Raw genomic sequence first — 57,671 nt, 5'->3', positions numbered from 1 at the left:
TTAATGGTAATTCATCATTATTTACCGCTCGAAAAAGTCCATTCGCATTACACTTCTTCTTTACTCTGTTCAACTCATACACACCTTGCTCCATTGCAACATGGGTTTTTTTATTTTCTAATACTGCAATCTCTTTCGCTAATTTCTGTACAATTTTCTTATTACCGATCAATCCAGGAATATCCGGATATACTTTCGTTAATTCTTTTGCAAGTTCCTCAATAGTTACTCCCGCAATTTCAGAAGTTGCAACAATGATTTGTTTCTTCTCTTCTGTTTGCAGAAATACAACCGCAATTTCTTCTCCTTGTTTCGCTATCCCCATAAATATCGGTTCTTGGACCATTTGTAATACACCTAATATGAGATTGTTTTCCTGCTCATTCTTTTCTAGAAATGGTGTAACATCTTCTTTAAAATGAAAAATCTCTTCATATACATGTAATTGAATCATCGACAATCTCTTCTCTCTATTTATATTTTAATTAAGTATTGGCGATTAATTCATTAAATCCCTCTTTTACGATTCAATAATATTCAAAGCTAATGTATTTAAAGTATTTTCAGCTTGTAAAATTCTCTGTCTTTCCTTTTCAAATACATCCTCTTCTTTTCGAAATGACTCTTTTCGATTTTTGATCATGCGTTCCATTTCTTTTTTACTCGGTCCACCGTATACATTTCTTTTTTGAATAAAAGCTTCTGGCGATATAATTTCTTTCCACTCTTTTTCTAATAGATTTATATTAAACTTTTCTTGTAAGTATATATTTACGTCTTTCAAATGCAATTCATAAAGTTCCTTTTTCTGCTCCAATGACATACTTGCAATAGTACTTGCTGCATGATGAGCATGCCGAAATGGAATCTCATAGTTTTTCGTTAACACATCTGCGAAATCTGTAATCGTAATTGCATGTTTATAGGAACGATTTTTCAACGTTTCTTCCTCTACTTTCATCGTTCGAATGACTGCATTCATAATAGAAAAAACACGAATAGTCTTTTCAATCCCTTTATATAAATATGGCTGCAAGTCATCTTCCGTATCGACAATATCACCAAATGGTGTATTATGAATCATTTGAAACACTGTAAATGCTTCTCCTAAAGCACTACTCGTAATTGCACGAGCATGCTCAATTGAAACCGGATTTCGTTTTTGCGGCATAATACTACTGATTTGTACATATGGCTTTGCAACAGTAATACCGTCATATTCTTTCGTTGCTAACAACAAAAAGTCATGAATCCATCTACTCGTATTCGTCATCATTACCATAAGTAGCGAGCTAACTTCTAATAAATAATCCGCTCCGGCAACAGCATCATATGAGTTCTCAATTACAGTTGCAAATCCAAGTAGATGAGCAACTCGTTCTCGTTTAATCGGGAAACTTGTTGTAGAGAGTGCAGCCGCCCCCATTGGAGACTGATTTAAAAGCTGGTACGTTTTTTTCATTCGTTCTAAATCTCTTTGCATCGTATCATAAATTGCTAAAGTATAATGACCAAATGTTGTTGGCTGTGCCGGTTGTGTATGTGTATAAGCTGGCATGATCGTTTCCTTATGATCATCAGCAAGTTGCAGTACACTTTCTTGCAATAGCAAATGATGTTCCATTAATCGTAATATATACCGCCTTAAACTCATGCGATACATCGTTACACCCATATCATTTCTACTTCTACCAATATGCATATTACTTACAAAATCGCATTTCGCTTCTTGAGAAATTAAATGTTCGACTAAAAAAAAGAGATCTTCATGCTGCTCTGTATAGAGCAATTGCTCTTCTGGAATTCCCTCTACCTTTTTTAATGCGTGCAATATAACTTTAGCTTCTTCCTTTTTCATTAAATTTTCTTCCGTCAGCATCGTAATATGTGCTTTATGCACTTGAAACATATCTTTCAATAAGTAATTTCGTTGAAAATGAAATACATGTTGTAATACACAATCCACATATGTTTTCCCAGGGAAATCAGCGCCTTCACTCTTTATAAACTCTTCTTTACTTTGTTTCATCACCTTTTCCCCTCTCACCTAAGTATTACTACCCATCATACCCAGAGATAGAAAAAAAGTGCTTGTACATAAAAATAAACTCGGTGCTCTCTGCACCGAGTTTATTTAATAAAAGTCGCATCATACTTATCACTTTGCAACACTTGGAAATGTAAGTTTGCTAAATGTTTCCGTATTTCTGCACTATCGTCTTCATTTAAATTATTCGCCAAAAACACAATCTCCGTACAGTTTCCACGTTTATCCATAGCGTAAACTGCTTTTGTAACCGTCCATGGTGTATAACCATTCTTTTGCCCAGCATGTCTAAATGTTTTACGGTATTTCTTGGCACTCATGTCTGTTTCAACGATATTTGCCCACACTTTTTCTTCAGCTTCTGTCAAGCCACCTTTATGGTTTGCCTTTTGAAGTAATACCATATAATCATTTGCAGAAGCTGCTGGTAATCTATCTGACCAAATTTTGTCGTAACGTTCCTCTAAATAAAGCGGAATTTCCTTCTGTAATAATGGTCCCTTCTTCTTTAAGCGTTCATGAATAATCATCGCATATTCACGATATTGCTCTTGAGACATTTCTTTTAACTTTTTCTCTATTTTATATTTTGGAACATGTAATTCTTTATGCAAATATCCCGGGATATACAAAGATGAAACGATTGGAAATAGTGGTTGATGTGCAGGAAGTGATAAACTTTGTAAATTTCGATTGATGTTATCTAATCCTAACAATTCCATTAAGTATTCAGCATTTGCATTCGAACTAAACTTAACCATTCCTTTTGCCACTTCTTCTAAAGAAACCGCTCCTTCAGTTATCTTGCCCGTCTTCTCCAAATACTTTTGCCATCTATCTTGTGCACCACCATCTGTATTCGGCACATAATAGCGATTCACATCATTAATCGACACGAAACTAGAAGAATCAATTTTCCCTTCAGTAACTTGTTTCGTATATTCAAGCGCCACAATTAATTTCATCGTACTAGCAACTGGCAATACAACATTTGGGTTTACAGAATAAACAACTTTATCATTTCTCTTTACTAGAAGCGCACTATTTTTTTCATCTTTATGTTCTTCAATAAAAGATGCAATATACTGTGCATCATCATTATTTGAACTCCACACTTTTTTCACTAAAAAGTTACCCGATATTAGCAAAACAAAAATACCCACAATTACTGCGCATACTATAGTTTTTTTCAAGTAAAATTCCTCTCCTATTGTGTAACTCTTCTCTATTTATCATTTAAAAACAAAATAATGGAGATGGTCATTTACATAACCATCTCCATTATTTTAACTTGTATGCTCCTATTATGTCTACGTCATAAATTTCACAAAATCCTCAAGAAACTTTTTATAATGTAACGACCAACCAATTCGCACCCAATTTTTTAATGCTTTTGCATCAGGTTGAGGCCGAAAATCAGCAATACTCTCTCCTTTTGCAATTCCAGCTGTATCTACATCGACACGACGATATACATAATCTAAAAGGGATGGATTTGCCGCAACCATCATTGTAACGACGTCATGTACTGGACTTCCTTTTATTTTCGGATTTAACTTTCTATAAGCTTTATAATAGTACGTAAATATCGGCTCGATTAACTTATTAAAACTCGTTTTAGAGTGTTTCGTAATATATTTTACCATTTCCGGTGTAATAATTGCTTCAGATGTAACGTTAAGTGGCACTAATGTCACATTTTTGGCATTTTGCATAACTAATTGTGACGCAATGGGATCACCATGAAAATTCGCCTCTGCGACTGGTGTTACATTGCCAGGCATTAAGAAAGCACCGCCCATTATATAATATTCTTTCACATACTTCATCATCGGCTTTTCTAAAATAAATGCTGTCGCTAATGTTGTTGATCTACCAGCATCGACTATTATTAATTCTCCTTTATATTTTTCAAGAAGATCAAAAAATGTACAAAAAGGCTTTATATTTGGTGAAAAAGTTTTTGGAGGTTTAATTGGCCCTAAACCGTCTGTCCCATGAATTTCTGGATAATACGTCGTAATATCTCCGGATAAAGGAATTTTCGCACCATTAATAACAGGTATATCTTCCCGTCCTGCCATTTGCAATAAATATGCGGCATTACTTGTCGCCTTTTCTTGTGTTACATTTCCATATCCCGTTACTACACCAACAATATCAATATCAGGATGCAACAATCCATACATAATTGCTAAAGAGTCATCAATTCCTGGGTCTCCTAAAAATAACACTTTTTTCATCGACCTCAACTCCATCCCCTCAGTTGTTATTAATTTATGAATAACCGTGGATATACAGAATAAAAAAGAACAAATTCATACGAAAAAACGCAGTCTTATAAGGACTACGTTCTTCAGCTAACCTATACTGTTTTTTTTACAGCACTCATACTTCCAATAACATAAGCGATAAACGCAAAACAAATCGGGAAGACAACTGTATGTATACCGAACGGATTTGGATAGAAAAGATGAATACACATATATGAGCCTACCCCAACTAAAATAGACGCAAGCGCTCCTGTAGCATTTCCTTTCCTCCAATATAACCCTAATACGATTGGCCAAATGAATGCTGCTTCTAATCCACCGAAAGAAAATAAATTTAGCCATATTAAAAAATCTGGTGGTTTAATCGCCGCTGCATAAACGAGTAGTCCTACAATACCAGTAATCCACAAACTTCCTTTTTTTATCGTACTGTCTGCTGCATCTTTATTTATGTAATTTACATATATATCTTTAATAATTGACGAGCTTACAAGTAATAATAAAGAGTTTACTGTAGACATAATCGCTGCCATCGGTGCAGCTAAGAAAACTCCAGCTAACCAAGGAGGTAACACTTCCATCGCAAGTAGCGGCATTACTTTATCTGGTACCGTTATACCTGGAAGTACTACTCTTGCAAATACACCAGTTAAATGCATACCGATCATAATTGTGCCAACGACAACGGTTCCAATTATTAAAGCTTGATGCATCGCTTTTGAATTTTTATAAGACATGGCACGCACGCTAATTTGCGGTAAGCCGACAACGCCAATTCCAATTAAAATCCAAAATGATGTAACATATGATTTCGTTAAACTGCCATCTGCTCCGAATGGTGTAATTAACTTTGGATTAATTTGAACAAGTTCCTGCATAATCTTTTCAATTCCACCACCAGCAATGACAGTAGCAATTAAAATGATTGTCGTTCCAACTAACATAATGATTCCTAATAATGTATCTGATAGAGCAACTGCACGAAATCCACCAATTAATACGTACACAAGTACAGAAAAAGTAAATAAAAATAGTGCTGTTGTATACGATAGACCCGTTAGTGACTCGATTAATCGTCCACCACCGACCCACTGGGCTACTGTCGCTGAAAATAAAAAGATAATAATACATAACGCAGAAAGTATAACAACTGCTTTATTATTGTATCTCCCTTTTAAATAATCGATAAGAGTAATTGCTTCCATCTTCCTAGCGATAATTGCAAACTTTTTACCGATAACCGTTAAAACGATATAGCCTGTTACAACCTGAATCGCAGATAACAGTACCCATCCAAGACCCATATTGTAAGCAATACCAGGGCCACCAATAAAGCTACTTGCACTACCGTACGTAGCAATCATTGTCATCGCTAATAATAAACCGCCTAGCTCACGCCCACCAAGAAAATATTCTTGTAAAAATTTATTATGAGCAGTTGCTTGCACACGTCTTGAAGCATATACACCAATTAAAAATACAACGATAAACGAAATTATCATTGGAATGATTACATACCAATTCATCTATTATTCCTCACTTTTTTCTTCCTCATCGAGTGAAATATCTTGAAATACAAAACGAACAACTAAACTAAGTAAAATAACCATAACGATAAATCCAACGATACAGCTATAAAAAAACCATGCGGGAAAACCTAATACATATGTATATTCATTCGGATTTTTACTACCAAGCCCATAAGCAAATCCGTACCATATTATAAAATTAATAATAGCAAGTCCAAGACCAATTAACGCTTCTCTATGGGCTATTCGAAAGCGTGGATCATCATGATAATCTTTCATTTTTACCCCTCCTCTCACGATGTATTATTGTACCATTGTTCTTCTAGTTTTTCCTACTAGAAAGCAAAAACAAGCAGGATTTTTTATAATCATATAGAAGATTCTCTTACATTACATATTTTTTACAATTGTAACACAAATGAAATTTGAATTTTCAGTATTTCTTAATTATGATTTTAATTAGAGGCTTTCCATCTAGTTTCCACATCCTTGATTTCGGAATAAGCGCCGTCTCGTACTGCGTTTACATTATATTTTCAAGGGGGTTATACAATGAGTCAACTAGCTGTAAATCTTCATGAAAAGGTAGAGAAATTTCTTCAAGGTACAAAAAAGTTATATGTGAATGGATCTTTCATTGAAAGCGCTTCCGGTAAAACATTTAAAACACCTAACCCAGCAACTGGTGAAACACTTGCCGTCGTTTCTGAAGCTGGTCGCGAAGATATTCATAAAGCTGTAGTCGCAGCTCGTATGGCTTTTGACGAAGGTCCTTGGTCTCGTATGAGCACCGCTGAGCGAAGCCGTCTCATGTACAAGTTAGCTGATTTAATGGAAGAACATAAAGAAGAGCTTGCACAGCTCGAAACATTAGATAACGGAAAGCCAATCCGTGAAACAATGGCAGCAGACATACCACTTGCAATTGAGCATATGCGCTATTACGCTGGATGGGCTACGAAAATCGTTGGTCAAACAATTCCTGTTTCCGGTGATTACTTTAACTATACACGCCATGAAGCTGTTGGTGTCGTTGGTCAAATTATCCCTTGGAACTTCCCGCTTCTTATGGCAATGTGGAAAATGGGAGCAGCGCTTGCTACAGGATGTACAATCGTTTTAAAACCTGCAGAACAAACTCCACTATCTGCTCTATACTTAGCTGAATTAATTGAAGAAGCTGGATTCCCGAAAGGTGTTATTAATATCGTACCTGGATTCGGTGAATCAGCTGGACAAGCTCTCGTTAATCATCCACTCGTTGATAAAATTGCATTTACCGGTTCTACTCCTGTCGGTAAACAAATTATGCGACAAGCATCCGAAACATTAAAACGCGTTACACTTGAATTAGGCGGTAAATCACCAAATATCATATTGCCAGATGCTGATTTATCTCGCGCAATTCCTGGTGCACTTTCTGGTGTTATGTTTAACCAAGGACAAGTATGCTCTGCTGGATCACGCTTATTTGTTCCGAAGAAAATGTATGATAATGTCATGGCTGATCTCGTCCTCTATTCTAAAAAACTAAATCAAGGTGTCGGTCTTAACCCTGAAACAACAATTGGCCCTCTCGTTTCCGAAGAACAACAAAAACGTGTAATGGGCTACATTGAAAAAGGGATTGAAGAAGGCGCTGAAGTCCTTTGCGGAGGAAGTAATCCATTCAATCAAGGCTACTTCGTTTCTCCTACAGTATTCGCTGACGTAAATGATGAAATGACGATCGCAAAAGAAGAAATTTTCGGTCCAGTTATTTCTGCAATACCATTTAACGATATTGATGAAGTAATTGAACGTGCAAATAAATCACAATTCGGCTTAGCGGCTGGTGTGTGGACAGAAAATGTTAAAACAGCACACTATGTTGCAAGTAAAGTACGTGCAGGTACAGTATGGGTAAACTGCTATAACGTCTTTGATGCAGCATCTCCATTTGGAGGATTTAAACAATCTGGTCTTGGCCGTGAAATGGGATCTTACGCATTAAATAACTATACAGAAGTAAAGAGCGTTTGGCTTAACTTAAATTAATGAGAAAGAACCTGACCTACCTGGTCAGGTTCTTTTCATTATGTATTCCTTTAAACTTGCAGTCCTCCGCTCACATTTAATACTTCACCTGTAATATAAGATGCGTATTCTGATGCTAAAAAGGCTGCTGCGTTCGCAATATCTTCTGGCGTTCCAATTCTACCAACTGGAATAGCGCCAACCATCTTTTCTTTCACTTTATCTGGTATCGTTTTGGTCATATCTGTATCCATAAACCCCGGACAAATCGCATTACAAGTAATACCGAAACTTCCAACTTCTTTCGCTGCTGTTTTCGTTAATCCTACAACTCCTGCCTTTGTAGCCGCATAATTTGCTTGACCTATGTTTCCTTCTCTACTAATTGAAGATATATTAATAATGCGTCCATACCCTTGTTGTCTCATGTAAAGAAGCGCGGGTTGCATACAATAAAAAACTCCAGTTAAATTCACTTGTAATACTTGTTCCCAAGCAGTTTTCTCCATTTTATGTAACATTGCGTCTCTTGTAATTCCAGCATTATTCACCAAAATATGTAATGTACCAAATTTTTGAACCGCATATTCAATTAACGACTTTGCTTCATTTTGATTACTCACATCACATCGATATGAGCACACTTCATATCCTTCATCTGATAACTCACGTGTCGTTTTTTGTAGATTCTCTTCATTTACATCGCTAATTAATACTTTCGCCCCTAGTTTTGCATAAACCCTTGCAATCTCTTTTCCAATTCCCTGTGCAGCTCCTGTTACAACAGCTGTTTTCCCATTTAAAAACTCCATTCCTATCCCCCATTTCTATTACTTATACTGTATATTTCGGCTCCTTGCTTTCCAATTCCTCTTTGTATAAAAAAGTCTATTTGTGTCAAACTAACTTTGCAACGTCGCATAAACGCAAGGAGATTGTGTCGAATGAACAAAAAGAATTTCAAACAAAGTAAAGCAACTGATGGCATTGATGTTGAGTTCTCTCGCGAACTCGCTGACCACAATGACTTAGAAGCAAACGCACGTGCAAATGCCGCTGATGCACGTCAAAAGCGCCAATCAACCGAAAAATAAGGTACATCACAACCTTATTCTTTTCAAAAGGGACCTACTACCCAACAAAATAAACCGAGAGACATCTCTCGGTTTATTTTCTATATTTTTTTGCATAATGAGCCAAAGTAAGCAATGGATATATATGAGCATAACTATGATAACGAATATAAAACCCACCTGGTAAACCTGTTCCAGTAGGATATTTTTCATTTATATAAGAGTTGGAGAGCAAATATGAAATACCTTTTCGAATGACTGGCGTTTCTTTATCATAGTAAGAAATGAGGGCATCTAACGCCCATGCTGTTTGGGATGGTGTACTAAATGGCAAAGTAACAAATCTTTTTTCCACACTACTTTGGCAAGATTCTCCCCAGCCACCATCTTCATGCTGTATATGTTCAAGCCATAAAGCTGCTCGTTTCACTGATGGATCGCTAGATGGTATTCCTAGTGACCGTAAACCAGTCAACACTGCCCACGTACCATATATATAACAAATTCCCCATTTCCCATACCACGATCCATTTTCCTCTTGTACATTCATTAACCAATTTATCGCACTTTGTTTTTGTTTCTCGGGCAATTCATTTTGCGTATACGTTCCGAAAAATTCTAATACTCTTCCTGTAATATCTGGTGTAGAAGGATCTGTAATCATATCACTTGCATTTTCGATTGGTAAATTTGCTAATATACGGCTCGTTACCCCTTTTTCAAAAGCCCCCCAACCACCATCATTATTTTGCAATCCTTTAACCCAATTAACCGCTCGCTTCCAAGCAGTGTCTACATTTTCGTTCCCTCTACTTCGCGCCAATGCTCTTAACGCAGCAGTTGTATCATCAATATCTGGAATCGTCGTATTCACATCCGAAAAGCCCCAACCACCCGGGAAGAGATCCGGTGCATGTACACTCCAATCTACTTTCTTCGTTTGCTGTTTTCTTAGTAAATATGCTGATGCATTGTGAATCACTTTACTTGCTTTCGGAACTTGAGCTTCTTGCAAAGCATAACTGAGTAAAGCTGTATCCCATACAGTTGATGGAGAGTTTTGCAAATGGCTCCCTCTCTCCATCTTCCATATATAAGATGTGATTCCCGTTATAGCTTTTTGAATAATTGGTGATTGAATAGAATGTCCTAATGCAAGTAAAGCATAAATCATATAAAACGAGGCAGTTGCGTAGCTATATAATGTTCCATTTTCATCAATACGCTCTTTCATAAAACGTTCTACTTCCTCATATCCTTTATGATGCAAAGAAAGTGGATACGTTATAATTTTCTTCACGTCACTTACTAACGTTTGAAAAACTGGAGACCGATCCTCCCGAAACCATTCTCCGCCCCCGCCTGCAATGTGATTTAAATTTGGCAATAACTTTTTCCCTACTCGAAATCTTTTATTTAAACACAACATCATCGGAATTAAATGAATACGTGCTGAGCTACTCAGTTCAAAAATACTGAGAGGGGAATCATTCTGCAGAAACATAATTGGTGTTGGCAAATGAAAGAGAGAAGGATATTCATATTCTCCATGAATCGCTAATAAAAACTTCGTCATAAAATGAGCACGCGCTACCCCACCGCGCTCATTTATAAACATTTCCGCTCGCTTCATATTCACATCTTCTTTTGTATATTTTTCCGATGCAAGTAAGGCAGCATAAGATTGAATTGTAGCAGATAAATTACCACCCACTTCATCTTCATACAATTTCCATGTTCCTTCATTTGTTTGGAGTGATGCTAATCTTTTTACAAACGGTTCTATCTCTTTATCTTTACCTAATAATTTTAATAAAAAAATCATATGACAATCTGTTAGTGGCGCTCCTTCAAAACAAAACCGCCACGTACCATCTTGCCGTTGCATTGTTTGAAGTGCAGTTGTTCTTCTCGCTATTTCTTCATGCACTTTTTCATATAATAACAAGTTGCTCACCCACCCTTTCGAAATCCGTATAACGATATTCAAAAAGGTAGCTGAATATGTATAAAAACAAAGAAAAGCAGAACATATAAAATGTTCTGCTCATAAACAATACCCTACTCCGACAATAATCCCTAATAAAGCACCGACTACTACTTCATACGGTGTATGCCCAACAAGTTCATTTAACTTCTTATATTCTGTTTCTCTACCGTGAAAAAAGTCATTCAATATTTTTGCTTGTTTACTTACTGCAAGCCTTACTCCTGAAGCATCATACATAACAATAATGGCAAAAATTGTAGCAACCGCAAACATCGAGCTTTCCACACCTTCCACTACTCCAACTCCTGTAGCAAGCGCTGTAACTGTTGAAGCATGAGAACTTGGCATCCCACCTGAAGCAAAAAACTTTGCAAAATCAAATTCACCTGTTTTAACTAATTTGAAGACTACTTTCGTTAATTGTGCTAAAAACCATGAAATTACAGCTGCCATAAGCGGATCATTATGTAAAATTGTTTCCATATTCTCAGCTCCTTACTGACTATAATGGAAATTCTATATAATATAAGTATAAAGAAAAATGCGTAGAAAATACTACGCATTATGATACTTTTGCTGATTTATTTTTTATAAATTTCGGTTGTTTCTGCACTAAAAACTTAGTCTTCGCTACCGAGAATACAAATAATGCAACCCATATACAGAAAAATGCAATCATATGAGTAGATGTGAAATGTTCACCAAATACGAATACACCTAAAATTAAGCTAATTGTTGGTGCAATATATTGTAAAAAACCTACCATATAAAGCGGAATAAGTTGGGCTCCTTTTGCAAAATAAAAAAGTGGTAGAGCTGTAACAATACCTGCTCCTATTAATAGTAATGTCGATAACATTGAAATAGATCCAAATGAGCCGAAACCATGGGCGCCTGTCATAACAAGATAAATGATTGCAAGCGGTGTCACTAACATCGTTTCCATCGTAAGTCCAATTGTAGCATCATAGTTTAACAGTTTTTTCGTTAATCCGTATAATCCAAATGAAAAGGCAAGTGAAAGAGAAACCCACGGAATAGATCCGAAACGCACTGTTAAAATGATAACCCCCACTCCAGCTAAACCAACTGCAACATATTGCCAGAAGTTTAACTTTTCCTTTAAAACGACTGTACCAAGTAAAATACTAATAAGCGGATTAATATAATAGCCAAGACTCGCTTCAATAACATGATTATGATTAACGGCCCATATGTAAACAAACCAGTTTCCGCTAATCAAGACTGAAGCTATTGTTAATGACATTAATAATTTAGGTCGTTTAAAAAGATTCACAAATTCCCCAATAAACTGACGAAACCTCTTCGTAACACCTAATACGAGTAACATAAAAACAAATGCCCAAACGATGCGGTGTGCTAATATTTCATCTGCTGGAACTTCCTCAACCCATTTCCAATAAATCGGTAGGATTCCCCACATCGTGTAAGCACCAGCCGCGTATAGTATCCCTTTTTTTTGCTCTGCTGATTGACTCCCCATCTTCCTTTTTCTCCTCTTCTCATTTTTTCTCCATTATACGGTCTCACATGCTCACTTTACCAATAATCAATCTGCATTTCTTTCGACATTTCTCATACAACGAATAATAAACATACCGTTATTACAACAAGTAACGGTATGCCGAAAACAAATTTCTTTTTATGAGTTTTATGATGAAACATATACATGCCGATCCAAGCTCCAACTGCTCCTCCAGCTGCCGCCGATAAAAACAACGTACTTTCTGGCGTTCTCCACTGTTTCTTCTTTGCTTTTCGTTTATCAAGCCCCATAAGGCTAAAAGCTATAACGTTAATAATAAGAAAATAAATCCATTTCATCGCTTTCTCTCCTTATGAAAAATTCGATTAATAGTAACACGAAAAAACGACGGAAACAACTGAAGAACTCTTTTTATCCAACTAGTTTCATTCCTTTTTCTTAATTAGTTACCTTCATATTTACATAACCAACTAAAATCGCAGTTAAAGCATTTAATATAGAAAAATGTTATGAGTAGAATCTTATATTTCATTACATTCATCCACTACCATATCATCAAAAAAATTGCTCTCAATCACTTTCTCATCAAAACGAAGAACTACAATTAGCCCTACATATAAAGAAACAAAATTTAGAAACCATTCCCCATTCTCATCTTTCTTAGCTAAGCATTTAAATATCTCTTGAAATTGCACCCGCTCGTCTGCAGCAACAATGGGACGTACACCAAAATATTTCAATACAAGATTCAGCTTCAGCTGTACGGATAATGATAAAATATATTTTAATAGCTTCGTATACTCTGCACTATCTTTTTGACTATACAACTTCACAAGCTTTGGATGTAAATTCGAAATCGATAATTCCTCGTCAGTCACTCTAGTTACTTCTATCGTTTCAATCATCTTTTTCATATCCATCACATTCACCCCTTCTGAAAAAATTCTAAAGCCAAAGAGTACTTAATTCAAAATGTACAACAATTGTGCGTTTCTCGTCTCTCGTTCTTCCTCACTGACTAAATCATACTTTTTTAGGAGGTGAAAAACATCATTTAATAATTTCTGTGAATGAATACCTTGCAAAAAACTCTTTAACTCTTTAAAGATCCCTTCAGGTAAAAAATTCTTTTGACTTTCAAGCTTATTCATCACATCTTCAGTAGAATGATCAATGTTACATGCCATACTAAACTTCCCCCTCTATCCTCTATAAATAATATCCTCAGCTAACGATGTAAACACTTCTCCAACAAGAGAATCTTCATCATATACAGATGAACCATTATTTTCTTCACGTTTCGCAAAAGGTATTTTGGCAATTACTTCTGTTTGCAATTGTTCTGCAAGCATTTCGCCGCCGCCTTTTCCGAAGAGATAATTTTTCGATCCATCTTGTTCTTCATAATAAGCCATATTTTCCACAATACCTAAAATCTCATGCTTCGTATGTTTTGCCATTACACCAACTCTTGAAGCAACGAATGAAGCTATATTGTGCGGAGTTGTAACAATTATTTCTTTCGCTTGCGGAATCATCGCTGCAACATCAATCGCAACATCTCCTGTACCTGGTGGTAAATCAAGCAATAAATAATCTAATTCTCCCCAGTGCGTATTCGCAAGGAAATTTTGAATCCATTTATTTAGCATCGGTCCGCGCCACATCACTGGGTTATTTCCTTCTGTAAAGAATCCCATCGACATGATTTTAACACCGTGACTAATGACTGGAATTGCCGTTTGATCAATCATCGTTGGTTTCTTATTCGTTTCCATCATAGCTGGAATACTAAAACCATATATATCTGCATCTAATATCCCCACTTTTTTGCCCATACGAGCTAGTGCAGTTGCAAGATTAATTGTCACCGTTGATTTTCCAACTCCGCCTTTTCCGCTCGTTACAGTAATAAAACGTACTTCTGAATCCGGGTGAAGCATGCTCGGCATACCAGTTTCTGTTCTAGTATTTCGCTTTAACTTCTCTGTTAAAGCTGCACGTTCTTCTTGTGTCATAGAACCAAATGTTACCTCCACTTTAGAGGCACCAATTGCGTGAAGCGATTCTTCAATATCTTGTTGAATTTTTGCTTTTAACGGACAACCTTGGATTGTTAGTACTACTTCAAGTTTAACCTCTGTTCCGTTCATTTGTATATTTCTAACCATATTTAATTCTACAACACTTTTGTGTAACTCTGGATCCTCTACATGTTTTAATGCATTCATTATTTGTTCTTGAGTAAGCATAGAACTCATCCCTTCTCTTATTCTAATTTATATACAACATTTTCTTGGCACTTCATCTGGTGAAAAAGCTTATTATCCCCCGCTAACGGGTGGGATTAATGCGACTATATCTCCGGCTTTTATCATCTCTTCATTCATTACAAACTCTTCATTAACAGCCACCATCACTTTATCCAGCGATTGTAAACAATAGCTGGCTTTGAGCCATTCTTTTAATTGCTGCACTGTCATTTCTTGCTTTTCTGAAATTACTAATCGATCCGATCCAACTTCCTCACGCAAATTTGCAAACAGTAAAATTGTAATCATTTTCTCATTCTTCCTTCTTTGGTTTTCCTTCTGGATAAGGTGTGTTTTCAAGTTGATCTCCAACCCACATCGTTCCATCTTCCCAAAATTCTTTTTTCCAAATTGGAACGATTCGTTTTATACGTTCAATCGCGTACTCATTCGCTTCATAAGCTACTTTACGATGCGGTGATGAAACTGCAATGACTACCGCAATATCCATTATTTCTAGCCGCCCTACACGGTGCGTAATTGCTACTTTTGCATCCAGCCATCTTTCACTAATTTCTTCACCAATTCTCATAAGTTGTTTTACTGCCATCGGTTTATATGCTTCATACTCTAAATGTAGCGTTCGTTTTCCTTTTGTTAATTCTCTCACCGTACCAATAAATGTTGTAATCGCACCTGCTTCCCTTCTTGCGACTTTATTCGTTACTTCTTCAACTAAAATCGGTTTATCTACAATCTCAAATAGCACTTGTCCCATTAAAACCACCTCTCACTTTATGAAATGTCCAAGGCCATTCACTACCTTCGTTATCTTCTAATAAAAGAACATCGACAAACATATCTTTTTTATATCCTCTTGTCCCGCCCGGCAATACGATAAACGCGTTGGATTCTGCCAATGAAGAAACTGAGCTAGATTTATCAAACCCTGATGGATAAGCGATTAATTTCCCCTCATCATATTGCAATTTTGCTCGTACAAATCTTGTAAATGGATTCGGTTTTAGAAAATCTTCTCCTAATAACGCTTTTTCTCTTTTTAAATGTACTTTTTCACTAAACATATACGTCCGAATACACGGTCTTACGAATAATTCAAACCCTACGTAACAAGCTGATGGATTCCCTGATAAACCAAATAATAACTTGCCATTTAATTGTGCTACAGTCGTAACACTTCCTGGTCGCATTGCAACTTTATTAAAAAGAACAGATGCACCTAACTTTTCGTAAATAGCTGGTAAATAATCATAATCTCCTACTGATACACCGCCCGTTGTAATTAACATATCTACTTGGCCAAGCGCTTCTTTCACAGCTGTAAAACACGTATTAAAATCATCACTAAACTTCCCAAAATATTTTACTCTTCCGCCCGCTCTTCGAATTTGAGACAATATCATGTACGTATTACTGTTTCGGATTTTCCCTGGCTGTAATGAATCATTGACATCCAGTAATTCACTCCCAGTCGCTAACAGTCCAATTACAGGCTTTCTCGCAACTGGTACTTCACTATAACCGAATGTAGCAAGAAGAGCTGAAATACCTGGATTAATGTACGATCCCTTCTTTGCAAGAACTGTTCCTTTACGAGCATCTTCACCTTGAAAAGAAATATTGTCGCCCGTTTTGAATGATCGCTTCACTTCCATATAATTGTTGCCATTCTTCTCATATTGACGAGTCAGCTCTAACATAACAACCGCATCACATCCATTCGGAATTTGTGCTCCTGTCATAATTCGAACTGCTTGAAATGGACCTACTTTCTCATGGAATAGCGATCCTGCACCAATTTCACCCACTACTTCAAATACAATTGGCGTTTCATAACTTGCTAAATTAGTATCTTCTGCTCGAATAGCAAATCCGTCATACGGCGAACGATTAAATGACGGTACATCATGGTCAGCTACTAAATCCTCTGCTAATATACGTCCATAAGCTAATTCAATTGGTAATAGCTCCTTTAAGCCCTTATCAGCAAATCCCATCACTTTACGAACAGCTTCTTCAACCGTAATTGGCACTCTTCTTTCCATTGTTGACACCCTCTCTATTAACCGAATACGCGATAATATAGTTGTTTCGCTTTCGAAATATCATTTGTACCATGAATAAAAACACGACCATCCCGAAAAAAAACGATGCGGTAATCATCGAATTGGCAAGATAGTAAATACGGATTCCGATCTACTTTTCCCAGTTTTTTTAATACTTTTTCTATATCATCAAAATTGTATTTCCTATTGTCTACTGTTCTAATTTGAACTGTATTTCTTCCGCATAAAACAGCTGCTTTCGTTTGATTTTCGTATGATAAATAAGGATAAGTTCGATTCAAACCGCATGAGAGACAAGCGTCTGTTTTTATTTTCCCTAATTTTATAAAATGATTTTGATTACTCCATATATCAAACATGAAAAATGTTTTTCTAATTGCTGAGAAATCTTCCACTAAAATTTTGAGCGCTTCTGCCACTTGATATGCTGCGACGATTTGAACAGTCGGGCTAATAATCCCAGCAGTATCACACGTCACACCTGTAACAGGGATATTTTTCAGCATACAATGTAAACACGGTGTCTCTTGCGGAATAATTATATAACTCATACCATATGATCCAACGCAAGAACCATATACCCACGGAATATTATGTTTTTGTGATAAATCATTTATTACAAATCGAATATCAAAATTATCTGTTGCATCAATGATTACATCTACATTTTTTAATAGACCTTCCATATTTTCTGAAGTTGCATCCATTACGAAAGCATGTATTTGTACTTCCGAATTAATTTGTTCTAGCCGATTTTTTGCAGCAATTGCTTTCGGCATTTTCTCTCTCGCATCTTGTTCAGAGTACAATTGTTGCCTTTGTAAATTACTCCATTCAACGTAGTCACGATCGATAATCGTCAACTTGCCAACACCTGCACGTACGAAACTTTCGGCACTTGCACTTCCTAATGCGCCTGCCCCTACAATTAACACATGTTTATTTCGAATTTTTTCTTGTCCTTTACTCCCAATTGGTTTGAACAACTGTTGTCGTGAATACCGATCAGCCATTACATACCCTTCCTCTCAAGAACTCTATTTCATATTAGAATGTTGTTTCTGATAACAAGCAAAGTAAGCAAAACCAACAAACCCAGCTCCTCCAATTACATTTCCGATAAAAACAGGAACAAAATTTTTAGCCAGATCCATCCACGTTAGATGACCAGCAAAAATAACAGCGGAAATGACAAACATATTTGCTACTACTTGCTGAAATCCAATCACTACAAATGCCATAATTGGAATCCAAATTCCGATGATTTTCCCGACAAAATCACTCGTCCCGTAAGCGAGCCAAAGAGCAAGACAAACGAGCCAATTACAACCAATTGCTAAAATCAAAGTTCTCCCAAATGATTCATGTAACTTCCCTTCCGCTATCGCTACCGTTTTATTTAAATACTCTCCCTCTGTTAATCCGCCAAGATGTCCAAAGCAATACGCAACGAAAATTGCCCCAATAAAGTTCATGAGAGTAATCCAAACCCAGTTATTCAGTACACTTATCAATGTAATTTTCTTTGCATAAAGCGCCATAGACAGTGACATCATATTTCCCGTAATTAATTCTCCTCCTGCTAATACTACGAGCATGAGTCCAACAGGAAATACTGCTCCTCCTAAAACATTCACTAGACTTCCCCAGCGCTCAGGTAAATTCCCTAAAACTCGAATGTTAAGTAAAAAACCTATCGCAATAAACGCTCCTCCTAAAAAACCGAGAATAAGCATCGCTGGCAATGTCTGTCTTACTTTTTGAACACCGGCCTCAATGACAAGCTCAGCAATTTGTTCCGGCTTATGAAATGCCATTACCCATTCCTCCATTTTCTCCAAATAAAAAAGCAGCTTCAAAAAACCTCCTCAAAATAAAGGTTTTTGAATGCTGCTTAATTTCTCTGCACATCTTTTACAGAGATATCAATCATCACTTTTACTATAAAATAGAAAATCCACAACTCTTGTAAATTTTCCATTTTTCACTATGACGCTAGCTTTATATATTAACCACCGATATGTGACATTTCAATTTTAGGTATTGTTTTCTTATTTGTATGATTTAAGCGTTCATCTGAATAACGATCTTCCCTATTATTCCATATATCGCGTACTACATCTGTAATGCCCTCATCTGTATGTTCAGAACGAAGCAATTCTCTTAAATCATTTCCTTTAGAAGCAAATAAGCAAGTATATAATTTTCCTTCTGCAGAAATACGAGCTCTCGTACATGATGAGCAAAAAGAATCTGTTACTGATGAAATAATACCTATTTCCTCATCGCTTCCTATATAACGATACCTAGTAGCCACTTCACCAGAATAATTTGCTTCTATCCGTTCTAACGGCATAACTTGATGAATCGTATCTACTATTTCTTGTTTAGAGACGACCTCTTTTAAATCCCAACCATTATAATTTCCAACATCCATATACTCAATAAAACGAAGAATATGCTTATTTTCCTTAAAATATTGCGCCATCTGCAAAATGTCCTGTTCGTTTTTTCCCTTTTGAACGACCATATTTATTTTAATTTTCATTCCAACTTCAGCTGCAGCCTGTATTCCTTCCAGAACCCTTTGCACTTTGCTCCTATTACCATTTAAATAGAAAAACCGCTCTTCTTCTAAGGAATCTAAGCTAACTGTTACACGTGATAGTCCCGCCTTATATAAATCAGGAGCAAACTTTTTAAGTAACGATCCATTGGTTGTTAAACCGATATCTTCTACACCATCAATTTTATTAAGGCGCTCAATAAGCTTTGGAAGCCCTCTTCGAAGTAACGGTTCTCCGCCTGTAATCCGTAATTTTCTCACACCTAAAGAAACGAAAATACGTGTTATCCTTTCAATTTCATCAAAAGATAAAATTTTATCATTAGACAAAAACGAGTAATCAGGACCAAATATTTCTTCTGGCATACAATATCGGCAGCGAAAATTACAGCGATCAGTAACTGAAATACGTAAATCCTTTAACGGACGTTGCAACTTGTCTAATGTAACTGATTTCATCTTCATTGCCTCACTTTTATTTTATATTTAAAACACGTTCTGGATGGGTATATACATTTAAGGAGTGATTACGAATAAATCCTATTGTCGTAATACCTAAATCTTCCGCTAGTTGCAAAGCTAACTCAGTTGGAGCTGATTTTGATAGTATAATTTCACAACCGATTTTTGCAACTTTCAATAATATTTCCGAAGAAATACGACCACTAAAAACAATGATTTTATCTTTTATAGAAATATCGTTTCTTAAACAATAACCGTAAATTTTGTCTAGTGCATTATGCCTACCAATATCCATTCGGCTTAAAATAATACCATTCACATCACATAAAGCTGCATTATGAACCCCACCAGTATGATGAAACGTATCCGCAGATTGCTGCATTTCTTTCATTAACCGAAAACAATCCTCTGCCGTAACCTGTACATGGACACCCTTCATTTTTTTTGCACTTAGTGCATCATTTGCAAAAACAAACCCTTGCCTACTCATACCACAACAAGACGTAATATAGCGTTTATTTTGCATTTGTTCATAATACGGATTTACTTTTGTCGTTGTTACATGCACAAAGCCTTCTTTCTCCTGCATCCATATGCTATCAATATCTTCATACTTCCGAATGATTCCTTCAGACGCTAAGAAGCCTATTACCATATCTTCTATATATTCTGGAGTACTAACCATTGTAACAAACTCCTGCCCGTTCATTTTAATGGTGACAGGAAACTCTGTTACAATGCTGTCCTCTATATGCTTAAACGCTCCTTGTTCATAACGAAAGATTTCTCTTTCTACCTGTATCGGTTTCACGATCAGTATCCTTCTCTCACGTTATATTTTTATCAAAAACAAATACAGAAACTGCAATATCTTCTTCTACTTTCATATCTGAAAACAAATTCACTAATTTCGCTCCAACAAGTTCCTCCAAATGTTCACGGGAATTCGCAGCATACACTTCTTGAATCATTTTCGTTCTAGCCATATGAACCATTTCCGCACCGTCCATCGTACTTGAAATAAATTTTTCAGTAGGTGTTAAGTTTCCATAAAGAGTCGCTATAGCCATATTTTCCGCAAAAACAGTATGAATTCGTTCTGGTCCTTTTCCGAAAAGTTCCTTTCGAAGTTTTCGTATCATATCATTAAATTCATGTACTTTTTTTGACATACAATTATACCTCCCAAAAGCCTCATTTTACTCTATTATATATTTTACCAAAATGAGCCTTCCGCCCAAACTATTTCCTACAAATATTTGGGCGGAAAGGTTCACTTCATGAAGTTTATTCGTCTTTTAACCCTTTCCCCATACCTTTTAAGAAATGAAGCCCAAACCCGATAGCACGGTTAATATCTGGGTCTTTCAATACTTTCATAAGATCGAATACCCCTACTTTTTTATTACTTTCTAGATGTTCATTACCTTCTTCTAGCCCGACTAATAAACTACCTATAAGCTTTTTCGTAAGTTCTGGGTCAAGTTCAGTTAACGCACCTGCAGCGCCCATCATATTATTAATTAAATTTGTAACAGGCTCACGAGTTACTTGACCTAGAACAATTTTCGCAATTGGTTCTTTCGCTTTTAGCATTGAATTTGCAGCTTCTAGCATTCCAATGTCATTTAATTCCCCTACTATATTAAACATCTGATTTAGAGCTTCTTCATTATTAGTTAGAAGCTCTTTTAAATCATCTAACTTTTGCTGTTTTATTTCTTCCTCAGTTAATTCTTGTTTTTGAATCATTTTTATAGGTGCAGCCATAGTTTTCTCCTCCTACTTATCCGTTAAATGCACATACCCTGGACGTGCCCACTTACGATGTACCTCAATTCCAGCTTGTGGGTGACGTTTTTTATTGCGTGGGTTCGCTTTTGGCATCGGATTTTCGCCATCAACTTCTAATACTTCCATACGTACTTTTGTTTGTTTATACGCAGGTGTATTCGTACGTACATCCACAGCAGGACCTGTTAAGAAATTAATTGCCGTTTCGTTATCTGTAGAGTTCATCGGTAAATATAACTCATTCGCTTTTACACGATCTGTAACGAGTGCACGTAATTTTAATGCTCCAAAAGGAGAGACAAGACGAACTAACGAACCTGTTTTTACGCCACGTTCTTTTGCAAGGTCTGGAGAGATTTCAACGAAAACACCAGGTACTTTCGTTTGAATACCTGTTGATTTATTTGTCATATTCCCTTCATGGAAATGCTCAAGCATACGACCGTTGTTAATGTGAAGGTCAAACTCAGCTGGAAATTCAGCTGGACGTACCCAGTCAGCAATCGCAAAACGAGCCTTTTTATCTGGGAAGTTAAATCCGTCTTGGAACAGAAGTGGTGTATTCGTTCCATCAAAACTTCCCCAATGGAAACTGTTCCATCCTTCAAGCACTTCATAGTTCGCTTGCGAGAACAATGGTGATAAACTTGCCATCTCAGCAAAGATTTCACTTGGGTGGCTATAATTCCAGTTTGCACCTAGTTTATTCGCAACTTCCTGGACGATCCACCAGTCTGGTTTCGCATCTCCTAGCGTAGGAAGAACTTGATATAATCTTTGGACACGGCGCTCTGTATTTGTGAAAGTACCTTCTTTCTCAAGAGATGGCGCTGCTGGTAATACAACATCTGCATATTGAGCAGTTTTAGAAAGGAAAACATCTTGCACAACGAAGAAATCAAGGCTCGATAACACTTCATGTACATGATTTGCATTAGAATCTACAAGAGCCATATCTTCTCCGACAAGATACATTGCTTTCATTTTTCCTTCGTCAATTGCGTGAAGCATTTCGATATTATTAAGACCTGGTTCACTATCAATTTTCACTCCGTAAGCAGTTTCAAATTTCGCACGTTCCATTTCGTTAGTAACGTGCTGATATCCTGGAAGCCATCCTGGTAAAGTACCCATATCACAAGCACCTTGTACGTTATTGTGGCCTCGAAGTGGGTATGCGCCTGCTCCTGGACGACGGTAGTTCCCTGTTGCAAGAAGTAAGTTTGAAATTGCAGCGGAAGTATCAGAACCACCTGTATTTTGCGTTACCCCCATACCCCAAAGGATACATGTACCATCTGCATCACGAATCATTTCAGCCATTTGAATAAGCGTTTCTTTTGAAATGCCTGTTACTTCTTCTGCATATTCAAGTGTATATTCCTCTAGGCTTTCTTTGAAATCTTCAAAGAAGTTTACATTCTCATTAATGAATTCCTGATCATGCCAACCTTGATCAATCATATATTTCGTAACAGCCATTAACCAAACTTGATCTGTTCCTTGTTTTGGACTAATAAAGACATCTGATCGCTCTGCCATTTCGGTTTTACGAAGATCAGCTACAATTAACTTTTGTCCGTGTAATTTATGTGCACGTTTAATACGTGTAGCTAGAACAGGATGACCTTCTGTCGGATTACATCCTACAATAATAACAAGACCAGATTGCGCAATATCTTTAATCGTTCCGGCATCACCGCCCATACCAATTGTACGGAACAAACCATCCGTTGCTGGTGATTGGCAATAACGTGAGCAGTTATCAATATTATTCGTTCCAAATACTTGTCGAGCTAATTTTTGAATTACATAATTGTCTTCATTTGTAATTTTAGAGGAAGAAATAAATCCGATAGAACCTTTACCGTACTCTTCTTTAATAGCGCCTAATTTATTTGCAACTACATTCAGTGCTTCTTCCCATGTAGATTCAACAAACGTTCCATTTTTACGAATTAAAGGTTTTGTTATTCGTTCTTTAGAATTTACGAAATCCCAACCAAATTTCCCTTTTACACAAGTGGAAATTGCGTTAACTGGTGCATCTGAAGATGGCTGTACTTTAAGAATTTCACGCCCCTTCGTCCACACTTCAAACGAACAACCTACACCACAAAATGTACATACTGTTTTCGTTTTCTTCGTACGAGTATCACGCATGGCCGCTTCCACTTCTGATACCGCAAAAATACCGCTATATCCAGGCTCAACTTCTTTAATTAAATCTACCATCGGTTCAAGAATATCTGGTTTTAATCCCGTCATAAATCCAGCTTCACCGAGCATCGTTTTCTCCATTAAAGCGTTACAAGGACAAATCGTTACACATTGACCACAGCTAACGCATGAAGAATCATTAATATTTACTCCTTCATCCCAAATAACTCGTGGGCGTTCCGCTTCCCAGTCTATCGATAACGTTTCATTTACTTGTAAGTTTTGACACACCTCAACGCATTGACCGCATGCAATACATTGATTAGGATCATAGCGATAAAACGGATGCGTCATATCAACTTCACTTACATCTACTTTCGGTTCATACGGATATTTTTGATGTTCAATTTCCATTAATTCTGCTGTATTATGCAGTTTACAGTTCCCATTGTTGTTGTCACATACTGTACAGTATAATAAATGATTTTCTAGTAACCGATCCATCGCCTCTGTTTGTGCTTCTTTTGCGCGAACAGAAGCACGTTCAATGTTCATACCTTCCGTTGCTATCGTCGAACAAGAACGCATTAACTTTCCGTCAACTTCTACAATACAAGTGTCACATGTTTGAATAGGATCTACTTCTGGCACGTAACAAATTTGCGGATGTTCAATCCCGTTCTCATTAATAACACCCAATATCGTTGAACCAGGCTCCGCTGTATACTTTTTTCCGTCAATTGTAATATGAACCATGTTGTTATTCATGGTCTTTCCCCCTTTTTGAGAATAAAAAAACTCCACCACGAAAATATACGCACCACATTTCGGCACGTTATTATCATGGTGGAGTAGTTTATTAGCACATCTTGCTAAAATACCAATCCATTTATTCATAAATAAAACGATAGAGTCATAACAGGTCATATCACGATTCCATCTTTAACACTATAATTATAGCGTTAAATGTACAAATATACAATATAAATTTTAAACTGCGCATATGTCTGTATGTAACTATCCATAATAACCCATATAAAGTTCAACGAGGAATAAGGTGAATATATGGGATCTTTTCGAAAATGGATAAGGGGCGAAAAATCTTTCTCTACTCATGAGCAATCTGAAACTGTATTAAATAAAGAAATTTCTTCCTCCATGCCGCTTAATCTTAAACACTTATCCAAATTATTTAGTGGTATTCCAGAATTAATTACACGCACTTTCCCGTTAAAAAACGGAAAAGAAGCTGCTCTTATATATATGGAAGGACTTGTAGATAAAACTGTTATTAATGTAGATATTCTTCGTCCTCTCTTATTTAAAGAATGGAATGAAGATGATTTTTGGGAATCTTCTGTTTCTATAGGGAATATTAAAAAAGTTCAGAAGTGGATAGACATTGAGCAATCTCTCTTACATGGCAAAAGTATTTTATTTATAAACGGGCAATTATCAGCTTTAGAACTAGATACGCAAGCGGCGCCAAAAAGGAGTATTGAAGAACCTACAACAGAGACTTCCATAAAAAGCTCACACGAAGGATTTAATGAAGTGGCAAGTGATAGTATCGCACTTATTCGTCGCTATATTCCAAATCGCGAATTAAAAGTGAAGGAATTCACTGTTGGCGAACGAGCAACCTCTAAAGTTTTTTTACTTTATCTTGCAGATGTTACAAACGAAGATGTTGTACAAGATATGGCATGCCGCATTGAATCAATCAAAGTAGATGCTATTCTTACTACCGGTGAATTAGAAGGATTTGTTGAAGATAATTCCTATACTCTCTTCCCACAATTGTCTATCACTGAACGTCCTGACACAACGGCACATCATATTTTGAATGGGCGAATTGCTGTTGTTGTAGATCGCTCACCAGGCGTATTAATAGGACCTATGACCTTTTCATCCTTCTTTCAGACGATAGATGATTACAGCTTCAGACCTATGATTCCATCTTTTATACGACTCCTTCGTTTCACTGGGCTATTTATTGCAATATTTGCTCCTGCTCTTTATATTGCTATGATTTCCTTCCATTATGAAGTGATTCCGCTCAAATTGTTGTTAACGATTGGAGAATCTCGAGCCAAAATTCCTTTTCCTCCCATATTAGAAGCTTTATTAATGGAATTAGTTCTCGAAATGCTCCGAGAAGCAGCGATTCGGCTTCCTGGGCCTGTTGGACAAACAATCGGCGTCGTAGGAGGAATTGTAATTGGACAAGCTGCGGTTCAAGCTGGGATTGTGAGTAACGTTATGGTTATCGTCGTATCAATTACTGCGGTTGCCTCCTTCATTATTCCTAACTTAGAAATGTCAGCAGGAATTCGGCTTCTTCGATTCCCAATGATGATAGCCGCCTCTTTATTTGGCGTCATTGGAATTATGGTTGGAATGGCAATCATTATCATCCATATTCTTTCTATGGAATCACTTGGTGTACCATATGGTAGTCCTTTTTCTCCGTCATATGCTTCGGATTTAAAAGATACCCTTATACGTTTCCCATGGAAAATTATGAAGAAACGGCCACTATCTCTACAATTAAAACAAGATAACCGGCAAAGAGATGTTAAAGAAAAGGAGGAGAATTAGTGACAAAACGTGCAAAGAGGGAGATCACTTTATTTCAATACATTTTAACGATTAGTGGTGTTCAAGTCGGATTCGGCGTACTTACACTTCCGCGTGAAGTTGCACAAGGAGCGAATACAGATGGCTGGATGTCTATTATTATCGGATGTGTCATTACTACTTTAGTCAGTCTATGTATTGTAAAAATCATGGAAAAACATCCAGGATATACTTTACTTGATGTGCTGATACGCTATCTTGGAAAATGGCTAGGAAGAGTAGTAATGATTTTTTGGATTTTATATGCTGTACTCGCAGCTGTTTCCTTAATTTTTTCCCTCTTATACGTTATTCATATTTGGATTTTACCTAGATCTCCTATGTCTTTAATTATGATTTTGCTATCTATTCCAATGCTTATGCTTGCATGTAAAGGAGCACTTATTATTAGTCGTTTTGCTGTTTTCACTGTCATCTTTACACTTTGGATGCCATTATTATTATTTATTCCTCTTAAAGATGGGCATTTTATATATCTTCTTCCTCTTATCAAGGAAGGATGGCTACCAATTATAAACACCGTAAAATCAACTATCATTGCGTTTCTCGGATTCGAGTTTGCGTTTGTCCTTTATCCTTATTTAACTAACAAAGCATCTGCAAAAAAAGGAATTGTTATTGCAAATTTGATTACGTTATTTATTTATCTTCAAATCACGTTCGTTTCTTTTATTTATTTTAGTCCAGATGGTATAACAAAGTTTTTATGGCCAACTCTTTCTCTTGTTACACCGTTTCATTTCTCATTTCTTGAGCGGTTTGAAATTATCTTTTTGTCATTTTATCTCTTTATTATTTTTGATTCCTGTATTCCTTATATTTTTACTGCTTCAGATGGTATTAATCAATTACTTAACAAAAAAGGCAGTTCATTACCTATTTATTTTTTATTATTCGGGTGTATTTTCATCTTATTCTTTTATATCCCTTCTTCTTATCAGATAAGTTCGTTGCGGGAATTTTGGGGAACTGCTAGTTATTTTATCGTTTTTCTATTCCCGGTTGTATTTCTCTTATACATGACACTTTATCAGCATTGGAAAAGGAGAAAAGTTTAAATGAGACGCTTTATTCATTTTATTATATTTTGTTTTCTCATAATTTTTTTAGCAGGTTGTGAAGATCGGCTTGATTTAGAAAAACAATCCATCTCATTAATTTATGGTTTTGACGCAAAAGCAAAAGGAAAATTAATTGTGTATCACGTAAATCCTATTTTCAATGAAGATGTAGAGAAAAAGTACGAAATTCATGAAGCGAAAGTACATACACCCCGAGAAGCAAAAGATACGTTTAACAGTTCAAGCAGCGGTTTAGTGTCCACAGAAAAGTTACAGCTTATATTGTTTAGCACGAATTTTTTAAAACAAGAAGGAGCTATGCCTTATCTGGATGTTTGGTATCGCGACCCTAAAAATACAGGGAATATGCGCATGGTTGCAGTAGATGGCCCCATTTCTTCTGTTATATATAATAATTTCAAAGATAAGCCTGCTCTTCCTGAATATTTAACAGATTTAATTAATACGAACAAACTATACAATCGGACCGTGTTTACGACATTCCATGAATTTCATAGACAAACTTTTAATAAAGGCGTAACTCCTGCTATTTCAGAAATAAAAAAAGGGAAGAAAGATGTTATTGTTACCGGTTCGGCACTATTAACCTCTCGTGGAACTTATAAGATGTCTTTAAATCGCTACGAAAGTGCCCTTCTTCTTATGGTGCAAAAGAAAGCTAATATACCCGTTTCACTTACAATGAAAATCCCCTCTAATTTAGTTGAAAGTAATAGCCATCTAAAAGATACAAAAGGCGACGATTTTATAACAATAAATGTTCTTAGTATGAATCATGATATCGGTACAGACTATAGCGATAACCACTTCAAATTTCATGTTAAAATGGATTTGAAAATTGCTGTCTCTGAACTTACATTCAATATGGATATAGACAAAGATAGAAAGAAATTAACTTCTCTTATTACAAAACAACTAAACAAAGATTTGAACGATTTAATCCACAACATTCAAAAACAGCAACTTGATCCATTCGGATTTGGTGATTATGCGAGAGCGTTTCAATATAAAGAATGGAAACAAGTCGAAGATGATTGGCCGAGTGCCTTTTCAAAAGCTAATGTGAAAGTGGCACCAACTATTAAAATTTTAGAAAATGGGATTATTAAATAGAAAAAACACGCTACTTGTTCTTATATGAATAAGTAGCGTGTTTTCATTTCCATTACAAGTATTATTTCAATGGACTATACTTTATTTCTATTTCTAACATTACTATGTTTTTTAGCATATACAAAATATATGAAAACACCTATTATAATCCATGCCACAAAACTAATTAAAGTAAGCTTAGAAAGGTTCAAAGCTAAATATATACAACTTACTATCGAAACGATAGGTAAAAAAGGTACTAGAGGAGCACGGAATGGCCTCTTCATATTAGGATTTGTCTTTCTTAATACAATGACAGCTATAGATACAAACACAAATGCTGTTATCGTTCCCATATTCACTAAATTAGCTAATAAATTCAAATCCACTAATCCCGCTAATAAAGCTGCTAGTATACCTGTAACCCATGTATTAAAAAATGGAGTTTGTAAACGTTTATGGACACTTGAAAGTCTTTTTGGTAACAATCCATCTCGACTCATCGAGTAAGATACACGAACAAATGCAAACATAGCTACTAACAGAACTGTTGTTAGCCCTGCTATCGCTCCCACCGATAACAACCCAGCAATTCTATCTTCTCCTACAGTGCGCAACGCATATGCAACAGGATCAGCAACATTTAATTCCGTAAACGGAACCATTCCAGTTAACACGAATGAAACACCTACATATAGAACCGTACAAATGAACAAGGAAACAAGTAGCCCAATTGGCACGTTACGTTGTGGACGCTTCACTTCTTCTGCGGCTGTTGCAACTGCATCAAATCCTAAAAAAGCAAAAAATACAGTAGCAGCGCCTCCTACCACACCGTGAAAACCAAACGGTAGAAATGGTTGCCAATTCTCTGGTCTTACATATTGTGTCCCTACAACAATAAACCCTACAATAACAGCCAGTTTAATAATAACCATTATATTATTTATTCGTGCACTTTCTTTTGCACCACGGCTTAATAAAAATGTAACAACTAAAATAATAAGAACTGCTGGTAAATCAATGATTCCACCCTTCCCCATTCCTGGTGCCGAAGCAAAAATCGTAGGAATGTGAATATTAAAACCTAGTAGCAATGACTGAAAATATGCTGACCAGCCTGCTGCAACCGCAGAAGTCGCTAATAAATACTCCAGCATAACACACCAGCCAACTATAAATGCAAAAATCTCACCTAGTGTCATATATGTATATGAATATACACTTCCCGAAACTGGAACTGTAGATGCAAATTCAGCATAACAGAAAGCTACACATGCACATATAATTGCCGCTAATACAAAAGATAATACAATCGCCGGACCAGCATGTTTCGCTGCTACAATACCAGTTAATACGAAAATACCTGTACCAATAATTGCGCCAATACCTAAAAGAGTTAAATCAATCGCTCCTAAAGTTTGATTCAATACTTTTTTCTTTTCTTCATCCATTGCTTTCTTTATGAAAAGACTCATTCTTTGAAACCTCTTTTTCAAGTTTATCTCTTACTTGTTACATTCTTTATTACTGTTCTATTTTAAAAATAAAAATATACATAGTTCACTTCCCCTATAGACTTAGTGACCCACCTCAAAAAAACAGAAAAATCAATCTCTTTATACCGTATTGAATTTTCAAAATATTAATCATACCAAAAAACCATTAAGAATGCTGATTGAATTTATCATACAATTAATTATACTGTCAATAATAAATCACTCAAAAATAATCGGTTTATTATGTATAAAATGTTATTTTTATACATAATTATTTCCTCAAAAACATTGTTGTTTTCCACCTTAATATTTCATATGCATTTTATTACATTGATTTTCATACAATTTTCATTACATACAATACAATAAAAATCATAATAACCTCAAATCAATTATTATCTAAGAATAATAATTGGTTTGAGGTTATGTCACCATTTTAATACTAACAAAAAAGTGCAGATTTTCATCTGCACTTTTTTTATTCTTCCACTTCAGCTTCTGCACTACTATTTTCAAGATGCTCCTTCTGAGCTTCCTCTTGCAGCTCCGCTGAAATCATCCCATAATAAAGTTCCGGATATAACCCAAATATTTGATATACACTTCCTAAAAACGGCATCAGAATCCCTCTTTTCTAAAGTTGTATTGCCACTTTTAAGGATTCCCTTTTCATTCATTATACATTCGTTTTTGACGTTTCTTCTTCATCTTGAACACCTAATAAATTTTGCCATTTTTTATACGGAGCGCTATTTGGATCTACATATCCTTTTGCATGCGAGCGATCCCACAATTGTTTAATAAACATTTCTTTCTCTTTCTTTGCCACCATATCGGCACCTGTACCGTAATAGTTCTGGAAATACAACTCGATTTCATCAAGGAATAGTCTTAATAATTCATCTGATGTTTCTTCTAACGTCGGATCATACTTCGCTTCACGATCATACATTAAAATCATATCTAAAAGATTGTGGACATGTTCTTTTCTAAGCCATCTTACATCTTGGGCTCCTAATACGAACGGATGTGTATATAAATGTCCACCTTGTATCATCGCCTTTTCTTGCTCTTCTTCAAATCGTGACAAGATGTTTTCATAAATAAACGGATTATGAAGCAACGCTCTGTGTAATTTATAACTTTCGCTTGAAATATTTTTCCCCATTGACTGAATTAAAAAGCTACGTCCTACACCGTTATATTGATACACAAACTGTCCATCAACAGCAACTAAACTAATCCAGCGATACATATATGCGTATAGTAATGCACGATTACATTTATCATAATCTAATTTTGTTTGAGTCGCATTTAAATCTGGCATAAAGGCTGGTAAGTGCCAATACTTATCTAAATGCGGCGTTAAACTAGATTTTTTACTATTTAATTTGTTTACACGGCGATAATACGATTGGAAATAGTCACCTTTATCATTCATAAATCCATTTGAAATATGTCCTGATGATAATTTAGGAAAGTCTTGCAGCGATAAGCCGTAATGCGCTCGATAACAGATCACTTCAAATGGCGAAAAGGCTTCATGTACTGTATCTTTTTCTTTAAACATTTCTTGAATTAATTCCTCTTGCAACTCTTTCTTTAAAGAAGGATGTATACCCCAATATTGTAATTCCCTATGATGAGCAACTTTCGGAACGAATGGACTCGCTAAATGGAACAGGTCTTCAATTTTTTCACGAACGTATTCATCGCGATCACGTTTCTTATAATCTGCTTCTTTTCGCAACGCTTCAATAATATTCAGTTCTAATTTATCACGATAGCGTACTTGCAGTTCGTCATAACAATAGCTCAGTATATGTTCTCGGTAGAAATCCTCTACCTTTTTCGACTGAATCTCTTCTGTTTTCGCATCCCGGCAATATTCCCCGTATAAGCTCATATAAATTTCCGCACATATATCTTTCGGTAATACACCTAAATTTAAATGTTGTTGCATATCTTGCCATATCTTTTCTTGCAACTTCTCTTCAGCTAATACGTATACATTCGTTGGGTTTGTTTTCCCTTCAAATTCCTTGCTTCGTTTTTGAATTTCAAACAGTAAATTTTCACGTGTTTCATGTAAATTATCAAAAAATCTTTCCCAATATTGAATCATTTTGTTAACTGCTTGATATAGCGATTGATAAACGAGTTCTAATAGCATTTCTTTACGGTATTCGTTTAATTTGTGTACGTACTGCGTTACAATATCTTCAAATTCCTTTTTAAATAAACGCTGCTGGTTATTAATCATTTTTCCAAACCAGCCTTGTTGCTGCGCAATTTCTACTCGGCGTACAGCTGTTACCGTTCCATCAATATTACTCACATTAAATTTCTTATCGTAGTTTTGAATTAAATTACGCTTTTGTTCATTATTTTCATGTAGTCGATTCATTTTTTCGACTAACTGCTTTCGAATTTCATACAGCATAAAACGAGCTGCTACTGGATGAACAGAATCTGTTTTCTTTAAAAACCATGTATTTAGTTGATATGACTGTCCTTCAGAACCACTTGGTGAAAAACGGTCTGATTCAATCATGTCATATAAAAGTGTCGTTACATGTTCATGTACGCGGCTCGGAATCGCATATGCATATAAACGAACCGCATGGTCTACCCTTGCTACTTCACCTTTCATTTGTTCCGTCATTTTCAGCTTGGCAGACGAAATTTTACACTCATGCTGCAGACGATTTAATTCTTCGTCTTTTTGTACCGTACGCTGTACATAACTTTCTACAGCTTCTAAAAATAGTTTAGATTTTGCAACACCAACCTTGCCACCCTCTGCGCCTTCACGCGTTTCATTGTACATTTGTCTATAAAAAATATGAGCCTGTTCTGGACGGGTAGCAAGATGTTCTAAATCTTCTAAATAACTTTTCCCACGCTCTGGCTTTTCACGCTGCATACCACGTTTTACATCTTGGTCATATCTATGCTTCTTCTCTTGAAACAATTGATCTAAATGAAGCCACGATTCATCTAAACCTTGCACTGCCCATTTTAAAGCACAATATTTTAACACATGCTCATATGGATAAATAATCTTTGCCGTTCCTGCCCCGCAATATCGTCCTTTCCCACTTGATTCTGCCAATTGCTGAATTTGGTTATCTTCCTGTGCAAAATGATTTGCAGACATCGGACTAAATAATTGTAAATAAATCGTATTTGCCATTTGCTCCATATAATCTGATAAATTGTGCAAATGGTGTCCATGTAGGTTTTCGTAGTCGTATAAAAAACAATAATTGTACGGTAAATGATGTTGTTTAATCGTATGATTCGTTCTGCCGTCTTCATCTACTTGATCAGGCCGATATTCTAATTCAATTGTAACGCCGCCACGTTTGGACAGTTCTCCAGTAGAACCGAGCGTAATGGCATGTAATTCTTTTAACGATGCATAGCCGTTTGCTTGCACCGTTTCAAATTCTTTCGCACTAACCGTTCTCGTCTTCACTAACACATCCGGCATTAGAAACGCACCACGTATTAAAATGTTGTGATGTTGCAGTTTTTTTCGAAGCATTTCACGTAAATATAGTGCAATTTGTAGAAACATTCCTGAACCTGTTCCACCTGCTAGTGATGTTACGATAATGACACGCACACCATATTCCGTTTGATCGCTTGTAACCGGAAAAATTTTCTCGATTTCTTGCCAAAAGGATGTGAGTTTATCTTCTTTCATCGCAGCACGTAACGCTAAACGTGAAATGACGCGTAACTGTCCTGCTCCTTCTGTTAATGGTTTATCAAGTATAGTCGGGTCCATCGGAAACCACTCTGGAATCGTTGGATCTCCTGCAATATACTCCCTAGGTGTTTTACTAGAGCTCGTTTGTGTCTTAAACTTTCGAATATGATCGAATTTACTTAATGTATTCACATCTGTATCAAATACGTGCATTGCTACCTTTTTTCGACGCTCCTCAGGTAGTCTTTCATATATTTGATGTGTCACAGTACTACCGATTCCACCTAAACCAATTAATATTGTTGGAACTTGTAACGTCATGTGAACCACCTTCCTATTCTTGCTTGTTTGAAAAAAGGAGGGAAAAATAATACTCTCCTCTTTTCCCCATATACTATTCACACTCGTATTTGTAAATCTCCTTACCATATCCTCTATCAATTACTAAAAGTTCATTTGGATATAGTGTCTTATGTTCCATTCCAACCTCATCCTCTGTTATAAACATCCCATCAATAATCATTCCTACTACTTGTGACTCCTTCGCTACAAATATCGATTTCGATCCCTTCTTTGCTATAAATGTAACGGATTGCACAGTCTTTCTTTCTGCTCGGAATGGAATGCCAAAATAGTGCTTCCACCATTTGTTTTTAAGTAACTCTGGCTCAGATTGATATAACCAATCTTTCGCTACCTCTTGATCCCATTCGTAATACAATAGTGCTTTCCGGTGAAATCTTGGACGGACAATCCATCCTAAGACGATTATTCCTACAATTATCAGTAATAAAATAATAGGAATCACAAACTTAAAAATAAGCGCATATTTTTCATAGAACGGTGCATTTTCAATATGAAGTGATATTTTTTTCTTTACTTCTTGTAATTTTGAGTCTTGTATAGTGATGGTAGCTTCTATGGTGCCGGTATCTGTGAAATTGAATGTGTCGGAGTAATGAGGTCGAGGATAAATATAAATTTGATTACCATGTTGTTTTATTTCATAGTTGATTGATTGTTTAGATGTGACACCAGTAGATTTTAATAGTTTCTTTACAGCCTCTTCTGTCATCGGCTTACCATCTAACTGTGGTTGTATAATAAACGGTTTACTATTCTCTAAATTTGTTACTTTTTCCTCATAATCTTTCGTAATCGTTTGTAGTGATAATTTTGGTCTTTCCGTTACTTCGATTTTAAATTCTTTCGTCTGTCTGTAAAATCCCTTTATGTTCATATGAACTTTCCCACGTACTAACCCTTTATCAATCTTCATTTCGTAGTAAAATACATGTTTTTTATCGTCCCACTTCATCGCATATTGCTTTCCAGCGATTTCTACTTCTGCCTGGAAGTAAGAAGACTGAACGGGCAACTCAGTAGGCTTCGCTTCAATAACAGCTGTCACACCTTCATACATTTCCTCAACATTTTTTCTACCCTTATCTTCTTTGTCATAAGTAGAAACCGTGTAATTAAGCGCCGGTTCAACAAGTACTTGTAACCCTTCTTTCTCAATATCCTGGTCCACTTCTATCGTATAAGTTCCTGGTTTAATAACTTCCTCATTTTCCGTACTTATATGAACTATATTTCCGAACAATTTTGCTTCTCCTGGTGCATGTATGGAAAAAGAAGATTGTAATTGTAATGGTTTAGAAATTTGTGTGACCTGATAATCGGGCAGAGAAGGCGATTGTCGTACAAGCGTCATACGCTTTAATGGAAACGGTGTTGTAATCTCTACTCTTTTCCCCACTACTTTCGTTTTTACAATCGATTCAACAGAGGAGAATGGATCACGATTTGCAACTAATGCTGCCACTTGATTGACGCTTTTTACAATGCCATCTTCTCCGCTTGACGGCATCGTAACACCATTTATCTCTTTCTTCCATATTTCCTTGAACGTATTTAGTTGTTCTTTTTCTTGTTGTCCTAAATCTTCTTCCATCGTAATTAAGACTGGATGTAACGATATCTTTTTTGCATCCATTTCTTTCTTAAACTGGGCTAATTTCCGCAAAATTTGTTCTTTTCCGCCAACCTTATCTTTCTCTAAATCATTAAATGCCCCGTCAGTTAACACAATAAGCCAAAATTCACGTTTCCCATCTATATCGGCTTCCTTTTTTATAGATTGCATCGCCGTTTCTACTGCGCTAAATGGAGTATTTAAATACGTTTTCCATGCTCCAATTCCCTCAATTTCTGTTTGCCTTTTATCCTTCGTTAACGAAATGTTTAATGGATCATTCGGCTTACTCATTGGAACGTAAGAAAATTTATCTTTTTCATCCAATAGCGCAACTAAACTTTGCAAAGCATAATTGGCATATTTCCAGCGATCGTTATTTCTCATGCTGCCCGAATCGTCATATACAAGTGAAACGACCCTTTCCTTTGCCTCCTCTCCTTTTGCAAAAGCTGATAAAGGTACACATATAAATAGAAACAACATGAACGTGGCACAAATTCGGATTTTCATGATGAGGCTTCGCCACCTTTGTAGACAAATTCCTATGTTTAAATTTATGAGAGGAAACAAGATATATGACTTGTATTTTAGGACAACTAATCCATCATAACTTTATTATGTAAACAGATCATACACTTGGTAATATTCCTTCTAGTATTCTCTATCCAATTATATAAGTAAAAAAGCCTGTTTAAGCTCCACGCTTAAAACAGACTTTTCCTACTTTTTATTTTAAAAACACATAACAAAAAGTTTGATTTTTAACTTAACACATCACTTCTATTGTAAATCCACCAGGTGCTTCAACGTAAAACGTATACGCATGGACATGCTTAGGAGGCTCGACCAAAAATCCATCTTCCTTCAATCTTTGATTTATCTTATCTACTTGTTCTTCACTTTCTTGTGGAAATCCTACATGAAATGTTTTTGGATACTGAACTTCTTTTCCTTTCATTAAAGTTAGTATAAATCCATCATTATCACGCATAACTGCAAAGGCATTCCCTCTTGTTCCACTACAAATTAGACCAAAATACTTCTCTAAAAACTCTCTAGCTGCTGTTACATCTGTAACTGTTAAATTAAGATGTTTAATTCCCAATCCTTCACCTTCTTTCTCAATTTTCTAACATTTTATCATACAAATAAAAAACACGCCTTCCACAGCGTGTTTCATTGCTTTACATACACTTCAACAATCGGATTCTCTTTATTATCCGCATGCAAGCGTATATTCTCTTCACTTGTATTATAAATACTAGCTAATAACATTATCGTTAACACATTAGGTGTCTTCGCATCACTTCCGTATTTTCTCTCAAGCGCTTCCTTATATTCAAAATCTAAATCCCCCTGCACATATGTATACACTTCAAAACCATCTTCTAAATTGCAAACTACTGTATCAATAATATCTGCCCCTACTTGCTTCTTCATTTCCTCTCGTAACGCTTCAATAAAATCTTCCCACGGTACTTCGTATGTCTGAAACTGATCTGTAGATTTCATGCCTTTTCCTCCTTATATATCCTCTTCTTATATTTCCCCTTTCCTATAACAATTATGATAGATAGGGCATTCGTACAAGCCGCACTTGTCCCCCTTACATATCGTATTACTGTAATGCGGAAGGAGGAAAGAACATGCATAGACAAAAATGTTATGATACATGCCAACGTTATTTCGGAAAAGTTGTTCGGATTGAAGACCGTGATGGCCGTATACATTTAGGGAAAATAATCGATTTGACACAAAACTCTGTATGGATCGAACCGGTGCAACAGCGCTCATCTTTTGATTCAGGATTCGGATACTACGACGCTTATGCAAACGGTGGTTGTGACCTTTGTGGAGGCCTTAGCAGGTGTGATAGTTGTGGATTCGGATGCGGTGGTGGATTCAGCAGCTGCGGATGTGGTGGTCGTGGTTGTAGTAGTTGTGGTTGCGGCGGCTGGGGAGGCGGCGGTTGTGGCTGGGGTGTTGAACTCGGATTTGGTTTCATCTTCGGAATTACATTAGCTGCATTATTTTTCATTTAACATAGTAAAGAGTTGGCTACCTTTAGCCAACTCTTTTTCTTTATTTTTCACATATAAAAATACGATGCCCTAAAATGTGTTGGTACATAAGCCGTACATTTTCATGCTGTACCCACGCCTCATATAACTCATTCGGAATATGTGAGGATACATTCCATTCTGGCTCTTCTACATAGCCAGAGATTGTTTCTGCAATCGTGCCACCACCCGCAATTGTAATTCTTTTAAAATTTGCTTTCTGAAATAATTGTACCCACTCCTTCTCAGTTAATAGTTCTTTCATGCCATATAATTGGGCGATTTTTTCTTCCTCACCCTTATCAATGTGCCTATCAATAATCATTTCAATGACAACAAGCTTACCGTCCTGCTGTAATACACGATAACACTCCGAGATAACCCTTTCTTTGTCTGTAAAAGCGATGATTGATTCTCCAAGTACGAACTCAAATGAGTTATTCAAACACGGTAAATGCTCTACATTTCCTTCAATTAATTGTATATCTAACCCTTCAAACAACCATCTATCTTTTGCCTTTTGAATCATAATTTCATTCTTTTCAACCGTTGTTACTTTATAGCCAAATTCCCTTGTCATATACGCCGCTGTTTTCCCCGTACCGCAACCTATCTCAAGGACATTCGCTCCATATTTAAAAGGCAGTTGTGCTAACAATTGTTTTGTTAACGTAAAGCCACCAGGATGAGCACTTCCTATTCCGTAATAAGCTAGGAAATCGATGTATGTGTTTCGTTTCATGGGATTCTCCCTTTTTTATTTTATATATTCGAGCACGGAAGAAAAGTGCATAGAAAAAAGGGCGTATTGTACGCCCCTCATCTTACTTATCCTCTGTAATATATGCCCATTTATAGCTGTAGTCTCCACCAACTGGATGGTGAACAATACCTTTTACTTTCTGTCTTTGAACGATAGCATCACCACGTTGATATAATGGTGCAATTGCTGCATCTTCCAATAACATTTTCTCCGCTTTCAGTAAGCTATCCCAACGCTCTTTCGTTTTCGTTAATAGCTCACCTTTACCTTTTTGTACAATTTCATCATATTTAGGATTTGAATATCCTGTTTGGTTATGAGGGCCATTTGTAACGAACATATCAATGAATGTCATTGGATCTAAGTAGTCAGGGCCCCAACCAGCGTAAGATAAATCATAATCTAGATCTGATTCTAATTTTAACTTTTGTTTAAATGGCTGGTTTTTCAAATTCACTGTTAAACCTGGTAAGTTTTTCTCAAGTTCTCCTTTTAAGAATTCTCCTACTTTTTTCGCACCATCACCATCATAGTTTAATAGTTCTACTGTAATTGCATCTTTTCCAAGTTCTTTTTTCGCTTTTTCCCAATGCTCTTTTGCTTTTTTCACATCTGTTTTTAAAATATCTCCATTTTCTTTACGGAAGTCTTTTCCATCTGGGCTCTTAGCAAATTCTTTTGGTACTAAGTAATCTGCCGGTGTAGATCCGTCATTTAAAATAACGTTCGTTAAGCCTTTTTTATCATACGCTTTTGCAATCGCTAAACGTAGATCTTTGCTCTTTAACACTGTATCTTGCCCACCACGTTTTTGGTTTAAGCGTAAGAAGTACGTTGACGGTGTTTTTTGTGTAAAGAAGTCGGGGTTTGATTTATATTTGTCAACAAATTCAGATGTAAGTCCTGAACGATCGATTTGTCCACTTTCATATAAGTTAACACGTGTACCGCTATCTTTTACTACGTTAAAGTTGATTTCATCTAACTTAACTGTTTTATTATCCCAATATTGTGCATTTTTCTTTAATTTCCAACCTTCTTCATGTTTCCAGTCTGTCAATGTAAACGGTCCGTTGTATAACGTCGTATCTGATTCTAAACCGTACTTTTCACCTTTTTCTTTTACAAATTTCTCGTTTAATGGATAAAATGTTCCAAATGAAGTTAATTCTACAAAGTAAGGAACTGGATTTTCTAATTCTACTTCTAACGTATAGTCATCTACAGCTTTTACTCCTAACGTATCTAGTTCAGCTTTTCCTTCATTAATCGCTTGTGCATTTTTCAAATCAAACATAATGTATGCATATTCTGCTGCTGTATTTTTATCTACCGCACGTTTCCAAGCAAACACGAAATCTTTCGCTGTTACAGGCTCTCCATTTGACCATTTTGCATTTTTATTTAATGTAAATGTATACTTTTTACCATCATCACTCTTTTTATATGATTCAGCAACTCCTGGTGTTGCTTTATTATCTTTATCAAGTCGATATAAACCTTCCATTACGTTGTTTAAAGCTAGAAACGATACTTGGTCTGTCGCTTTAGCAGAGTCCATAGATGGAATCTCTTGAGACTCTGTTAAATTAAGCACTTGCTTCGCCGCTAGCTTTCCCCCTTCTTTTTCACCACTTTTCGGTGTTGTGCTTGCCTTCTCTTTATCTCCTGATCCAGAGCAAGCTGTTAATGCCATACTCATTACTAAAACTGGTGCTACGACCGCTGTCAATTTTTTCATTTTTTTTCTCTTCATTTTTTGTACCCTCCCCAATTATATGTACGATATTAACATTTAGAATTTCTCTACCAACTTTTGTTATCAGAAAATTCTTATTAATTAATATTCTACTATTTTTTAAAATTTTGTAAAGTATTTTTGTAAATTTTCTAAATATTTATTTTTTTATTATAGTAACTTGTTTAACTACTATATGAATTATCCCCGTCTACTATATGTAAACATCCTTCCCCTTATTCCAATCTATTACTACGTTCTATATTTTTCTTATTAGCATGAGGTCTCTTACTATCATCTGTCTTACTACTTACTGACCTCTCTAAATCCCTCCGATAGAACCTTCCTAATTACCTAACCGATTCTCAATAGGCTAACGAGATTTATTCCCTTATACATACTAAAAAGCATTTCAAAAGCAGCTCAGCCACTTTTGAAATGCTTTCACTTTATTTTTTTCCGCCATCCTCAGTTACATACGCCCACTTAAAGCTATATTCTGGACTGATGTTATGTTTCACAATTCCTTTTACATTCGGTTTCATTACGTACGATCTTCCTGTTTGATATAAAGGAACTAACCCTGCATCTTCTTCAAGGAATAATTTTTCAGCTTTCCCTAACGTTTCCCAACGTTTTTTCGCATCACTCATTAATTCATTACCTGCTTTCCCTACCATTTCATCGTATTTTGGGTTTGAATAACTCATTTGGTTGTACGGGCTCTTCGATTCAAACATATCAATAAATGTCATTGGATCCGCATAGTCTGGACTCCAACCTGCATAAGAAATTTCATAATCTTGCGCAGTTTCTAATTTTAATTTTTGTTTGAACGGCTGAATTTTCGTATTAATCGTTACACCTTTTAAATTTTTCTCAATTTGATCTTTTACATAGTCAGCAATCTTTTTCGCAGTTCCATCATCATAGCTTAGCAATTCAATTGTAACTTGATCTTTTCCAAGTTCTTTTTTCGCTTCTTCCCACGCTGCTGCTCCTTTTTTCGGATTATATTTCAGACCATTTTTAAATGTATCTTGATAATCTTTACCATCTGGCCCTGTCGCAAGTCCTTTTGGAACCAATTGATCTGTTGCTTTTGATCCATTATTTAAAATTACATTCGCCAATCCTTTTTTATCAACTGATAATGCAATTGCTTCACGAAGTTTTTTGCTCTTTAAAGGCGTATCTTGTCCGTTACGTTTTTGATTTAAACGTAAGAAGAATGTACTTGATTCCGCATACTCACCATATTCTTCTTTGTTCGATTTATATTTATCTACAAACTCTCCTGATAGTAATGTAAAATCAATTGATCCTGTATCATATAAGTTTACTTTCGTTGCAACCTCTTTTACTACACTATAGTTAATTTCTTCTAATTTCACAGTCTTTTTATCCCAGTACTTATCATTTTTCTTCAGCTGCCAACCTTGTTCATGTTTCCATGAAGACATAACGAATGGACCATTATACACAGTTGTATCTGCTTCTAAACCGTACTTATCACCTTTTTCTTTTACGAATTTTTCATTTAATGGATAGTATGATGGGAATGCTAATAAATTTAAGAAATACGGTACCGGTTTTTCTAATTCTACTTCTAGCGTGTAATCATCTACCGCCTTCGCTCCTAATTCAGTTACAGGTTTTTCTCCTTTATTAATCGCTTCTGCATTTTTAATATAGTAAGCAATAAATGCATATTCTGCCGCAGTATTCTTATCAAGTAAGCGCTTCCACGCAAAAACGAAATCTTTCGCTGTTACAGGATCACCATTTGACCATTTTGCATCTTTTCGCAGTTTAAACGTATACTTTTTACCATCTTCACTTTTCGTACTAGACTCTGCCGCAGCAGGAATTGGCTTATTATCTTTATCAAGGCGATATAGGCCTTCCATCGTGTTCCCTAAAATTTGCGAACCTAATGTATCAGTAGATTTAGAAGTATCCATCGTCGGAATTTCTTGGTTTTCCGTACGATTTAATACTTGTTTCGCTGCATATTTAATATCAGATTTTTTTTCTTCCCCATTATTTGATGTAGTTGTCGTTTTCTTTTCCCCACCTGACCCAGAACATGCTGTCAATGCAACACTCATCGCTAAAACTGGTACTACAACTGCCGTTAACTTTTTCATCTTTTTTCTCTTCATTTTTGTACCCTCCCTAATTATATGTACATTACCAATCCTTGAGAGACCCCTTACTAAAGATTTATTTTTCAGAAAATTACAACTAATGTTATTCTACTCTTTTTTTCGCATTTGTAAATAGTTTTATTTTAAATATTCTGGTTTTAACTTTTTGTAATTTGGTAGAGCTTATCCCCCATCTACCATATGTGCATACTTTGCTCCTTATTCTTCTTTATTTTGCTATACTACAAGTTTACATTTTAATTTGCAATATACAAAAAAGCATTTCAAGGTAGCTAAGCTACTTTGAAATGCTTTTTTTACTCTATTATTTTTCAGTTACATATGCCCATTTAAAGCTATATTCCGGACTGATATTATGTTTTACAATACCTTTAATATTTTGTTTTAGAACATATGCATCACCACGTTGGTATAAAGGTACAAGTGCTACATCTTGCTCAAGAAGTAATTTCTCAGCTTTCCCTAACTCTTCCCAACGTTTCTTCGCGTCACCCATTAATTCAGTGCCAGCTTTTTTGATCATATCATCATACTTTGGATCAGCGAAGCTCATTTGGTTATGAGAATGTTTAGACTGGAACATATCTAAGAATGTCATTGGGTCAGCATAGTCAGGTCCCCAACCAGCATATGATAAATCATAATCTTGCTCTGTTTCTAATTTCAGTTTTTGTTTGAATGGTTGAAGTTTAATATTAACAGTTACACCTTTTAAGTTCTTCTCAATTTGATCTTTTACATATTCCCCAACTTTTTTCGCATTACCAGTATCATAGTTTAATAGCTCAATTGTAACTTGGTCTTTTCCAAGTTCTTTTTTCGCTTCTTCCCAGGCTGCAGCAGCTTTTTTCGCATCTGGTTTGATACCATTTTTAAATGTTTCTTGGAAGTCTTTTCCGTCTGGTCCAGTCGCTAACCCTTTCGGTACTAAGAAGTCTGCTGGTTTAGATCCGTCATTTAAAATAACGTTTGCTAGATTTTTCTTATCGATAGAAAGCGCGATTGCTTCACGTAATTTCTGACTCTTTAATGGTGTATCTTGTCCACCACGTTTTTGATTCATACGTAAGAAGAATGTACTTACTTGTGAGTATGTGCCAAACTCCTCTTTGTTATTTCTATATTTGTCAACGAATTCACCTGATAGAAGTGCGAAATCAATTGCACCTGTATCAAATAAGTTTACCCTTGTATTTATTTCTTTTACTACACTATAGTTAATTTCATCTAATTTTACAGTCTTTTTATCCCAATATTGATCATTTTTCTTTAGTTTCCAGCCTTGCTCATGCTTCCAATCAGTAAGAACGAATGGTCCGTTATATACTGTTGTATCAGACTCTAAACCGTATTTATCACCTTTTTCTTTTACGAACTTCTCATTTAATGGATAGTACGATGGGAACGCTACTAAGTTTAAGAAGTATGGTACCGCTTGTTCTAATTCAACTTCTAATGTATAGTCATCTACCGCCTTAACTCCTAGTTCAGTTACTGGTTTTTCACCTTTATTAATCGCCTCTGCATTTTTAATTGGGAATGCGATAAACGCATATTCTGCAGTTGTTTTTGGATCTAATAATCGTTGCCATGCATAAGCAAAGTCTTTTGCTGTTACAGGATCACCATTTGACCATTTTGCATCTTTACGTAGTTTAAATGTATATTTTTTACCATCTTCACTTTTCGTACTAGATTCTGCTGCAGCTGGGATTGGTTTATTATCTTTATCTAATCGATATAAACCTTCCATTGTGTTTCCTAAAATTTGAGAACCTAAATTATCTGTATTTTTTGAAGTATCCATTGTTGGGATCTCATTTGTTTCTGTGCGGTTTAGCACTTGTTTTGCTGCTAATTTTTCCCCTGACTTACTATCTCCACTAGAGTTAGAATTTGTGCTTGTCTTCTTATCTCCACCTGATGTAGAACATGCTGTTAACGCCATGCTCATTGCTAAAACCGGTGCTACAACTGCTGTTAGTTTTTTCATTTGTTTCTTTTTCATTTTGTACCCTCCCTAATTCTTAACGATAGCTATTAAAGAATTTTCTGATAATTCTGTTTTTCTCTATATATTTATCAGACGATTCTTACTAATTCTTATTCTACTAATTTTTAAATTTTTGTAAAGTATTATTATTGAAAATTTTTAAAAAATTATTTTTTTACAGTAATATTCATAAAAATTCCATATGTTGTTCAAACCTTATTTTGCATTCATACACATTCGTTGTTTTAATCACTTCGATCTCATTTACCGCTTGAATACTTGTTAATTATTGCTAATAAATAATGCATATATCTAAAAACATCTTTTCTACAAAAATAAAAAAGCAGACATTTCGTCTGCTTTAATTCTCCTCAATTTGCTTTTCACTTAATCCTAGATGTGTTCTAAGAGTATTACTCAAACTCTGTAGATCTTTTTTATTAGGATTATAATAATATACACGTTGCCCGTTTGGGCCATTAGGTAAGTATAAATCATCACCAGCTAATTGTATTTTTTCAACTGAACCGTTTAAACCGTATTTATAAAAAGATAAAATATCATCCATTACTAAATTTGTTTTAAAATCACCATCAACCGCCTCAACTATTTTTTCTAACTTCGTAATCGATCCTACACTTTTTAATTTACTTAAAATCGCTTCAATAATAAGTTGTTGGCGTTGTCCTCTCATTGCATCACTATCAATATGGCGCGTTCTTGCTAGTGCAAGTGCTTCTTCCCCATTTAATTTTTGTAATCCTTTTTTCAAATGAATCGCATCAGGTTCATCTTTACTATTTTGCTCCGTAAATTCAACTGGGACATCCACTTCAATACCATCTAACCCATCAACAATTTTAGTAAAGGAACCAAAATTAAATTTCACAAAATAATCAACAGGCACCTGTAACAATTTTTCTACTGCTTCCACAGAAGCTTGCGGTCCTCCATCTTTACCATTTTTAACGAAACCACTTCCATATGCATGGGTTATTTTATCTTTTTTCTTTTCAACTGGAACATATGTATATGTATCACGCGGTATGCTCGTTAATTTCACTGTTTTATCGTCTTTATTAAAAGTCGCTAACAATAATGCATCTGTATGAAATGCACCATTATATTCCTTTTGTCGTTCTTGATTTTCATCAATTCCCATAATTAAAAGTGAAACATGATTTGCAATTGGCTTTACAGATTTCTCACGTAAATTGGATTTTTCACCTCGTGCTAAATTCAAATTAGATTTTTGTACAAGACTAGAAGTTTTCATATATACATAGGCTCCATAGCCAATTCCACCAAATAGTAATACCGCCAGTAGTAAACTTATTATCGTTTTCTTTTTATATTTTTGCTTATTTTTCTCTTCTCTTAAAGATGAATGATTACCCATTTACTCTCCTCCTGTTTCTATTCATCCAATATGTTTTTCATTTTTTCATATTTAGCACTATCCTTTTGAAACATACTTTCTTTCAATCCCTTATCTATTTGTATCCATTCAGTCGTAACTGAATATTGAATCAAGCCTTCTTGAAAACTAAGAAATTTCAACATAATCCCTGTATTTTTCTCCACAACCATTTCGAATTTCCCTCTTAAATCTTCAGAGGTGCTAACAGGCATCTCTATGTTTATAACTCCTTCAATTTTGTAACAATCTAATCCAAGATATTTCGTTTCTTTATAATTCCAATCTTTATATCGAATTAATAAATCTGCGAATTCTGATTGAATACTATATTTAGCTAGCCCTACATATTCATCATCATATCTCTTTTTCTCATCTGATTTTCTCACTAACCTTTCCGTAGGATTTAATTTTAATAGTTCATTGTTTCTTTCTTTCGGGTTCCATTTTGTCTCTTTATAGGTATACTTCTCATCATCAAACTCTTTTTTCTTCCCCTCGTTATATATAATTGTTCGTTTTTTGGCTAGTTTATCTTCTTTCGAAGAGATACCTCTTTGTTTCTCCGTATCAATCGCATACTTATATGTTGTAGCAATTCTTGATGAGCTAGAATATTCCTCAAATTGTCCTGAAATATTTTTAAAATAATCAATAGAATCTAGCATTTTTTGATGAATCTTTTCTTTATCTGGATAATGTACATTCGATTTTATTTCTTCTTCATTTTCATAATCAGAAAACGCTTTTTTCTTTACATATTCAAATACTCCACCATTTTGCGCAAAACTTTGTATAGAAAACTCAGACATAGATACCACTGAAAGTATACAAACCGCTGCACTAATTATCATCATATGAATTTTGTAACTCTTCTTTTTTACCTTAAGATTATGTAGCGTGCCATTAATCTTTTCATTTAACTCTGGAGGTACTATAACATTTTCATCTTTTATTCTCTTTTTTAATTTCTCATCAAATAATTTTTCATTATCCATCCTTTACACCCCCTATTCCATCTTTAATCGTTTTTGTAGTTGTTCCCTCGCACGTGATAATCTTGATTTCACTGTTCCTTTCGGTATTTCTAACAGCTTTGCTATACTCTCTTGATTCATGTCTTCATAGTAATAAAGCACCGTAACAGCTCTTAATTCTTCATGTAACGATTGAATCGCATTACACAAATCTATATCTTCATACTGATCACAAGCACTCATATTGTAATCATTCTCTTCTGTCACAATTACATTTTTATACGCTCTAATAATATTGTTACACTCATTTATTAGTATTCGAATTAACCAAGTTTGAAAAAACTCTTCTTTTTTTAATTTTTTTATATTTTCATAGGCTTTTAAAATTGTTGTCTGTATCGCATCCTCTATATTTGTCTCATCACGTAACATCGCCTTTGCTATTCGATACATCTTCGCTTTTTCTGTATGTATAAGCGCTATAAAGGCTTCATGATCACCTTTTTTCGCTAAAGAAACATCCGTTTCTTCTTTTACAATCATTTTATATAAAGGGATTACTTTCACAATTGCTCCTCCTGTTTCATCCTCACTTCATCACTTCCAATTTAACTTTACATGTATTAGACGTATGAACCTAGAAAAAGGTTCACTTTTTTGAATATTTCTGTAATTAAAAAAAGAAATATCCTTTATAAGTGTTATGTGATAAACATACTAGTTTAAATTTACAAATAAAAAAAGCCCACTTTCTCAGTGGACTTTCTACTCTATAACGGTAAATCCCTCTTCCTAAATACTACAATCGCTACGATAAAAATACAAAGCGCTACAGTAGTTAAACCTATACTTACCGGCCATATATTATATGATCCTTCAGCAATTTCTTTCGGACGAAACAGCGTAAATAATGATAGGTTTTTCATCCATTCTAACTTATCACTTAACTTCCCTACCATATCCAATACGAAAAATAAGATAGTTAAACTCGCTGAATAACTTAGTGCTTTTCTTTCGTCATTACATATACAAGAAAAGAAAAATGAATACGCACTAACGACTAAAAATATGAGCCCTCCGACTACATTTATCTTCAAAAATAATTCTTTATTTAAGTTGTTATCTTGTAAAAACCATTCTGCACCTACTAACCCAGCTACATACGTAACAGATACAATAATTAGAAGTCCCAATATGAGAACAGCAGCTTGTGTAATCGCAATTTGCACTCTAGATACAGGTGTTGCTAGCAAGTATGCCATTGCTCCTTTATCTACATGACGAGCAATTAAATGTGTCGCAACTGTTACGCAAAAAATTGTTAAAATGATAATAAACAATAGACTATAGTATTCGCCCGCTAGAAAATCCATTACGTTTTGAATCGGACTTTCCATACCAACGATTTTTTTCACACTATCAGGCATGGCAGCTATTAATTCATTTAGCCCTTTCGCTGATACCATTGACGGGAATATCCAAATTAATAACCACAGATATAAAGCTGCACCAGACGCATAACTCAAAATACTTTTTTGTGTTTCTTTCAAACTAGCTAAAAATAATTGCTTATTCATGCGTTACCCCTTCTTTCTTATCGTAATAATGCATAAATAAATGTTCTAAATCCATCGCTCTCGTTTGAAGTGCCGTTACATTATAGTTTGAAAGTGTTTGTAAAACAGTTTGATAGTTTCCTTGTACAATGATAGATGCCTCTCTACCTTTTACCGCTTCAAATTGCAAATTACACTTTGTAAGGGACTCAATCTCTTCTTGTGATGATACTGTTACATCTATCACCTGTCTTCTCATACTTTGTAAATCGTGAATATTTTCAACCGTTACGAGTCGACCATCTTTAATAATAGCTACTCTGTCACAAGTTCTCTCAATTTCAGTAAAAATATGTGATGACATTAGGATTGTTTTTCCTCTTTGCTTTTCCTCTAATATTAAATCTATAAACACTTGTTGCATAAGTGGATCAAGTCCAGATGTTGGTTCATCTAAAATTAACACCTCTGGATCGTGCATAAATGCAGCGACTATCCCTACTTTTTGCTTCATTCCTTTAGACATTTTGCGAATCGGTGTTTTCACATCAAATTGCAGACGCTCTATCAGTTCATCTCGTCTTTTCGTATCCTTTAATCCACGCATTCCCTGCATTAATTTTAAAAACTCTAATCCATTCATTCCTTCAATAAAAGAAATTTCACCTGGCAAGTAACCAACTTCCCTTTGAATTTTCGCTGCTTCATTCCAACAATCTAATCCAAAAATTGTCGCTTTACCAGCTGTCGGTTTTATAAATCCCATTAAATTACGAATCGTCGTTGATTTTCCGGCACCATTCGGTCCTAAATAACCAAATACTTCTCCCTCTTTTACATCAAATGTAATATGAAACAAACCTTTTCCATTCGAAAACTGTTTTGTGACATCTTGAACTGAAATCATAATTCCACCTCATTTTTTGAAATATTTAATGTTTGATATTTCAAAATTATTGTACTCCTCATCTTCCATATTCGCAACAACTTTTTGAAATATTTATTAGTCCATATTTCAAAATTATTGTTTTCCATTATTTTTTCTTGTATATTTTAAGTGAGGTGATTGCATTGAACGGCTTTGAAAGAGTAAAAGAAAAGAAAAAGCGTGCCATTAAAGAAGCAGCATTCGTATTATTTTCAGAACGTGGATTTAATGAAGTGAAAATAGAACATATCGCAAAAGAAGCAAACGTTTCTCAAGTTACAATTTATAATCATTTCGGAAGTAAAGATGCGTTATTTAGGGAGCTTATACAAGAATTTATCATATCTGAATTTCAATATTATAAAGAGCTTGCAGAAGAAAAATTACCTTTTCATGATATGATGCAAAAAATGATTGTAAGAAAAATGAATACTGGCGGATTATTTCAACCTGATATGTTACTACAAATGATGCAAAGGGACGAAGAACTCCGTAAGTTTATTTATAGTTATCAAAATGAAAAAATCCTACCCTGGTATTTAGAAATATTAGAACAAGCTCAGCGCAAAAACGAAATTAATCCACACCTTACTAAAGAAATGATGTTACTTTACATTCAAATGTTTACAAAATTAGGTGATGAATTTGGAGCACAACTTCTTGAAGGAGATCGGGAAAAACATATAAAAGATATCGTTACGATGTTCTTTTATGGACTGTCCGTCCCAGAAAAATAATTGTTTCTAAAAAACAAATACAATCACCAAAAAGCCCTTTGGATATTTAAATCTCAAGGGCTTTTTCATATCAAATAAATAGCTAAAACTAACTTTATCTTAAAGAAGTTAAATGCTGCTTTATAGATAACACCTTATTATAGATTAACTCTTTTAGCATAACAGGCTGAATTGAAATAATCGTTTCACCGAAATTCAGAAAATAATTTGAAATAAAATCAGATTCTTGCTTGTTAAAATAGCCTGTTATAATGTAATTTTCATTTTCCTTTTGCAACCTCATGGAAGGGTAATTCTCTTTATCAAAAATGTCTTTTCCTTTTTGATTAACAATGACGCTAAAATCAATTGCATCAGACTTTCTGTGAAAGGTAGTAAGATAACTTAATAATTCTTCAAGATTTTTTGGATGAACATTGCTTGTTTCCACAATAGAAAGAATTTTATCACATCTAATTATTTGAACATGATTTGTCTCAAAATTAAAGATTTTAGCATACCACTGGCCAAATTTAGATTCTATTCGAATAAATTGGGCAACCAATGCTTTCTCCTCACCTTTTTTTAAATATGTTAAATGATAAACTTGCTCAGCAAAAATTCCCTGTAAAATTTCTTTTAAGAACGGACTAGAATTACTATGATTTGTTACTTCAAAGGAAAGCGTTCGTTCCATAATTGAAATATTTTTACTCACATTATCAGGTAATACATGTTTAAATTTATTTTCAAGCGCAATACTTTCTACATTAAATGGTTTTGTCTTGTATCCATTTAGCGTAAGAATTGAAAAGTATAACGCATACATTTCATCCACACTAAAATAAATTGGCGATAACACACTATTTTCTATAATTTTATAACTTCCATTTCTACCTAATTCAGAATATATGGGTACACCTATTTCTTCCAATGATTGAATATCTCGCAACGCAGTACTTTTAGAAATATCATATCTAGCCATTAAATCTTTTAAATTAAAATATCTTTTATTATTTAAGAAAATAAGCATGTCATTTATTCGTTCAGTTTTTTTCATATTTCCCTCCCAAAAAGGTATCATGTATTGAAACCTTTTTAATCTATATTATAATTATCAACTAATAAAGGAGTTATATATTTATGACATTAGAGATAGCTATTTTTCTTTCAATGAACGGGCAAGCAAAGGAGGCGATTAACTTTTATACACGTAATTTAGAAGCCAAAAAATTAATGATTGTTACGTATGAAGAACTGGCGAAAAGAGATAGTTCTTTTAAAATTACAAGTGAAAATAAAGATCATATTGCTCACTCTGTTTTACAAATTGGGAATACAAAGCTAATGATAGCAGAAGATACAATGAAGCATAATGAACGTTATAACGTTGGAAATAACATGTCACTTTGCATTCAAAGCGCTAATTTAGAAGAAATACAACGGTTTTATAATAATTTAATTTCCGATAAGCATGTGAAAATAATCTCTCCGCTAGAAAAAAATATATTTAGTGAAGCATATGGTATTATTGAAGATCCTTATGGCATACAAATCCAATTAATGTATGATAAACGACTAAACTAATTAATTAATCATATTCACATATTCCTAATAAAAAAGACACGAATTTCGTGTCTTTTTATTTTATAGAAATGACTCTACCCTTTTCACTACTTTCAATCGCTAATTGAATCATTTTAATAACATCTAAACCTTCTTTTGCTGTTACAGGTAGTTCCTCACCATTTAATATACTATCTCGTACACCTTTATAATAATTGTCATAACAACCGACTTCTGTTGGAATACGCTCTAAGCTTTCTTCTGTTTCTAAAGTAGCAAAATTCTCTTCATCGTCTACTCCATAACCGTTATCACCTGGCTTCATTCCATTTTTTAATTGCTCTTCCTGCGAATCCATACCGTACTTCACGATAGAACCTTTCTCTCCATGCACTATAAAATGTGGTCCAGCTTTTTTCACATAACTGCTACTACGTAAAATGACACGTTTAACTCCGTAATGAAGTACTATGTGGAAATAATCATCCACCTCTGCACCTGGTCGTTGTTTTATTACATCTGCACTTATCGCATCTGGTTTCCCGAATATTGCTAACGCTTGGTCAATTAAATGCGATCCTAAATCGTATAATATACCGGAGCCTGGTAGATTTTTTTCTCTCCATCGATCACGTACATGTGGACGGAAACGATCAAAATTCGATTCATATGCGTATACATTCCCTACTCTGTTTTCTCCTAACAATTTCTTAATTGTTAAGAAATCATTATCAAAACGACGATTATGATATACGCTTAACATTACATTATGCTGCTCTGCTAATGAAATAAGCTCTTCCCCTTCTTCAATTGAGACAACAAATGGTTTTTCTACAACAACATGCTTACCTTTTAAAATTGCTTCTTTTACATATGGAAAATGAGTTGTATTAGGTGATGTAATAACAACTAAGTCAACATCAGCTCGCTTCACCAATTCATCAATTGTACTAACAACATTAGCGTTTGGTAATGTGTCTTTTACTACCTCTTCTTTTGAGGATAATACAGCACGAATATCATATTCTTCTATTGTTTGTAATAGTGGGATATGAAATGTCGTACTAGAAAAACCAAATCCTACAATCCCTACACCTATTTTTTTCATGTTGCCCCTCCATTTGTGCCGCTTTAACGAGCAGTAAGATTCCTAACCCAAAATTCAGTGAAAGCTAAGGAATTAGGTGAGGAATCAACTGCTTGTTAAAGCTCGATTAGTTGAACTTTATGAGAACGATTTCATTCAGTTATTATAACAAGATTATTATTATTTACATAATAAATTGCCTAGAAAAAAGCATCTTGCTACTATTCATAGCAAGATGCCCTCTTTATTCTGGTCTTTTCTTCGTCCACGTTTCTACTACTTCACCAGTATCATTAACATCTAGCACAAGGCTACCATTACTATACCGGTCTTTATTTCGATACGCTTTCGGATCAATTTCTTCTACAATGTTTTTCTCTGTCTTCATGTAAACTAATTCATCGTCCCGAACGATTTCAATACCGACAATGCGGTACGGATTACGTTTTAATTCTTTGAAAATAACAAGACCTCGCTTCGCCCTCGTTGATTTCTCAATTTCTGATGCTTTTAGGCGTTTTACAGCACCGCGCTGTGTTACGAGAATAAGTTGATCTTTGTCACCATTTAACGGTTTACCAGAAGCGACATAGTCATCTTCTTTTAAATTAATTGCTTTCACTCCAGCAGCTCTTACACCGACTGGACTTACTTCCTCTTCATGGAAAATAAGTGCATATGCACCGTGTGTAGCAAGAACGATATCACTCGTTCCATCTGTCGCAAATATATCGACAACTTCATCATCTTTTTTCAAGTTTACAGCAACGAATGCTCTTGAATAACGCTGAACTTTATATTGATTTAATTCTGTTTTCTTTATCATACCATTTCTTGTTACAAATACGATAAATCGTTTTTCTTCCTCAAAGTTCGGTACAACCGTTGCCCAAATGATTGTTTCATCCCGGTCGAGTGAAACGATATTAGCAACGTGCTGACCTAAATCTTTCCAACGAATATCTGGCATTTCGTATACTGGCAGATATATATAGTTTCCTTTATTCGTAAATAAGAGGACTGTCTCTGTCGTATTCGTATCGAATCGTTCAAGTAAGATGTCACCCTCTTTCATACCGAAGTCTTTGCCGTTTGAGGCATTATGTGAGCGCCATCCAGTACGTTTCACATATCCTTCTTTCGTTACAGTAACGATGACATCTTCTTGTGGGATCATCACTTCTACATCGATTTTAATTTCCTCGATTTGATCTTCAATAATAGCGCGTCGATCATCACTATACGTTTTCTTAACTCTCTTTAAATCAGTTTTAATTACTTGAAGCAATCTTTTTTCACTTTGTAAAATTGCCTGTAGCTCAATAATTTTCTTATTAAGCTCATCTGCTTCTTCTTGTAACGCCGTAATGTCTGTATTCGTTAAGCGATATAATTGCAAGGAAACAATTGCTTCTGCCTGTGCTTCTGTAAAGCCAAATTTTGCACTTAAATTATCTTTCGCGTTACGTTTATCTTTTGAAGCTCGAATTGTCTCAATTACTTGGTCTAAAATCGATAATGCTTTCTTTAAACCTTCTACAATATGTTGACGATTTTCTGCTTTTCTTAATTCATATTGCGAACGTCTCGTAATAACCTCTTTTTGATGTCCAATATAAGCATCTAAAATTTTCGGTAATGTCATAAGTGTTGGACGACGATTATTGATCGCTACCATATTAAAGTTATATGGAATTTGCAAATCTGTATTTTTATATAAATAATTTAAAATACCCTCGGCGTTTGCTTCTTTCTTTAATTCAACAACAATTCGTAAACCAGTACGATCTGTCTCATCACGCACTTCAGCAATACCATCTAACTTTTTATCTAGACGTAATTCATCCATTTTCTTTACAAGGTTTGCCTTATTCACTTCGTAAGGAATTTCAGTGATTACAATTTGTTGTTTCCCACCACGCACTGTTTCAACTTCTGCTTTTCCGCGAATAATAATTTTACCTTTACCTGTTTCATACGCCTTTTTAATACCATCAATCCCCTGAATAATACCGCCTGTTGGGAAATCTGGTCCTTTCATAACTGTTAATAAATCATCAACAGTACTATTTGGCTTATCAATACGCATCATTGTAGCATCAATAACTTCTCCAAGATGATGCGGAGGAATTTCTGTTGCATAACCAGCGGAAATCCCTGTAGATCCGTTCACTAATAAATTCGGGAACGCTGCTGGTAATACAACTGGTTCTTCACTCGTATCATCAAAGTTTGATACGAATTCTACTGTTTCTTTATCAAGATCACGTAATAACTCAGATGCAATTGGTGATAAACGAGCTTCCGTATAACGCATTGCTGCTGCTGGATCCCCGTCAACACTACCGTTATTACCATGCATTTCAACTAAAACATTACGTACTTTCCAAGTTTGGCTTAAACGTACCATCGCCTCATATACAGAGGAATCACCATGTGGATGATAATTACCAATAACGTTACCGACTGTTTTAGCTGACTTACGGAACGCTTTATCATGTACATTACCTTCTACATACATAGAATATAAAATACGTCTTTGTACTGGCTTTAAGCCGTCACGCGCATCTGGAAGTGCACGATCTTGAATAATATATTTACTATAACGTGCAAAGCGATCACCTAACACGTCTTCAAGCGGGAGGTCATGAAACTTCTCTGCTTGCATGTTATTCCACCTCCGTCTCCATAATCATTTCATTTTCTAAAATATTTCCTTCTTCTTGCATACCAAACTGTACATTACGTTCAATCCATTTACGGCGCGGTTCTACTTTATCGCCCATTAACGTTGTAACGCGGCGCTCTGCCCTAGCTGCATCATCAATTTTCACGCGAATTAATGTACGCGTTTCAGGATTCATTGTTGTTTCCCATAATTGATCCGCATTCATTTCACCAAGTCCTTTATAACGTTGTAACATATAGCCTTTTCCAACTTTTTTCGTTACACCGTCTAATTCCTCATCTGACCAAGCGTATTCAATTACCTCACTCTTACCTTTTCCTTTACTTACTTTGTATAAAGGAGGAAGTGCGATAAATACTTTACCAGCTTCGATAAGTGGCTTCATATATCTGTAGAAGAACGTTAATAACAATACTTGAATATGAGCCCCATCCGTATCGGCATCGGTCATAATTACAACTTTATCGTAGTTAATATCTTCAACATCAAATTCATTTCCTACACCGCCGCCAATCGCATAAATGATTGTATTAATCTCTTCATTCTTAAAGATATCAGCAAGCTTTGCTTTTTCTGTATTAATTACTTTACCACGTAACGGTAATACGGCCTGGAAACGTCGGTCTCGTCCTTGTTTTGCAGAACCACCGGCAGAGTCACCCTCTACTAGGTATAGTTCATTTTTTTGCGGGTTACGTGATTGTGCAGGTGTTAATTTCCCGCTTAACGTACCTTCTGATTTTTTCTTCTTCTTACCACTACGCGCTTCTTCTCTTGCTTTACGGGCTGCTTCACGTGCTTGTGCTGCTTTAATTGCTTTTCTCACAAGAAGTGTAGCTACATCAGGATTTTCTTCTAAAAAGTATGCTAAATGCTCAGATACAATGGCATCAATTGAAGAACGCGCTTCACTTGTACCTAGTTTCCCCTTCGTTTGCCCTTCAAACTGAAGCACTTCTTCTGGTACACGTACCGAAACGATAGCCGCTACACCTTCACGAATATCTGTACCTTCTAAGTTTTTATCTTTTTCTTTTAATAGTGCTACTTTACGAGCATACTCGTTAAACACACGCGTCATCGCTGTTTTAAATCCAGCTTCGTGTGTTCCACCATCTTTTGTACGTACGTTATTTACAAACGATAAAATGTTTTCTGAGTAGCCATCGTTAAATTGAAATGCTAGTTCTGCTTCAATTCCATTTTGTTCACCAGTGAAATATACAACTGGATGAATGGAATCTTTTTCTTCGTTTAAATAGGAAACAAAAGCTTCAATTCCCGTTTCATAATGAAATACATCCTCTAAATCATTTCGTTCATCTTTTATCGAGATTTTCATTCCTTTTAATAAGAATGCAGATTCACGTAATCTCTCACATAATGTTTCATAATTATAATTTGTTGTGCTGAAAATCGTTGTATCTGGTTTGAAATGCATCGTAGTACCAGACTCTTTCGTCTTCCCGATTTTCTCAAGCGTCGTTACAGGAACACCGCCATTTTCAAAGCGTTGTTCGTAAATATTTCCGTCACGCTTAATCGTTACGACTAACCATTCTGATAAGGCGTTTACAACCGATGCCCCAACACCGTGTAAACCACCACTCGTTTTGTAACCACCTTGACCAAACTTACCACCGGCATGAAGTACAGTTAAAATAACTTCAGGTGTAGGTTTCCCAAGTTTATGCATTCCCGTAGGCATTCCTCGCCCTTTATCTATAACGCTAATACTATTATCTTTATGTATTACGACTGAAATTTCGTCGCCAAATCCCGCTAACGCTTCGTCAACGGAGTTATCTACTATTTCATATACTAAATGATGCAATCCACGGCTGTCCGTGCTCCCGATATACATACCCGGGCGTTTTCGAACGGCTTCAAGTCCTTCTAACACTTGAATCGCATCTTCATTATATTGGAACTGATGCTTCGCCAAACTCCTTGCCCCTTTCCTAATCCAAAATCAGAACATATGTTTCTATTATAGAATAACGCCTCGACTATCGTTTTGGCAAGTTATCTTATCTCTTTTATATACCATTTTCAATAGAAAAATCCTTGTTTTCTCACAAGGATTCCTCTAGGCTACTATTTCAGAAAAATAATCGTTTGTCAACGAGAAATGGATATGTATTCCAAGATTACACATTCCAAACCTTTATTATGATCCAAATGATCAAGATCCAAAATGGGATTACAAATAACAATCCCCAAAAACAGCCTTTAAAAAATC

General features: G+C 35.4%; 51 protein-coding genes (1 of these 51 only partly in view). 8 read left to right on the top strand and 43 right to left on the bottom strand.

Going from position 1 to position 57,671, the window contains the following annotated elements:
- The 6 genes from ACTFSL_RS10425 to ACTFSL_RS10400 all read right to left on the bottom strand — a co-directional run.
- Positions 1-454, bottom strand: the 5' portion of a protein-coding gene (locus ACTFSL_RS10425) for a GNAT family N-acetyltransferase (RefSeq protein ID WP_119683798.1). It extends 380 nt beyond the left edge of the window; only the first 454 of its 834 coding nucleotides appear in the window; the start codon lies at positions 452-454; the stop codon falls past the left edge of the window.
- Positions 455-520: 66 nt separating this feature from the next.
- Positions 521-2,029: an argininosuccinate lyase gene (gene argH / locus ACTFSL_RS10420; protein WP_135278047.1), complete on the bottom strand. Its 1,509-nt coding sequence runs from the start codon at positions 2,027-2,029 to the stop codon at positions 521-523.
- 101 nt (positions 2,030-2,130) lie between these two features.
- Positions 2,131-3,240, bottom strand: a complete 1,110-nt coding sequence (locus ACTFSL_RS10415; protein WP_000751366.1) for a serine hydrolase — start codon at positions 3,238-3,240, stop codon at positions 2,131-2,133.
- 117 nt (positions 3,241-3,357) lie between these two features.
- Entirely contained in the window at positions 3,358-4,290 is a 933-nt protein-coding gene (locus tag ACTFSL_RS10410; RefSeq protein ID WP_000756458.1) for a nucleoside hydrolase, read from the bottom strand.
- Positions 4,291-4,412: 122 nt separating this feature from the next.
- On the bottom strand, positions 4,413-5,846 hold the full coding sequence (gene panF, locus ACTFSL_RS10405) for a sodium/pantothenate symporter (protein WP_001104820.1): 1,434 nt from the start codon (positions 5,844-5,846) through the stop codon (positions 4,413-4,415).
- A gap of 3 nt (positions 5,847-5,849) precedes the next feature.
- Entirely contained in the window at positions 5,850-6,128 is a 279-nt protein-coding gene (locus ACTFSL_RS10400) for a YhdT family protein (protein ID WP_000656239.1), read from the bottom strand.
- A gap of 273 nt (positions 6,129-6,401) precedes the next feature.
- Between ACTFSL_RS10400 and dhaS the strand changes: the two genes are divergently transcribed.
- Positions 6,402-7,886, top strand: a complete 1,485-nt coding sequence (gene dhaS, locus ACTFSL_RS10395) for an aldehyde dehydrogenase DhaS (protein WP_000080282.1) — start codon at positions 6,402-6,404, stop codon at positions 7,884-7,886.
- Positions 7,887-7,936: 50 nt separating this feature from the next.
- Here dhaS and fabG read toward each other — a convergent pair whose 3' ends face one another.
- Positions 7,937-8,677, bottom strand: coding sequence for a 3-oxoacyl-ACP reductase FabG (gene fabG, locus ACTFSL_RS10390; RefSeq protein WP_440041659.1), 741 nt, complete (start codon positions 8,675-8,677; stop codon positions 7,937-7,939).
- A gap of 132 nt (positions 8,678-8,809) precedes the next feature.
- Here fabG and ACTFSL_RS10385 point away from each other — a divergent pair, with 132 nt between their 5' ends.
- A complete protein-coding gene (locus tag ACTFSL_RS10385) occupies positions 8,810-8,959 on the top strand; it encodes a YfhD family protein (protein WP_001035815.1) in 150 nt (49 codons plus the stop codon).
- Positions 8,960-9,032: 73 nt separating this feature from the next.
- Here ACTFSL_RS10385 and ACTFSL_RS10380 read toward each other — a convergent pair whose 3' ends face one another.
- From ACTFSL_RS10380 to fdhF, 17 genes are all read right to left on the bottom strand, one after another.
- Positions 9,033-10,886: a terpene cyclase/mutase family protein gene (locus ACTFSL_RS10380; protein ID WP_000928145.1), complete on the bottom strand. Its 1,854-nt coding sequence runs from the start codon at positions 10,884-10,886 to the stop codon at positions 9,033-9,035.
- 99 nt (positions 10,887-10,985) lie between these two features.
- A complete protein-coding gene (locus ACTFSL_RS10375; RefSeq protein WP_000447820.1) occupies positions 10,986-11,411 on the bottom strand; it encodes a divergent PAP2 family protein in 426 nt (141 codons plus the stop codon).
- A 79-nt stretch (positions 11,412-11,490) separates the two neighbouring features.
- Entirely contained in the window at positions 11,491-12,432 is a 942-nt protein-coding gene (rarD, locus tag ACTFSL_RS10370; RefSeq protein WP_000535539.1) for an EamA family transporter RarD, read from the bottom strand.
- Between the two features lie 92 nt (positions 12,433-12,524).
- Positions 12,525-12,773, bottom strand: a complete 249-nt coding sequence (locus ACTFSL_RS10365) for a DUF1294 domain-containing protein (RefSeq protein WP_000871349.1) — start codon at positions 12,771-12,773, stop codon at positions 12,525-12,527.
- A gap of 183 nt (positions 12,774-12,956) precedes the next feature.
- A complete protein-coding gene (locus ACTFSL_RS10360; protein WP_000367300.1) occupies positions 12,957-13,355 on the bottom strand; it encodes a hypothetical protein in 399 nt (132 codons plus the stop codon).
- 42 nt (positions 13,356-13,397) lie between these two features.
- Positions 13,398-13,622 (bottom strand): group-specific protein, encoded by a 225-nt coding sequence (locus ACTFSL_RS10355; RefSeq protein WP_135278055.1) that lies wholly within the window; start codon positions 13,620-13,622, stop codon positions 13,398-13,400.
- Positions 13,623-13,637: 15 nt separating this feature from the next.
- Positions 13,638-14,687 (bottom strand): P-loop NTPase, encoded by a 1,050-nt coding sequence (locus ACTFSL_RS10350; RefSeq protein ID WP_135278057.1) that lies wholly within the window; start codon positions 14,685-14,687, stop codon positions 13,638-13,640.
- Positions 14,688-14,759: 72 nt separating this feature from the next.
- Entirely contained in the window at positions 14,760-14,996 is a 237-nt protein-coding gene (moaD, locus tag ACTFSL_RS10345; RefSeq protein ID WP_000628500.1) for a molybdopterin converting factor subunit 1, read from the bottom strand.
- Between the two features lie 4 nt (positions 14,997-15,000).
- Positions 15,001-15,465: a molybdopterin synthase catalytic subunit MoaE gene (gene moaE / locus ACTFSL_RS10340; protein WP_000531881.1), complete on the bottom strand. Its 465-nt coding sequence runs from the start codon at positions 15,463-15,465 to the stop codon at positions 15,001-15,003.
- A complete protein-coding gene (locus tag ACTFSL_RS10335; protein ID WP_000442200.1) occupies positions 15,446-16,753 on the bottom strand; it encodes a molybdopterin molybdotransferase MoeA in 1,308 nt (435 codons plus the stop codon). Before ACTFSL_RS10335 ends, moaE begins: the two co-directional genes overlap by 20 nt.
- 17 nt (positions 16,754-16,770) lie before the next feature.
- Positions 16,771-17,787 (bottom strand): molybdopterin-synthase adenylyltransferase MoeB, encoded by a 1,017-nt coding sequence (locus ACTFSL_RS10330; RefSeq protein WP_000785259.1) that lies wholly within the window; start codon positions 17,785-17,787, stop codon positions 16,771-16,773.
- Between the two features lie 24 nt (positions 17,788-17,811).
- Entirely contained in the window at positions 17,812-18,591 is a 780-nt protein-coding gene (locus tag ACTFSL_RS10325) for a formate/nitrite transporter family protein (protein ID WP_000863998.1), read from the bottom strand.
- Between the two features lie 191 nt (positions 18,592-18,782).
- On the bottom strand, positions 18,783-19,799 hold the full coding sequence (gene moaA, locus ACTFSL_RS10320) for a GTP 3',8-cyclase MoaA (protein ID WP_135278059.1): 1,017 nt from the start codon (positions 19,797-19,799) through the stop codon (positions 18,783-18,785).
- A 16-nt stretch (positions 19,800-19,815) separates the two neighbouring features.
- Positions 19,816-20,613, bottom strand: coding sequence for a formate dehydrogenase accessory sulfurtransferase FdhD (gene fdhD, locus ACTFSL_RS10315; protein ID WP_000802681.1), 798 nt, complete (start codon positions 20,611-20,613; stop codon positions 19,816-19,818).
- A gap of 16 nt (positions 20,614-20,629) precedes the next feature.
- A complete protein-coding gene (locus tag ACTFSL_RS10310; RefSeq protein WP_000039582.1) occupies positions 20,630-20,974 on the bottom strand; it encodes a DUF2294 domain-containing protein in 345 nt (114 codons plus the stop codon).
- A gap of 115 nt (positions 20,975-21,089) precedes the next feature.
- The gene (locus ACTFSL_RS10305) at positions 21,090-21,572 is read right to left on the bottom strand and encodes a DUF1641 domain-containing protein (RefSeq protein WP_000729897.1); all 483 of its coding nucleotides are present in this window, start codon (positions 21,570-21,572) and stop codon (positions 21,090-21,092) included.
- Between the two features lie 12 nt (positions 21,573-21,584).
- Complete coding sequence (gene fdhF, locus ACTFSL_RS10300) at positions 21,585-24,524, bottom strand: formate dehydrogenase subunit alpha (RefSeq protein WP_119683803.1); 2,940 nt, start codon at positions 24,522-24,524, stop codon at positions 21,585-21,587.
- Between the two features lie 297 nt (positions 24,525-24,821).
- Here fdhF and ACTFSL_RS10295 point away from each other — a divergent pair, with 297 nt between their 5' ends.
- From ACTFSL_RS10295 to ACTFSL_RS10285, 3 genes are read left to right on the top strand one after another with little or no spacing between them, the layout of a single operon-like run.
- Entirely contained in the window at positions 24,822-26,357 is a 1,536-nt protein-coding gene (locus tag ACTFSL_RS10295) for a spore germination protein (protein WP_075719772.1), read from the top strand.
- Positions 26,357-27,454, top strand: a complete 1,098-nt coding sequence (locus ACTFSL_RS10290; protein ID WP_000166524.1) for an endospore germination permease — start codon at positions 26,357-26,359, stop codon at positions 27,452-27,454. The genes ACTFSL_RS10295 and ACTFSL_RS10290 overlap by 1 nt, the downstream gene beginning before the upstream one ends.
- Positions 27,455-28,591 carry a Ger(x)C family spore germination protein gene (locus ACTFSL_RS10285; protein ID WP_119683805.1) on the top strand — a complete coding sequence of 379 codons (1,137 nt, stop codon included), beginning with the start codon at positions 27,455-27,457 and terminating at the stop codon, positions 28,589-28,591. It begins immediately after the preceding gene.
- A 74-nt stretch (positions 28,592-28,665) separates the two neighbouring features.
- Here ACTFSL_RS10285 and ACTFSL_RS10280 read toward each other — a convergent pair whose 3' ends face one another.
- From ACTFSL_RS10280 to ACTFSL_RS10255, 6 genes are all read right to left on the bottom strand, one after another.
- On the bottom strand, positions 28,666-30,048 hold the full coding sequence (locus ACTFSL_RS10280) for an APC family permease (RefSeq protein WP_135278061.1): 1,383 nt from the start codon (positions 30,046-30,048) through the stop codon (positions 28,666-28,668).
- 499 nt (positions 30,049-30,547) lie between these two features.
- Positions 30,548-30,688 carry a hypothetical protein gene (locus ACTFSL_RS10275; protein WP_001116193.1) on the bottom strand — a complete coding sequence of 47 codons (141 nt, stop codon included), beginning with the start codon at positions 30,686-30,688 and terminating at the stop codon, positions 30,548-30,550.
- A 57-nt stretch (positions 30,689-30,745) separates the two neighbouring features.
- Positions 30,746-34,108 (bottom strand): tubulin-like doman-containing protein, encoded by a 3,363-nt coding sequence (locus ACTFSL_RS10270; protein ID WP_440041655.1) that lies wholly within the window; start codon positions 34,106-34,108, stop codon positions 30,746-30,748.
- A 73-nt stretch (positions 34,109-34,181) separates the two neighbouring features.
- The gene (locus tag ACTFSL_RS10265; protein ID WP_440041654.1) at positions 34,182-36,278 is read right to left on the bottom strand and encodes a vWA domain-containing protein; all 2,097 of its coding nucleotides are present in this window, start codon (positions 36,276-36,278) and stop codon (positions 34,182-34,184) included.
- A 256-nt stretch (positions 36,279-36,534) separates the two neighbouring features.
- Positions 36,535-36,873 (bottom strand): VOC family protein, encoded by a 339-nt coding sequence (locus ACTFSL_RS10260; RefSeq protein ID WP_086410233.1) that lies wholly within the window; start codon positions 36,871-36,873, stop codon positions 36,535-36,537.
- Positions 36,874-36,944: 71 nt separating this feature from the next.
- Entirely contained in the window at positions 36,945-37,280 is a 336-nt protein-coding gene (locus ACTFSL_RS10255) for a hypothetical protein (RefSeq protein WP_000842885.1), read from the bottom strand.
- 134 nt (positions 37,281-37,414) lie between these two features.
- Here ACTFSL_RS10255 and ACTFSL_RS10250 point away from each other — a divergent pair, with 134 nt between their 5' ends.
- Entirely contained in the window at positions 37,415-37,810 is a 396-nt protein-coding gene (locus tag ACTFSL_RS10250; RefSeq protein ID WP_086410232.1) for a hypothetical protein, read from the top strand.
- Positions 37,811-37,850: 40 nt separating this feature from the next.
- Here ACTFSL_RS10250 and ACTFSL_RS10245 read toward each other — a convergent pair whose 3' ends face one another.
- From ACTFSL_RS10245 to ACTFSL_RS10205, 9 genes are all read right to left on the bottom strand, one after another.
- Entirely contained in the window at positions 37,851-38,570 is a 720-nt protein-coding gene (locus ACTFSL_RS10245) for a class I SAM-dependent methyltransferase (RefSeq protein WP_153588389.1), read from the bottom strand.
- Between the two features lie 82 nt (positions 38,571-38,652).
- The gene (locus ACTFSL_RS10240) at positions 38,653-40,347 is read right to left on the bottom strand and encodes a peptide ABC transporter substrate-binding protein (RefSeq protein WP_000823447.1); all 1,695 of its coding nucleotides are present in this window, start codon (positions 40,345-40,347) and stop codon (positions 38,653-38,655) included.
- Between the two features lie 431 nt (positions 40,348-40,778).
- On the bottom strand, positions 40,779-42,494 hold the full coding sequence (locus ACTFSL_RS10235) for a peptide ABC transporter substrate-binding protein (protein ID WP_440041651.1): 1,716 nt from the start codon (positions 42,492-42,494) through the stop codon (positions 40,779-40,781).
- Positions 42,495-42,804: 310 nt separating this feature from the next.
- Positions 42,805-44,508 carry a peptide ABC transporter substrate-binding protein gene (locus tag ACTFSL_RS10230; RefSeq protein ID WP_000730149.1) on the bottom strand — a complete coding sequence of 568 codons (1,704 nt, stop codon included), beginning with the start codon at positions 44,506-44,508 and terminating at the stop codon, positions 42,805-42,807.
- A gap of 346 nt (positions 44,509-44,854) precedes the next feature.
- Positions 44,855-45,892, bottom strand: a complete 1,038-nt coding sequence (locus ACTFSL_RS10225; RefSeq protein ID WP_440041649.1) for an LCP family protein — start codon at positions 45,890-45,892, stop codon at positions 44,855-44,857.
- A 17-nt stretch (positions 45,893-45,909) separates the two neighbouring features.
- Positions 45,910-46,908: a hypothetical protein gene (locus ACTFSL_RS10220; RefSeq protein WP_000368242.1), complete on the bottom strand. Its 999-nt coding sequence runs from the start codon at positions 46,906-46,908 to the stop codon at positions 45,910-45,912.
- Between the two features lie 12 nt (positions 46,909-46,920).
- Positions 46,921-47,454 (bottom strand): RNA polymerase sigma factor, encoded by a 534-nt coding sequence (locus ACTFSL_RS10215; RefSeq protein WP_440041648.1) that lies wholly within the window; start codon positions 47,452-47,454, stop codon positions 46,921-46,923.
- Positions 47,455-47,657: 203 nt separating this feature from the next.
- Positions 47,658-48,464: an ABC transporter permease subunit gene (locus ACTFSL_RS10210; protein WP_025688680.1), complete on the bottom strand. Its 807-nt coding sequence runs from the start codon at positions 48,462-48,464 to the stop codon at positions 47,658-47,660.
- A complete protein-coding gene (locus ACTFSL_RS10205) occupies positions 48,457-49,350 on the bottom strand; it encodes an ABC transporter ATP-binding protein (RefSeq protein WP_000626569.1) in 894 nt (297 codons plus the stop codon). The genes ACTFSL_RS10210 and ACTFSL_RS10205 overlap by 8 nt, the downstream gene beginning before the upstream one ends.
- 155 nt (positions 49,351-49,505) lie before the next feature.
- Between ACTFSL_RS10205 and ACTFSL_RS10200 the strand changes: the two genes are divergently transcribed.
- Positions 49,506-50,108, top strand: a complete 603-nt coding sequence (locus ACTFSL_RS10200) for a TetR/AcrR family transcriptional regulator (RefSeq protein ID WP_002041614.1) — start codon at positions 49,506-49,508, stop codon at positions 50,106-50,108.
- A 94-nt stretch (positions 50,109-50,202) separates the two neighbouring features.
- Here the strand turns inward: ACTFSL_RS10200 and ACTFSL_RS10195 are convergent, their stop codons facing one another.
- Complete coding sequence (locus ACTFSL_RS10195; RefSeq protein WP_440041645.1) at positions 50,203-51,171, bottom strand: helix-turn-helix transcriptional regulator; 969 nt, start codon at positions 51,169-51,171, stop codon at positions 50,203-50,205.
- A gap of 59 nt (positions 51,172-51,230) precedes the next feature.
- Between ACTFSL_RS10195 and ACTFSL_RS10190 the strand changes: the two genes are divergently transcribed.
- Entirely contained in the window at positions 51,231-51,674 is a 444-nt protein-coding gene (locus ACTFSL_RS10190) for a VOC family protein (protein WP_000171342.1), read from the top strand.
- A gap of 55 nt (positions 51,675-51,729) precedes the next feature.
- Here ACTFSL_RS10190 and ACTFSL_RS10185 read toward each other — a convergent pair whose 3' ends face one another.
- The 3 genes from ACTFSL_RS10185 to parE form a co-directional block, all read right to left on the bottom strand.
- Complete coding sequence (locus ACTFSL_RS10185; RefSeq protein WP_440041644.1) at positions 51,730-52,761, bottom strand: oxidoreductase; 1,032 nt, start codon at positions 52,759-52,761, stop codon at positions 51,730-51,732.
- 223 nt (positions 52,762-52,984) lie between these two features.
- Positions 52,985-55,408, bottom strand: a complete 2,424-nt coding sequence (gene parC, locus ACTFSL_RS10180; RefSeq protein ID WP_001147464.1) for a DNA topoisomerase IV subunit A — start codon at positions 55,406-55,408, stop codon at positions 52,985-52,987.
- A gap of 1 nt (position 55,409) precedes the next feature.
- A complete protein-coding gene (gene parE, locus ACTFSL_RS10175) occupies positions 55,410-57,374 on the bottom strand; it encodes a DNA topoisomerase IV subunit B (RefSeq protein WP_001062202.1) in 1,965 nt (654 codons plus the stop codon).
- Positions 57,375-57,671 lie beyond the last annotated feature (297 nt).

Source organism: Bacillus cereus group sp. MYBK108-1 (assembly GCF_051917185.1).
Taxonomy (GTDB): domain Bacteria; phylum Bacillota; class Bacilli; order Bacillales; family Bacillaceae_G; genus Bacillus_A; species Bacillus_A cereus.
Note: the sequence above shows the minus strand (reverse complement) of the source record. Positions and strands in the feature narration are given on the sequence as shown.

Coding starts and splice junctions, on each gene's coding strand:
- ACTFSL_RS10310 (WP_000039582.1), bottom strand. CDS start 20,974: ATGTCAAAAAAAGTACATGAATTTAATGATATGATACGAAAACTTCGA.
- ACTFSL_RS10255 (WP_000842885.1), bottom strand. CDS start 37,280: ATGAAATCTACAGATCAGTTTCAGACATACGAAGTACCGTGGGAAGAT.
- ACTFSL_RS10240 (WP_000823447.1), bottom strand. CDS start 40,347: ATGAAGAGAAAAAAAATGAAAAAATTGACAGCGGTCGTAGCACCAGTT.
- ACTFSL_RS10285 (WP_119683805.1), top strand. CDS start 27,455: ATGAGACGCTTTATTCATTTTATTATATTTTGTTTTCTCATAATTTTT.
- ACTFSL_RS10205 (WP_000626569.1), bottom strand. CDS start 49,350: ATGATTTCAGTTCAAGATGTCACAAAACAGTTTTCGAATGGAAAAGGT.
- moaA (WP_135278059.1), bottom strand. CDS start 19,799: ATGAAATCAGTTACATTAGACAAGTTGCAACGTCCGTTAAAGGATTTA.
- ACTFSL_RS10210 (WP_025688680.1), bottom strand. CDS start 48,464: ATGAATAAGCAATTATTTTTAGCTAGTTTGAAAGAAACACAAAAAAGT.
- ACTFSL_RS10365 (WP_000871349.1), bottom strand. CDS start 12,773: ATGAAATGGATTTATTTTCTTATTATTAACGTTATAGCTTTTAGCCTT.
- ACTFSL_RS10195 (WP_440041645.1), bottom strand. CDS start 51,171: ATGATACCTTTTTGGGAGGGAAATATGAAAAAAACTGAACGAATAAAT.
- ACTFSL_RS10245 (WP_153588389.1), bottom strand. CDS start 38,570: ATGAAACGAAACACATACATCGATTTCCTAGCTTATTACGGAATAGGA.
- ACTFSL_RS10325 (WP_000863998.1), bottom strand. CDS start 18,591: ATGGCATTTCATAAGCCGGAACAAATTGCTGAGCTTGTCATTGAGGCC.
- ACTFSL_RS10235 (WP_440041651.1), bottom strand. CDS start 42,494: ATGAAGAGAAAAAAGATGAAAAAGTTAACGGCAGTTGTAGTACCAGTT.
- ACTFSL_RS10280 (WP_135278061.1), bottom strand. CDS start 30,048: ATGAGTCTTTTCATAAAGAAAGCAATGGATGAAGAAAAGAAAAAAGTA.
- ACTFSL_RS10225 (WP_440041649.1), bottom strand. CDS start 45,892: ATGGGTAATCATTCATCTTTAAGAGAAGAGAAAAATAAGCAAAAATAT.
- ACTFSL_RS10350 (WP_135278057.1), bottom strand. CDS start 14,687: ATGCTTACTCAAGAACAAATAATGAATGCATTAAAACATGTAGAGGAT.
- ACTFSL_RS10410 (WP_000756458.1), bottom strand. CDS start 4,290: ATGAAAAAAGTGTTATTTTTAGGAGACCCAGGAATTGATGACTCTTTA.
- ACTFSL_RS10190 (WP_000171342.1), top strand. CDS start 51,231: ATGACATTAGAGATAGCTATTTTTCTTTCAATGAACGGGCAAGCAAAG.
- ACTFSL_RS10265 (WP_440041654.1), bottom strand. CDS start 36,278: ATGAAAATCCGAATTTGTGCCACGTTCATGTTGTTTCTATTTATATGT.
- fabG (WP_440041659.1), bottom strand. CDS start 8,677: ATGGAGTTTTTAAATGGGAAAACAGCTGTTGTAACAGGAGCTGCACAG.
- ACTFSL_RS10330 (WP_000785259.1), bottom strand. CDS start 17,787: ATGGCTGATCGGTATTCACGACAACAGTTGTTCAAACCAATTGGGAGT.
- moaD (WP_000628500.1), bottom strand. CDS start 14,996: ATGATTACAATTTTACTGTTTGCAAATTTGCGTGAGGAAGTTGGATCG.
- ACTFSL_RS10295 (WP_075719772.1), top strand. CDS start 24,822: ATGGGATCTTTTCGAAAATGGATAAGGGGCGAAAAATCTTTCTCTACT.
- ACTFSL_RS10375 (WP_000447820.1), bottom strand. CDS start 11,411: ATGGAAACAATTTTACATAATGATCCGCTTATGGCAGCTGTAATTTCA.
- parC (WP_001147464.1), bottom strand. CDS start 55,408: ATGCAAGCAGAGAAGTTTCATGACCTCCCGCTTGAAGACGTGTTAGGT.
- ACTFSL_RS10335 (WP_000442200.1), bottom strand. CDS start 16,753: ATGGAAAGAAGAGTGCCAATTACGGTTGAAGAAGCTGTTCGTAAAGTG.
- fdhF (WP_119683803.1), bottom strand. CDS start 24,524: ATGAATAACAACATGGTTCATATTACAATTGACGGAAAAAAGTATACA.
- ACTFSL_RS10230 (WP_000730149.1), bottom strand. CDS start 44,508: ATGAAAAAGAAACAAATGAAAAAACTAACAGCAGTTGTAGCACCGGTT.
- panF (WP_001104820.1), bottom strand. CDS start 5,846: ATGAATTGGTATGTAATCATTCCAATGATAATTTCGTTTATCGTTGTA.
- ACTFSL_RS10250 (WP_086410232.1), top strand. CDS start 37,415: ATGCATAGACAAAAATGTTATGATACATGCCAACGTTATTTCGGAAAA.
- ACTFSL_RS10305 (WP_000729897.1), bottom strand. CDS start 21,572: ATGGCTGCACCTATAAAAATGATTCAAAAACAAGAATTAACTGAGGAA.
- ACTFSL_RS10270 (WP_440041655.1), bottom strand. CDS start 34,108: ATGACGTTACAAGTTCCAACAATATTAATTGGTTTAGGTGGAATCGGT.
- rarD (WP_000535539.1), bottom strand. CDS start 12,432: ATGGGGAGTCAATCAGCAGAGCAAAAAAAAGGGATACTATACGCGGCT.
- ACTFSL_RS10355 (WP_135278055.1), bottom strand. CDS start 13,622: ATGGCATGTAACATTGATCATTCTACTGAAGATGTGATGAATAAGCTT.
- dhaS (WP_000080282.1), top strand. CDS start 6,402: ATGAGTCAACTAGCTGTAAATCTTCATGAAAAGGTAGAGAAATTTCTT.
- ACTFSL_RS10220 (WP_000368242.1), bottom strand. CDS start 46,908: ATGGATAATGAAAAATTATTTGATGAGAAATTAAAAAAGAGAATAAAA.
- ACTFSL_RS10185 (WP_440041644.1), bottom strand. CDS start 52,761: ATGAAAAAAATAGGTGTAGGGATTGTAGGATTTGGTTTTTCTAGTACG.
- moaE (WP_000531881.1), bottom strand. CDS start 15,465: ATGGGACAAGTGCTATTTGAGATTGTAGATAAACCGATTTTAGTTGAA.
- ACTFSL_RS10360 (WP_000367300.1), bottom strand. CDS start 13,355: ATGGATATGAAAAAGATGATTGAAACGATAGAAGTAACTAGAGTGACT.
- argH (WP_135278047.1), bottom strand. CDS start 2,029: ATGAAACAAAGTAAAGAAGAGTTTATAAAGAGTGAAGGCGCTGATTTC.
- ACTFSL_RS10400 (WP_000656239.1), bottom strand. CDS start 6,128: ATGAAAGATTATCATGATGATCCACGCTTTCGAATAGCCCATAGAGAA.
- ACTFSL_RS10275 (WP_001116193.1), bottom strand. CDS start 30,688: ATGCCGTTTTTAGGAAGTGTATATCAAATATTTGGGTTATATCCGGAA.
- ACTFSL_RS10385 (WP_001035815.1), top strand. CDS start 8,810: ATGAACAAAAAGAATTTCAAACAAAGTAAAGCAACTGATGGCATTGAT.